Source organism: Breznakia sp. PFB1-19, from assembly GCF_029893935.1.
GTDB lineage: Bacteria > Bacillota_I > Bacilli_A > Erysipelotrichales > Erysipelotrichaceae > Breznakia > Breznakia blatticola.
In genome coordinates this window covers 1-57,671 of the sequence record NZ_JARXXJ010000001.1, presented here as the reverse complement: position 1 = coordinate 57,671, position 57,671 = coordinate 1, and the positions used below count along the sequence as shown (strand labels likewise).

General features: G+C 35.8%; 36 protein-coding genes (1 of these 36 running past the window's edge). 7 read left to right on the top strand and 29 right to left on the bottom strand.

Annotated elements, in window-relative coordinates:
- A protein-coding gene (gene infC, locus M2098_RS00195) for a translation initiation factor IF-3 (protein ID WP_243833744.1) crosses the window boundary here: on the bottom strand, positions 1 to 221 show its 5' portion. It extends 328 nt beyond the left edge of the window; 221 of the gene's 549 nt are visible here — the first part of the coding sequence; it begins with the start codon at positions 219 to 221; its stop codon lies off the left edge, out of view.
- Between the two features lie 343 nt (positions 222 to 564).
- On the opposite strand from infC, the gene M2098_RS00190 reads away from it, so the two are divergent.
- On the top strand, positions 565 to 1,383 hold the full coding sequence (locus tag M2098_RS00190) for a phosphotransferase (RefSeq protein ID WP_280680987.1): 819 nt from the start codon (positions 565 to 567) through the stop codon (positions 1,381 to 1,383).
- Positions 1,384 to 1,395: 12 nt separating this feature from the next.
- On the opposite strand, the gene M2098_RS00185 is transcribed toward M2098_RS00190, so the two are convergent.
- The 5 genes from M2098_RS00185 to M2098_RS00165 all read right to left on the bottom strand — a co-directional run bounded on the left by M2098_RS00185 (position 1,396) and on the right by M2098_RS00165 (position 7,620).
- Positions 1,396 to 2,322, bottom strand: a complete 927-nt coding sequence (locus tag M2098_RS00185) for a glycerophosphodiester phosphodiesterase family protein (protein WP_280680988.1) — start codon at positions 2,320 to 2,322, stop codon at positions 1,396 to 1,398.
- Positions 2,323 to 2,392: 70 nt separating this feature from the next.
- The gene (locus M2098_RS00180) at positions 2,393 to 5,488 is read right to left on the bottom strand and encodes a hypothetical protein (RefSeq protein WP_280680990.1); all 3,096 of its coding nucleotides are present in this window, start codon (positions 5,486 to 5,488) and stop codon (positions 2,393 to 2,395) included.
- Positions 5,489 to 5,728: 240 nt separating this feature from the next.
- Positions 5,729 to 6,097: a GntR family transcriptional regulator gene (locus tag M2098_RS00175; protein ID WP_280680992.1), complete on the bottom strand. Its 369-nt coding sequence runs from the start codon at positions 6,095 to 6,097 to the stop codon at positions 5,729 to 5,731.
- Between the two features lie 9 nt (positions 6,098 to 6,106).
- Positions 6,107 to 6,925, bottom strand: coding sequence for a hypothetical protein (locus M2098_RS00170; protein ID WP_280680994.1), 819 nt, complete (start codon positions 6,923 to 6,925; stop codon positions 6,107 to 6,109).
- Positions 6,922 to 7,620, bottom strand: coding sequence for an ABC transporter ATP-binding protein (locus tag M2098_RS00165; protein WP_280680995.1), 699 nt, complete (start codon positions 7,618 to 7,620; stop codon positions 6,922 to 6,924). The genes M2098_RS00170 and M2098_RS00165 overlap by 4 nt, the downstream gene beginning before the upstream one ends.
- Before the next feature lie 67 nt (positions 7,621 to 7,687).
- Between M2098_RS00165 and M2098_RS00160 the strand changes: the two genes are divergently transcribed.
- Genes M2098_RS00160 through M2098_RS00150 form a run of 3 tightly spaced genes read left to right on the top strand, consistent with a single transcriptional unit; the run spans position 7,688 to position 9,258 of the window.
- On the top strand, positions 7,688 to 8,455 hold the full coding sequence (locus tag M2098_RS00160; RefSeq protein ID WP_280680997.1) for a biotin--[acetyl-CoA-carboxylase] ligase: 768 nt from the start codon (positions 7,688 to 7,690) through the stop codon (positions 8,453 to 8,455).
- 10 nt (positions 8,456 to 8,465) lie between these two features.
- Positions 8,466 to 8,714 carry a (4Fe-4S)-binding protein gene (locus tag M2098_RS00155; RefSeq protein ID WP_280680998.1) on the top strand — a complete coding sequence of 83 codons (249 nt, stop codon included), beginning with the start codon at positions 8,466 to 8,468 and terminating at the stop codon, positions 8,712 to 8,714.
- 1 nt (position 8,715) lies between these two features.
- Positions 8,716 to 9,258, top strand: coding sequence for a VanZ family protein (locus tag M2098_RS00150; RefSeq protein ID WP_280681000.1), 543 nt, complete (start codon positions 8,716 to 8,718; stop codon positions 9,256 to 9,258).
- Positions 9,259 to 9,422: 164 nt separating this feature from the next.
- Here M2098_RS00150 and M2098_RS00145 read toward each other — a convergent pair whose 3' ends face one another.
- Positions 9,423 to 10,175 (bottom strand): hypothetical protein, encoded by a 753-nt coding sequence (locus tag M2098_RS00145; protein ID WP_280681002.1) that lies wholly within the window; start codon positions 10,173 to 10,175, stop codon positions 9,423 to 9,425.
- 252 nt (positions 10,176 to 10,427) lie between these two features.
- Entirely contained in the window at positions 10,428 to 17,585 is a 7,158-nt protein-coding gene (locus M2098_RS00140) for a hypothetical protein (RefSeq protein WP_280681004.1), read from the bottom strand.
- Positions 17,586 to 17,735: 150 nt separating this feature from the next.
- On the opposite strand from M2098_RS00140, the gene M2098_RS00135 reads away from it, so the two are divergent.
- Both M2098_RS00135 and M2098_RS00130 read left to right on the top strand, forming a co-directional pair.
- Complete coding sequence (locus tag M2098_RS00135) at positions 17,736 to 18,461, top strand: LytTR family DNA-binding domain-containing protein (RefSeq protein ID WP_280681006.1); 726 nt, start codon at positions 17,736 to 17,738, stop codon at positions 18,459 to 18,461.
- Complete coding sequence (locus M2098_RS00130; protein WP_280681008.1) at positions 18,451 to 19,764, top strand: GHKL domain-containing protein; 1,314 nt, start codon at positions 18,451 to 18,453, stop codon at positions 19,762 to 19,764. Before M2098_RS00135 ends, M2098_RS00130 begins: the two co-directional genes overlap by 11 nt.
- Positions 19,765 to 19,870: 106 nt before the next feature.
- Here M2098_RS00130 and M2098_RS00125 read toward each other — a convergent pair whose 3' ends face one another.
- From M2098_RS00125 to M2098_RS00050, 16 genes are all read right to left on the bottom strand, one after another.
- Complete coding sequence (locus tag M2098_RS00125) at positions 19,871 to 26,950, bottom strand: InlB B-repeat-containing protein (RefSeq protein ID WP_280681009.1); 7,080 nt, start codon at positions 26,948 to 26,950, stop codon at positions 19,871 to 19,873.
- Positions 26,951 to 27,107: 157 nt separating this feature from the next.
- Positions 27,108 to 27,797, bottom strand: a complete 690-nt coding sequence (locus M2098_RS00120) for a lysophospholipid acyltransferase family protein (RefSeq protein WP_134170450.1) — start codon at positions 27,795 to 27,797, stop codon at positions 27,108 to 27,110.
- A 3-nt stretch (positions 27,798 to 27,800) separates the two neighbouring features.
- Entirely contained in the window at positions 27,801 to 28,130 is a 330-nt protein-coding gene (acpS, locus tag M2098_RS00115) for a holo-ACP synthase (protein WP_134170448.1), read from the bottom strand.
- Position 28,131: 1 nt separating this feature from the next.
- Positions 28,132 to 28,563: a 3-hydroxyacyl-ACP dehydratase FabZ gene (fabZ, locus tag M2098_RS00110; protein ID WP_134170446.1), complete on the bottom strand. Its 432-nt coding sequence runs from the start codon at positions 28,561 to 28,563 to the stop codon at positions 28,132 to 28,134.
- Position 28,564: 1 nt separating this feature from the next.
- Positions 28,565 to 29,803, bottom strand: a complete 1,239-nt coding sequence (fabF, locus tag M2098_RS00105) for a beta-ketoacyl-ACP synthase II (protein ID WP_280681016.1) — start codon at positions 29,801 to 29,803, stop codon at positions 28,565 to 28,567.
- Between the two features lie 8 nt (positions 29,804 to 29,811).
- A complete protein-coding gene (gene fabG, locus M2098_RS00100; protein WP_280681017.1) occupies positions 29,812 to 30,546 on the bottom strand; it encodes a 3-oxoacyl-[acyl-carrier-protein] reductase in 735 nt (244 codons plus the stop codon).
- Positions 30,539 to 31,468, bottom strand: coding sequence for an ACP S-malonyltransferase (fabD, locus tag M2098_RS00095; RefSeq protein ID WP_280681018.1), 930 nt, complete (start codon positions 31,466 to 31,468; stop codon positions 30,539 to 30,541). Before fabD ends, fabG begins: the two co-directional genes overlap by 8 nt.
- Positions 31,469 to 31,470: 2 nt before the next feature.
- The gene (locus tag M2098_RS00090) at positions 31,471 to 32,550 is read right to left on the bottom strand and encodes a nitronate monooxygenase (protein ID WP_280681020.1); all 1,080 of its coding nucleotides are present in this window, start codon (positions 32,548 to 32,550) and stop codon (positions 31,471 to 31,473) included.
- Entirely contained in the window at positions 32,538 to 33,488 is a 951-nt protein-coding gene (locus M2098_RS00085; protein WP_134170437.1) for a nitronate monooxygenase, read from the bottom strand. The genes M2098_RS00090 and M2098_RS00085 overlap by 13 nt, the downstream gene beginning before the upstream one ends.
- A 10-nt stretch (positions 33,489 to 33,498) precedes the next feature.
- Positions 33,499 to 34,467, bottom strand: a complete 969-nt coding sequence (locus M2098_RS00080) for a beta-ketoacyl-ACP synthase III (RefSeq protein WP_280681024.1) — start codon at positions 34,465 to 34,467, stop codon at positions 33,499 to 33,501.
- Positions 34,454 to 35,392, bottom strand: coding sequence for an acetyl-CoA carboxylase carboxyltransferase subunit alpha (locus M2098_RS00075; protein ID WP_280681026.1), 939 nt, complete (start codon positions 35,390 to 35,392; stop codon positions 34,454 to 34,456). The genes M2098_RS00080 and M2098_RS00075 overlap by 14 nt, the downstream gene beginning before the upstream one ends.
- 6 nt (positions 35,393 to 35,398) lie before the next feature.
- The gene (gene accD / locus M2098_RS00070; RefSeq protein ID WP_280681027.1) at positions 35,399 to 36,262 is read right to left on the bottom strand and encodes an acetyl-CoA carboxylase, carboxyltransferase subunit beta; all 864 of its coding nucleotides are present in this window, start codon (positions 36,260 to 36,262) and stop codon (positions 35,399 to 35,401) included.
- Positions 36,246 to 37,613, bottom strand: a complete 1,368-nt coding sequence (accC, locus tag M2098_RS00065; RefSeq protein WP_280681029.1) for an acetyl-CoA carboxylase biotin carboxylase subunit — start codon at positions 37,611 to 37,613, stop codon at positions 36,246 to 36,248. Before accC ends, accD begins: the two co-directional genes overlap by 17 nt.
- A 7-nt stretch (positions 37,614 to 37,620) precedes the next feature.
- Positions 37,621 to 38,052 (bottom strand): biotin/lipoyl-containing protein, encoded by a 432-nt coding sequence (locus tag M2098_RS00060; RefSeq protein ID WP_134170426.1) that lies wholly within the window; start codon positions 38,050 to 38,052, stop codon positions 37,621 to 37,623.
- 46 nt (positions 38,053 to 38,098) lie between these two features.
- On the bottom strand, positions 38,099 to 38,323 hold the full coding sequence (locus M2098_RS00055; RefSeq protein ID WP_134170424.1) for an acyl carrier protein: 225 nt from the start codon (positions 38,321 to 38,323) through the stop codon (positions 38,099 to 38,101).
- 210 nt (positions 38,324 to 38,533) lie between these two features.
- Complete coding sequence (locus tag M2098_RS00050) at positions 38,534 to 39,652, bottom strand: hypothetical protein (protein WP_280681033.1); 1,119 nt, start codon at positions 39,650 to 39,652, stop codon at positions 38,534 to 38,536.
- 511 nt (positions 39,653 to 40,163) lie between these two features.
- On the opposite strand from M2098_RS00050, the gene M2098_RS00045 reads away from it, so the two are divergent.
- Entirely contained in the window at positions 40,164 to 41,051 is an 888-nt protein-coding gene (locus M2098_RS00045) for a diacylglycerol kinase family protein (RefSeq protein WP_280681035.1), read from the top strand.
- A gap of 417 nt (positions 41,052 to 41,468) precedes the next feature.
- On the opposite strand, the gene M2098_RS00040 is transcribed toward M2098_RS00045, so the two are convergent.
- The 5 genes from M2098_RS00040 to M2098_RS00005 form a co-directional block, all read right to left on the bottom strand.
- Complete coding sequence (locus M2098_RS00040) at positions 41,469 to 41,924, bottom strand: hypothetical protein (protein WP_280681037.1); 456 nt, start codon at positions 41,922 to 41,924, stop codon at positions 41,469 to 41,471.
- A 72-nt stretch (positions 41,925 to 41,996) separates the two neighbouring features.
- Positions 41,997 to 52,781 (bottom strand): immunoglobulin-like domain-containing protein, encoded by a 10,785-nt coding sequence (locus M2098_RS11550; RefSeq protein ID WP_348521528.1) that lies wholly within the window; start codon positions 52,779 to 52,781, stop codon positions 41,997 to 41,999.
- 86 nt (positions 52,782 to 52,867) lie between these two features.
- Complete coding sequence (locus M2098_RS00015) at positions 52,868 to 55,333, bottom strand: immunoglobulin-like domain-containing protein (RefSeq protein ID WP_280681039.1); 2,466 nt, start codon at positions 55,331 to 55,333, stop codon at positions 52,868 to 52,870.
- The gene (locus M2098_RS00010; RefSeq protein WP_280681041.1) at positions 55,326 to 56,453 is read right to left on the bottom strand and encodes an InlB B-repeat-containing protein; all 1,128 of its coding nucleotides are present in this window, start codon (positions 56,451 to 56,453) and stop codon (positions 55,326 to 55,328) included. Before M2098_RS00010 ends, M2098_RS00015 begins: the two co-directional genes overlap by 8 nt.
- Positions 56,454 to 56,529: 76 nt before the next feature.
- The gene (locus M2098_RS00005) at positions 56,530 to 57,504 is read right to left on the bottom strand and encodes a sigma factor-like helix-turn-helix DNA-binding protein (RefSeq protein WP_280681043.1); all 975 of its coding nucleotides are present in this window, start codon (positions 57,502 to 57,504) and stop codon (positions 56,530 to 56,532) included.
- Positions 57,505 to 57,671 lie beyond the last annotated feature (167 nt).

The following is a 57,671-nucleotide window of genomic DNA, read 5'->3' as shown; positions in this document are numbered from 1 at the left end:
CGACCATAATCTAAGATTTTACATACTGGTGGGTTTCCTTTTGGAGCCACACATAATAAATCAAGATTTTGCGAGTATGCTTTTTCTAAAGCATCATTACGCGACATAACTCCCAATTGTTCACCATCTGCATCGATGACTAGCACTTCTTTAAAGCGAATTTTCTCATTAACTAAATCCGTGTTAACGTTGTTTGGTACGACCTTTCTAATAATAGACACCTCCTCGTGATCAAACACAAATAAAAAGTGAGCATACGTTGCCCACTTGCTTAACTTAATACGTTTTTTGTATTATGTAGCGCATACCTCAGTCTTTGTGACAGCAGGTGAGAAGTGGACTTCTACTTTCTACTAACTTTTATTACTAGACAATAATACCACAACCAGTGGGATTGTCAATGAATAAATGATTTATTTGCTTAGCTGAATGATAACGCACAATCAATCTTCTGCATATACAAATCGTTTTCTATTCGTTTTCATGTTGTAGTGTTTGTCACATGAAGTATAATAGTAGTAAGGTAGCAATGATCTAGACATATCATTGCACAGTGTGAAATGTATGAAAGAACTATATAAATTATTAGAAAAACTATTTCCAACAAAGGAAATACATATTGAAGTTTTAGATAAAGGGATTAGTAATCAAAACTATTTAGTACGTGTGGAGCATTCAACTTATGTAATGCGTGTTCCATTTCCAGATCAAGGACATGTTTTCTCGCGTTTACATGAAGCTGAAATTAACGATTGTGTCCGTGACCTTGATGTCCCTTGTATTTACTTTGATCCAAAAACAGGAATTAAACTTACAAACTATATTCCAGATTTAGCTGAATATGAAGAATGTACAGCCGAAAACAAAATTGAAAGAGCCGCTTTATTAGTAAAAGCATTGCATCAAAAGCCAGCTCCAGATTTTGATTTCGATCCAATTGCAACACTAAAGACATATCAAAAGATGCTACAAACCCCAATCTACGATTTAACCGACTATCAATACATTGTCGATAAGGTAAAGAATATCAAGCATACTAAAGTGCTTTGTCACAACGATTTAGTTTCTGGAAATCTATTATTTGGAAATGATCGTGATTATCTGATTGATTATGAATATGCTGCTGCAAATGATGCATTATTTGATGTTATGAGCTTTTTATCGGAAAACAACATTACAGATCCAACATTACGTCAACGATTCTATGATGTGTATTTCGATGAAATAAATGAAGACATTATGAACAGTTTATCCATATGGGAAAATTTCCATAATCTCTTATGGTGTACATGGGCAATGATGTTATACGAAAAACGTCATGAATCCATCTATAAAGAGATCGCAAAAATGAAATATGATGCCTTAGTTTCATCGCATACTTAAAAAGATTCACCATCACGGTTGAATCTTTTCTTTATATTGATAGTCGATGTACTTTTTCAGTTGCAAATCTTTTTCATTTAGATGATCACTTACAAAGCCATAGGCTCCTAATTCCTCTTTTTCATAGATAAGTGAAAGTTGATTGGTCGTATACAAATATACTTTCAATCCTTGATTATTAAATGGAAGAAGATCTTCACTTGTTTGTACCCAAGTGTGTTTCATTAACACGGTTTCTATATTGTGTTCAACACAAAAACTTGCTACACGTTCAAAGTCTTTGTTTTTCTCTTTATATAATGAATACATATAGTGCTTGAATGGATGTATTTCCTGTATTGCAAGATATTGTTCCTCATTATAAAACTGGATAATCATACGATTTAGCACATCCATTTTATCTAATTTACTTGCTTGATTTACCATAGCAGCAATCATCATATCGAAAGAAATTTCATCTATATACTTCGTATCAACAACAAACATTGCATCAACATGTGTATCCATATAATTCAACAGATCAGTTAAATCACTTGTTGGATATTTATAATATTTATAATTTCGTTTAAATGCTTCGTAGGTTGGTATTTCTTCTTCAAAAACAAGATAATGATTCCCACTTTCTTCCCAGTCATGATGCAAAACAAGCACTCCATCACTTGTCATATTTAAATCCACTTCAAATAAACGAGAACCATTTAAATAATTCTCTTGCAAAGCCGTGATCGTATTTGTTCCTGCTTTTCCATCAATTCCACCTAATGCATGCTTAATAATCCGTTGGTTTTCATGCCATGCCGGGTGAAATGGTTCCACTGCTTTTTCCTTCGTGGTTGTTGTTGTGGCATTTGGTATATACGCAACCACTGCTACAAGCAATCCCATACTCAACATCCCTGCAAGAAATGCAAGAATGAGTGTTCTTCCCCTATATTTCATATCTTCATTTTGGAATAGATACAATCGAATTGCAAGAAAAAAGACGATTTCTCGTCTTTAAACATTTCTTTTAATTTTCTTGTTTACGTCTTGCTCTATTTGCGAAAAGTATCACTACACTTGCTGAAGCAAGAAGTAATAATAATATTTGACTTTGACTAACATCTCCAGTTGTTGGACCATCATCTTGAGTAGGTGTTTCTTCAGTTGGGTTTTCTGGTTTTTCAGTTGGAGGTACAACTGTTTTTTCAAATACAATTGCAGCTTCATTTGATTCCACAACACTTGCATCATTCACACCAACAGCAAATGTATTGTAAGCAATACGGTCTGCTAATGCCTCAGTTCCTGTTAAAGCAAGTGTATTAGCAGTTAAAGGTACTTCAAATTGTAAACATGATTCTTTAATTGATGCACTATCTTCTTTTTGAACAATCATGAAAGATTTAATTTGTGTTTTATCTGCAACATCATCATAACTTACCCACTGTGCATCTGTGATGTTATTTGGTTGTTCTAGGTTTTGTAGATGATCTGCTACATTTGCATCTAAAATTCCATCTACTTTCGGTTCACTTGATGTACTATATAATACATCAAAGTTATCTTCGTATCCTTTTGGTAAAACCACTGGTCCATTTAATGATACATTGAATCTTGACAAACGTTGTTCATCATTTAAAACCATTGTATCGTCAAGTGTTGGTAAAACATCAATCGCGATTAAATTCTTAATTGGATTTCCTTTTACATTTTCAACAACTAAAGCAAGATTTACATTTTTATCTGTTGTACTCACAAATCCTGTTTGAGCAAACGTATCTTGCCCTACAAGTGCTGATGCGATAAATTCATAGGCATTGCGATACATATATGTATTGTGGGTACTATATGCAAATTCCGATGTATCTCCATCTTGATCAAAATCCTCAACATCACTAATTTTACTTGTTATTGATCCATCTGCATTTGTAGTAGTAGCTACTTCAAATTCCTCGTTCAAATATCCAAACATTTGAACATCAAATTTATATCCTGCATTTTCATCAATATGCACTGGCACTGCTATTCGCATAAGATGATTCATCGCAAGTACATCTTGTTCATATTCAAGTTTTACAAGCGTCTTTCCTTGATTTTTATAATTTGTGTCTATAACCGTTATCGTTCCACCAGTAGATAGTGAAACATCACCAATAATTATATCGTTATCGATAAGTGCATAATCAACAAATTTACCTTTCATTGGATATAGAGATGCGACATCATTAACTACATCAAAGTAAAGTGTATTTTCACCATCACCAACAATCCCATTACTTTCGTCCTTAAGATACGCATTCGCTTTCACATAACGTGAAATACCCTCTGGTTCTTTAATGATTTGTGCAGTTTTAGGAGTCAATCCACTTTGCCATGCATCACTTAACTGGTCATAGTCACATGTTGCTTGTAAATCTTCAGGAACATATTTTGTAATTCCATTTGCTATTGTATATTTTGCATTCCATCCAGAGTAAGAGATACCTCCAGTACTCTCAAGACTTCCAATATACCCCTTATCAACAGTGGTATACATTGCCACATTCGTTGTAGTTAAACCAGCTGGCAAACTTTGCCAGTTATTTTGTGTGTATTGCAAGTAATCAGCAAATTCCTCATTTTGCCCATTTTCTTGAGCTGCCCATGCATGCATCCAAATGGTTTCAATTTTCTTAGTAGAATCAATACCCAACTGTTCACTTGTATACAAAGTTGATGGTTCTAAGCGTTTCACTAGCCGTGTCCATTCACTTTCCCCAACATAACGTACACTTAGTGAAAAATTGACAGCTTCTTCCATTGGATACAATTCGCCTTTACCAGTACCATATGTGGTTGAAGGTCGAAAGTAATAATCTCCACTATAAAACTTTGAAATATTTAGATGTTCATCTGGATTCATGAATACATCATATGCATTCATTCCTGCGTTTGGGCTGGTAGCATTATTCGAAGTAAAATACATTCCCCAACCAAGCAAAGCCGCATCGGTTGTTGATATATTCACATTATCTTTCATTCCCAAACCACCGATACTATCCGTTGGTCCTCTAAATGTTGATAAATACCCTCCACCGTTTTCATATTGCGGTAAATCTGTCGAGTCATCTGGCACAACCATTACAGTTGCATCTGTTTTAAATTCAACTGTTGATGCATCCGCATACGTGATATTAGCAATTGCATTTGTTTCTACTTGTGTAAAGTATTCAACATCATCAGCAACTTGCAATACTAGATTGAAATTTTTCACAAAGTAATATTCATCATTTGCATTTCCATCGATTGGAATTAACCACGAAATACGTTGTCCATCAATGGTTGGTGTAACTGCTGAAGTGTCACTTACATAACTTAAACCTTCTGGCATTTCATAAGTCACTTCTACTTGAGATGATGCAAGTGGTTCAAGACTTCCTGCATCAAAACGATTGACAGAAACTCCTAATCCATAAACACCTTGTTCACCTGGATGTAAACTACTTGTTTCTTTTAATAAATCATCCTTCATAATTCCAAGAAATTTATGAGATATTGATCCATTGTATTGAGATAATAAAGTTGCTTGAGCAGATGTATTTGCAAGTTCGTTTCCAGCATCAACCACTTTTGCACTACTTGTAAGAACAACATCATTTAGTGATGCTCCATTACGTGTAGCAACCTTAATAATTGTGCTTGATTCAAACCCTCCTTCAAGACTGCCAAATGTATACGTTAAAGTTTTAGCATTTGGATCATAGGTTGGAACCACACCTTGTAAGCTTAATTCTGCAACATCTTGATTAAACAATATATCACTTTGATCAATTGCTTCTGGTAAATTAACAATCAACGTTACATTACTATACACTTGCCCTTGCCCATGTAAACTAAAGTATAGTTGATAATTTGCACTCGTTCCTACTTCTACAGTTGAAGCAAGGGCATTTAATGTCAAACTTGCTTCCTTATTCACTGATAGAGTATCTTCGACTTGAGAATTCTCATCTGTAATGTTTTGGTCGCTTGTTGTTTCTTCATTTGCAGTAGTTTCGTCTGCTTTTGATGAAGATGTAAATCCAGTTAATATAAGCATTAATGACATGCACATAGCAACCAACATTTTCATAGATTTTTTCATATAATATTTCTCCATTCTGACTACTAATCGTCGTTTAGATGCCCTTTAATTGCACACATGAATTTCTTAACGGTTTTTTAATGGTTCCCTCCTTTTAATTGTATGATTATGTAATATAAAAATTGCATAATCAAAATTGCCATCCTTACTATATTCCTATTGTGAATAGAATGCATTTCATTTGACCAAAGAATTTAAATATGTTAATGCAAAAAAAGACCTTCTTTTTAGAAGATCCTTTCATTCATTTTGATTTTGGTTTAATTCTTGCGTCACAGCATCAAGTATTTGTTCATCATCATATCCGATGTCATGCATATCTCCAATAAACAAACGTACCATACTTGTCGCTTGTTCTTGTTCGAGTTTTTCAATTAATGCTTGATCTCCTGAGATAAAACGACCTGCGGTTCTTTCACTTCTTAGTAAACCTTCACGTTCAAGTTCACTTAAAGCTCGTTGTACCGTATTTGGGTTTACCCCATATTCTACAGCTAGATCACGTACAGACTTCACTCTTGAACCAAGTGGATAATCTCCAGATACAATATGCTTTTTAAACTCATCCATGATTTGAATATAGATTGGTACATTTGGGTTAAATTCCATCTAACCACCTCAATCCAGTTCTATCTTACGTTGTAATAAATACTTACACACGAAGAAGTAAATTGCACCCCATGCAGTTGCAATTGCAAGTTGCATAGCTGTATCTTTTAATAAAATATCATTATATAAATCCATAGTTTCTGTAGTTGAAGAAGTTGTAACACTCATTCCAAATAGTGAAGCTTGATGAATCAAATCACTTTGAAAAATATACGTAACTCCCATTTGCACAATTGATACGACAATATATGCAATAATTGCAGCTAAGATTCGATGACCTTTGATGTATTTTGTATGCACAAAGGTAATAATCATATATGCACATAATACCGTTTGCAATACACCCACCATAAATTCAAAGATTCCAAGCAGCAGTAATCCCATATCAAAGTGTGTCCCAAAGACATTTTCCCATGTTAAGGGAATATCAATCATAACTACTGAAGAAACAAAGATAACTAACACAGTAAGTCCAAACCAAAGTGATGCTACTAGTGTTTTTGAAATCAGTAATTTTGAAGTGCTTACTGGTAGTGTAAGTGTTAGATACCCTTGGCTTTTAAACATACTTGTATTAAAGTTGCGTAAAATCTGTAACCCAACAAAAATCACACTACCAAATACGAGCAACCCATATATCATCACCAATATAATCGCCGCAATCACTGGTATACTTAACGACCCATCTGCGCTAATTACAGCACCGTCTTCCATTATTTTTGAAAAACTACCAAAACGTACAAGTACGGCAACAACAAGCATCGCAATAAATAATATAATGTATTGTTCATACCCACGACGAATTTCATATTTTAATAATTTCATCATTTTGCGTATACCTCTTTGAACATTTCTTCAATTGATTTACGTTGGTGAATGCGAATGTCATCAACATCTTGATCAAGGGCAATTGCACCTTCCTTCAAAAAAATCACGCGATTAAATATTCTTTCGACATCACTAATTAAATGTGTCGAAACAATCAACGTTTGATTTTCATCATAATTTTCTAAAATAGTATCCAAAATCACATCACGAGCTACTGGGTCTACACCCCCAATTGGTTCGTCAAGCATTATGATTTTTGCTCTTCTTGACATAACCAAACTCAATAAGAATTTCTCCTTCATCCCTTTGGACATTTGACGAAAATACAAATGCGAATCGATATCGAATTTACTCAATAACTGAATACAGCGATTGTAGTCAAAATCTTTATACAAATCCACAAACATATTTAATACATCGATTCCTCTTTGTCCTTTTTCAAAATACGGTTCATCTGGTAAAAATGAAATAACTTCCTTTGAATGTACACCTAATGGCTGACCATCGACGAGTATTTTTCCATCATAATCTGCAATCAATGTATTCAAAATTTTCATTAATGTAGTCTTTCCACTACCGTTAGGTCCCAGTATTCCAATAATCTCCCCAGGTTGTATGGAAAACGAAACATCATCCAAACCGATGCGTTTTCCATAACGTTTACTCACATTCTCTACTTTTATTAGACTTTCCATAAAATCTCCTTGTATTAACATGTTAATACAACTGCGCGATTAAGTCAATATATGCTATACTTGATTTATGAAAATTGACGCAAAAAACCTTAAAAATAACATCGATTCTTTCTATACGATTGTTGAATCCTACCAAAGTATAAGTTCAACCAATGATTTACTAAAAGAAGTGGCTTCTTCATTCCCTGAAGGAACGATCTTTTTAGCCAACGAACAAAGCAAAGGAAAAGGACGTAATGGACGTGATTTTTTATCTCAAGCTGATAAAGGTTTATACATGAGTATCCTATTAAAACCACAATTTGATATCAGAACCAGTCTAACTATTACCGCATGTGCTGCCGTATCAGTTGCCAAAGCCATCGAAACCTTGTATCATAAACAAATCCAAATTAAATGGATCAATGATATTACTTACAAGCAAAAGAAACTTGGTGGTATTTTAGTAGAAAGTGGACTACAAGCAAATCAAAAACATGTTGATTATTTTGTTGTTGGCATTGGTATCAATGTCTATAAACAAGACTTTCCAGAGCCACTAAATGAAATTGCATCTACTTTAGAAGCACACATTGAAGATGTAGACCGTTTTGCGCTTGCTGTAGCTATTTTAAACAATTTCGCAACACTTTATGCATCACTGGCTCAAAACACTTGGTACGAGCCGTATTTGCGTTTTTCAAGTGTATATCATACATCCATAAGCGTACTAACAAATCCACCATATGATGCATATGTAGAAAATATTGATTCATATGGGCAATTGCATGTACTAAAGGAAGATCAAACAAGAGAAATCATCAACTCAGGTGAAATAAGTATTCGTTTGAAGTAAAGGAGTAACCATGACAAAAGAGCAATTATTAGAAATGGGCTATCGCGAGTATCGCGGTGAGCACATCAATGTATATTTTAAGAAAGATTTGTGTACACACTCAGCAGTTTGTGTAAATGGAGATCGTGACTTATTTAATGTTTGTCGCAAACCATGGATATTACCAGATGCTTGTGCAAGTGTTGATAAAGTAAAGCGCGTTGTGGATGCATGTCCATCAAAAGCACTTCTATATATCGAAAAAGAGAGCATCAAATAAAATGTACATAAAGAAACAACATATCCGCATACTACGTGTCATCGGTATCATTTCTCTACTTGTATGGATGTATGTTATCTACTCATTTAGTGCAGATAGCGGAAATTCTTCTAGTGCGTTAAGTGGCAATGTCGTAAAGATGTTTTATCAAATCATCGAAACATTCACAGGAAAAGATTTGTATCAGATGCTATCAGCTACGCATCTAGATATGGTTCAACATGTATTTAGAAAACTTGCACACATGTTTATCTTTTTTGTCTTAAGTGTAAATGCAATGTGTATTATGTTTACATTTCCACTTAAGATGTATATACGTATCTTTATCGCATTAACATTCAGCTTCGCATATGCATGTTTTGATGAATTCCATCAACTCTTTGTGGCTGGACGCGCTGGACAATTTCGTGATGTTCTTATCGACACAAGCGGTGCACTTATCGGTATTATCTTTTCATTGTTACTATATTGTGTCATCTTTACCATCTATGAAAAACACATGGCAAAAAAATATGGAGCAATTGATGTATCCAATCAAAAGTAAAACTCAGCAACTATCAAAGTCGCTGAGTTTTTTAGTCCTCTTTATTAGAAATTCGAAAGAAGGTAAAGAATACGTAACCAACTCCAATAAAGAAGCACAAACTAACAATATCGATTAGATATCGTAGGATTGCTTGTATCATATAAAATCCTCTTTTCTCTTTATTATCGTAGTTCTAGTTTATCTTTACGACGGTAGTATTCATTCATACCAATAAGTACAAGAATTCCTAGTGATGCAAGAATGACACACAAATATCGTACTTGACTCACAGATTCTTCTGCACTTGCTTCAATGGAGATGTAGTCTTCTTTTACATTTACATCAATCGATGTATCCCCACAAATATCTTGTTTTTCTTTTTCACAAAGTGTCGTCATTCCTTCATTTTTTATGTGCATTGTATTATCTTCCACTTTAACAACAGACTCATTACTACTTAACCAACGCTCTTCACTTGTAGAAGTGTTTGTATTAGGAGAAAAGGTAAAGTAATCCGCTTCTAAATGTGGATGTAATTGTTGCAAATCCATATGTTTTTCAGCAACGACAATTGTATATTTTGCTAATTCCAAACGATTATCCGTTTGCACAACAAGTTCAACATTTCCTGGTTGTAAGGCTTTAATTTGTCCACCTTGTAACAATCCAACTGTTTCTTGATTCGATAAAGAAAAATTCAACGCTGATAATTCATAATCAGCAAGTTCATCTTTAATAATTTGAATATTCTTCCCTACACTTGTTAGTACATACATTTCATTTCTTTCAGGTAAGCGATAACCAAACTTATAGTTTTCATTCTGATTTTCTGGTATGCAATCAATGGTATCTTTTTGTAGATTACAAACACCAGCAGATAAAGGTAGTGAAAGTGCAAAAGCAACTTTCAACATTGCAAGTTTATTAATGAACATGTTCCCCTCCATTTATCTATCCTCAACAAAATTCATTCTATCAAATATCCAAATACTTATCAATCATAATAATCACAAACTAAAATAAATATTTATAACGATATTTGAACATGTTTTATATACGTTTTAATCGTATTGATTTCCTTAGTATGCCATATAGATACAAATCAAAATAACTATATGTCATAAAAAAACATTTTTTTGTATTCAAAAGAAAAGAAGCTATCCAATCTGGATAACCTCTCATTCATTTTATCTTCTTTGTCTACGATAGAATGTGTAAACCCATACCATCATAGAAAATCCAAGAACAAGTAACCACCACTGTACTTGCGATGTATCTTGTGCTTGTACAGTTGATGTATGACTTTCATTTTGCTTGTCATCTTTTGTAGCTGGTAATGTTTCAATAACTTCTTTTTCTGGTTGCTTATCATCTGGATTTGTAGGAGTTTCACCTTCTGGATCCTTTGGTGTTTCTTCTGGATCTTTAATTTCTGGTGTCTTCTCTACTTCCTTGAATTCAACTTCAATCGTATGATCTGCATTTACATCTGTGAAGCTGTATGATTCAACAACTCCTACATCTATACCATCTACTAGTACTTTTGCAATTTCATAGTCCGTATCTGCACTAAAACTAAAACTTGCATTCATCCCTGCTTCTACTAATACTTCACCACTTGGCGAAATCGAACCATGTTGTCCTGCGGTTGCTTGAATTGTGTAGAATGTAACTTCTTCTTTCGCGCGTTTTACTTGAATCATAGCATCCGTACTATTTCCAGCTAAATCACGTGATGTAATGGTAATCATCGCTTCATCTTGGTTTTCTGGTAAACATCCAACCAATGTGAAGTTTCCTTCCGCATCAGCTGTTTGTTCACTTGCAGTTGCTAGATTCATATGCATAAATAATCCTGCTTCTGTAGTTCCAGTGACTGTAAAGTTACCTTCTTCATCAGTTGTAATAATTCCATCTTCTGTATCCACAAACAAGTTTGGTGCTTGATTATCCACTTGTGAGATATAACTATAGAAACTACTATCTCCATGCGTATTTGTAGCTACAACTACAACTTGTGCATATGATGTATCTGCTTCATGGCTGATATTTGTGGTAAAGTTTTCTTCACTTGTTGTACTGTTTATGACACTTGCATCATTGATGCGTACTTCATAACTACAATCTTGATCACTTTGGATATGTAAATCATACGTTCCCGTTGATAATACAGTTAGATCATCCGCAGCACTATTAAATGTTGTCGCATTTGCAAATTGGACATCTAGTGTTGGATAGGTTGCTTTACGCAATTGTTTTACTTCGCTAATGTATGAAGTTCCACTAATTGAAACTTCTTTATCAAGTGCATCTGATTTCACAGAAACAAATGGTGTAATTTGCATCTTGTATGATTTTCCACCTTCTAATCCTGAAAGCACTGCTTCATAGGTATCATTACTTGAAGCACTTGCATCAATCGTGTAAATTACTGGTGCATCATTAAGTGCAACATCACTTCCATCAACGCTTCCTTCTTTACGGTATACTTGGTTTCCATCTTCACCAAGTACACGTATTTCATAACTTGCTGCTTCATTTTTCGCATTACTTGAAGCTTTCCAAGTTGCTTTAAAAGTATCACTTCCATGATTTTCAAAGACAAATTCTTCAACTGGGCTAGGCATATTTGCATTCGTAAATGTAATCGTATTTGTTTGATCTACGATTTTACTAAATACACTTCGTGCATTTTCATTTGTTTGCTCATAGTTACCATCTTCAGTTTGACGAACGGATTTTGCTTGTTGGTTATCACTTTCTGTATACGTACCTTGAAGTACACCATGTACATAGTACTCTCCACTTGCTAAATTAGAAGCAAAGCTGTCTAAATCAACTGCGATTTGACCTGTGATTTTACCATCTACAATGGAAGTGGAATCTACTTCATAATTTCCTACATAAATTCCTTCATCACTGATATCATTTTTGTCTTTATCCACATATACATCAACACTATAACTTTGTGTGTTATCTAAGTTTTGTAACGTGAAGTCCACTTGTTTGTTGGCATATGTAAAGTCACTAATTTCTTCCATCGGTTTTGCATTTAAACGCGTTACTGAAATCGATGATCCATCTTTTGAACGTACCTTCCATTTAGCACTTAAATTTCCATCAAGATTTACCATCATTGATTTTTCTGTTCCACTTACAACATCAAGTGCATTTACATGTGCGTAACTCAGTTCTTCTTCCGTATACGGTTGTGTATCACTTGCTGCAGTAGTCCGTGGGAAATGCAGTGTATATGGAACATAACTTTGACTTGTTTCATCAAAGTATTCCACGATCACCTGATCACGTGTTCCATTGATTGTTAAGAATTCGGTATCACGTACATTTTCATAGTTGTATTCGGTTTGCGGCATACGCATAAATGCAAATGGCATTTGCGCATCAACAATTTCGACGTTGGTTCCAAAACTCATCAATCCTACTGCATTATGATTTTCATCATAGATCACTTGGTCATGCACTGGCGAATTGTCTAGTAAAGAACGGAAGAAACTTACTTTCTTATTTCCCCAACTGTAACGAACCCCAAATCCAATTCCAATAATCTTAAATTTTCCATGAATGTTATCACTTGAAATTCCAAGATTAATATCTAATAACTTAATTGGACCTACGCTAAATAAACCTAAATTGATCTTTGGAATTTGAAGTCGTGCATATAAACTTCCACTAAAGGTTGGACGCTTCTTCACAAAGTCATATCCGATTGACCCTTTTCCACCTCCACGGATAAATTCCGTGTCTTTGAAAATTTGGGCATCTACTTCATATTTTAATTCCATTGCTTGTTCTGAAAGATATAATCCTCCACCAAGTTTATTGAATGGTTCAAATTTAATACTTCCAAGTTCAAATGAAGGACTTGCATCAAATGAGAACTCTGTTGGTCCTGCATTAATTTGCCCTTTCATATTTAATACTTCAAAGAACGCCATGCTCGCTTTAATATTTGCGACAATTGGTGGATACACTTTATAGTTTTTATCAATTGTATCTTTTAATCCGGTGAAACCACCACCTCCACCAGTTAATTCCATGATGTTTGGTGGAATTACAGGAATTCCGCTTCCTCCAACATAGAAATCAAGGGTATCAGGCACTAGTGCTCCTGAACTTATTGGTGCAAGTGCTAGTTCTCCTTCAAATTCAAAGACATTAAAATCTACACTTGCTTCAAATTCGTATGTTCTTTCAAATGTATTAATATTAGCTTTTGCACTTGCACTTAATTCCATGAATGGGATTGAGTTTTCTGAAAGTTCAGCACTTCCATTTGCAATCGCACCTTTGACTTTCATTGCTCCATTTTCAACTGCCATGTGAAGTTGTTGCAACTCGACCATTGCTAAAGGAACACTTGAGAATGGTACATCAATACTCATCTTTCCACCAAAGACAATCTTCCCTTTTAATAGAACAATGTCTTCTAGTTCAACTGCTGTACCTGAAATTACTTTCACTTTTTTAATTTGGTTAAGTCCTTTTGTTCCTGACCAATCTAAACGGATATTCTCTTTTCCTTCTATATCGTATCCATCCGTTGTATATGCAACACCTTTATCTAGACGTAAAGAGAATGGTCGATCTTTTGATTTAAAGAATTGGAAACCTGCTGTAGATAATTCTCCACTTTCTCCTGCAAGCAATATTCCATCTTTGTCTTGTTGTAAGGTAATATTACTATCGCCATACGCTGTATAGGTAATTACACCATTCATCAGTGTTTGACCTTCTAATAATTCATAGATTTCCGTTTCACGATTAAATTGAATAGAACCCTTCAACGTAATTAATAATTCTTTTCCACTTGTTTTTTCAAGTAGATCTTGTTGGGAATCTGCTAAGACAATTTTATGTGTCTTTCCTTCTTGCGTAATTCCGACAATTGAGAATGGTTCATAACGTAATTTCTCATTTGTATATACTTTATACTTTACTGTATGTGTTCCAACTGTAATGTATAAATAGCCAAAGTCATCTTGCACATCAAATGTTTTTGCAATTTCTTTTTTTGTTTCTTCATCTAGTGCAACTTTTAGTTGTCTTCCTTGTTCTGTTACGACAGCTTTGCTTGGATCAATGCTTACATTTTCTTCAATGTCACTTGAACCACCAATACGAATCGTTTGAATTTGTTGTTTCAGCGTTTCATCTTCTAATGCATCTAATCCATCTTCACCTTTAATTTGTCCAAGATTTTTTCCTCGTACGTAGATTTCAGTTAAATCATAGATAATTGAATGATCTGAGAATAAGTAATCAATTTCATACGATTCATATAACTTCTTTTCGTAAAGTGGTAATGTGTACGTTCGTTCTTCCTTTTGATTTTTATCATAGGCTGGAAGTGTGAATGCAATACTTGCTTGATAACCCACATTTCGATTTTGAATTTGTGAATCGACTTCGATGTTTTCAGCATCAACTCCTTCAAGTTGACCTACTGTAAATCCACGATATGCTTTCGTTGATTGGACATCCAATTTAATTCGTTGTCCTGGAGCAACATCTTTTGCAATCAGTTTATTTCCATATAGTTCAAATGTCGAATTCGTACTACGGATATAATCCATATCTGCTAAATCTATTTCAACTCGATAACTTGGTTTCTTTTTCACATTTACATATATAATGAAGTCTTTTTCACCTTCAGGAACTGTAAATGAAAGCGTACTTTCTTCATCAAATGATTTGATGTGTGTATCTGTAAACACATTTACTGGAGTTTCTTCAGTTTTTTCTAAGGCAAAATTGTAATCACGTTCATATACTTCAACTGTATCTAAATAGTAGTCGGCATGATCTACACGTGCATCAATTGTAACTGTATCATTTGCATATACAGAGTTCGTCGATACTGTAGCGTTTGTTAGATATTCACGATTCTCTTTTCCTAGAATTGAGATGCTTCTTTGACTTTTGCTAATTGCTTCTGCATAAATTGTCACATTGCCTTTTGGCATAATGAAACGATATGTTTTACTCTTAACATCATATGTATATGGAACTTCTATATTACTTCCATCTCGTTTCACACGTAATTGTAATTTATGTGTATCCGTATTTTTAACTTTCGCACCTTTAAAAGCAACAACCTCATATGGTGCAAAACTTATCTTCGCTTGCCCTTCCAAATCCAGAATTTCTAGTGCATCTGATTCAGTTGTCGTATGTTCATCAATATTTACTTGTACATCATATGTACTATCATTTAGTGAAGCTTTAAAATGTATTGGGCGTGTTGCTTCATTCGAACGTGAATTTGATGTGTTTTCTAACCAAACATATACATCATATGTTGTATCTTTAACTAAATCAGTTGGTGCAATTGTAAGTTTTGTTAGATCGTTTGAACTTCCACGACTAACAATAGTACGAACGCCATTTTCATCTGTATCAACAACTTTGTATTTTAAATTGTAAGTTGCTGCATTTGCACCTTCTGGTAATTGACTTTGAATAGAAAACTCACGTTCAAGCACCAATCCATCTTTCAAGATATCCTGCGTGCTATCTTTTAGACCATCGATAGTTAATGAACCTACCGTTGCTTCAATATCAGCAACATTATCTTGCGTTAAAGTAAGACGGCTTGACTTTATGTCAACGATATTACTCACATTCAGTTTTGTGATTGGACGGAAATAGATATGTGTATCTGGATCCAGTGGAAGAATCGTATTCACAAACTTTTTTGCATCTTCATTAGGTGCAAACTGGTAAAAGAAGTCATATACGGTTGGTTTTCCATCTTGTACCGTCCTAAGAAAATACGGGGCTTCTGATGTCATGAGGCAATTATCTTCACCTCCGATACTAGAGGGCCTGCTTCTAGCTGCACCATTAGCAACTACTCCACTTTGAAAGTATTGAACACTTCCCTTTTCATCCGCTTTCTTTTGATCACTATCAAAACCTATAAGATGTCTTTGTGCAGTTTGGTTTGTCACAATAGCTTTTTCGATAGATCCAGTAATGTAATATGGAAGATAGAAACGTGCATCTGTTTCATCATATAACTTTATCGTTTGCCCGTTATACTTTTCTGTACCACGATAAGTCACAACATGTGAAATCGGCATATTTGCTAATTCCGAAGCATTAAAGTTTCTTAAAAATGAATCTTCACTTTCGCCATTCATATAAGTATTCAAATCTGAATTCGACCATTGTAAACCTTCCGCAGGAATATTGTTTGGATCATGAAATTGGTTGATGTTGAACAATTCTGTCGCAACAAGCATGACCTCTCCTGTCTTCTCTCCTGGGAGTACATCCCAATAGAACTGGAGGTTTTTATTATCTGATAGATGACTTATTGTATTTGGAAAACCAAATGGTGCAGAAGTTCTTGAAATTCTTGTTGCACTATAATCAGGTACTGGTCCCGAACCAATTCGCACTAACCTTTCGACCCCTAAAGGATTTACTAGATCCGCACCTGATAATGCGCCAGCTAAATCAACTCCATCGTTTACGTCACCTTGTTTAGTAACAAAGGTATCTTGATAGTTTTCAGTAGGTGATGCTTGTGTAGCAATCTTTTCAGTTGCTTTCACTTCTTTTTTTGCTGTATATCCAACAATTGTTGAAATGTATGGTTCTGTATCAGTTAATGCACCCTCAAAAGTTACTGCTAATGCAGCATTTTCAAGTGCGTCATCTTTTGTCGCATACGAAAATTGTTTACTTTGCATTTGTGCAAGTGAACCAAATTGTACTTTACTTGTACAACTTGAAAATTGTCCATAAATGGACCCATCATTATCACTACTTACAAATCCTGTTGGTATTTTATCCGTAAACGTTGTTGCTTGCTTAACTTCTGTATCATCAAAATATAACGTTTGTGAATCTTTATAAGTAATCGGAATGATACTCATTGCTTTTACATTTGTTAGTGGTACTCCATTTTCAAATGCATCATAGCGAATACTTACACCATAGCTTTTCTGATCATCACTTTCAACAAAGGAAATTGATTGTACAATTTGATATTGTTTTACATACCAAACACTTTGAATTGCACCTTCGCCATCAATTGTTGGTGCTTCAAACATCGTTTCAAGTGCATCATCACTTGAACCATATGTATATACCTTTCCTTCAATTTCAAATATTGTCGTTCCCAATCGATCATCATTGAGTTCATCATGATTTTCTTGAATGGCAAAACGACCATTATCTTTATCCACATACACTGTGGTGTTTTCTTTCGTACTAGTTACGTATTCCGTTTGTTTTGTGTCCTTTGATAGAACTGGTACTTGTAAACTTGTAAGCACAATAAAAACGGACAACAGTACAACTGTAATCTTTTTCATACAATATCTCCCTTCGATATGTTCAATTATACACACAATTAATGTAATTCTTGAGATGTAAACCAATCCTTTCAGTAGCGCGAAAAGTTGTTGACAACGTATAATGGCTATGGTAAAGAATAGAAGACTTGAACGGGGGGATTTTATCATATGAGTATGACAAAACTGGTACGAATCGCAATTTGTGAAGATGATACTACTGATGCTACACATCTTAAACAATTACTTGCACAAAGTGGATTTGAAACGCAAATTGAAACATTTACAAGTGGTGAAGAATTTATTGAACACATGCAACCTTTTATCTATGATGTTATTTTCTTAGATATTTGCATGAAAGAAATTAATGGGATTACACTTGCCGAGCACATTCGCAAACAAGACAGCCATACCCATCTAGTATTCACTACATCGAATAATGAATATGCTCTTGCTGGATATCGTGTACAAGCCCTACAATACCTAATCAAACCCGTAAAATCGGAGGACATCAATCAAGTTCTCCAACAAGTACGTAAACAAAAAGAAGATGTTCGATATATTCCTTTTGTGAGTGAAGGAAAACGTATTGACGTTGCTTGCCAACGAATTATGTATATTGAAATCTATGGAAAAAATACAATGATTCATACAACAGATGGTCCTATATGTGTACATCTATCAATTGATGTGATGTCACAGTTATTACCATCATCATTTGTACGTACGCATCGCTCCTACATCGTAAACTTCAACTACGTAAAAAAACTTGAAGAAGACTTCATTATGGAAAATGGAGCAAAAATCTATATTCGAAAGAAAGGTGCAGAAGAAATCAAACAAAAATGGCATGATTTCTTAATTGAAAGCACGCGTGGTGATTCTCATGACATTTGATATGTTTAGCTATGTTCATGGCATCATTATCCTAATGATTGGTGTGTTATTAAGTTTTTATCCAGTTCGCAAGGAACTGGTAGTTTCATTATCTAATGTTTTGGTTACTTCCTTTATGGCAAGTTGTATCTTTGCACTAATAAGTGCACTTGCAGATGGATATGTGTTCAATTTATTACTACCAATCTTTTTGGTTTGTGGATTATTGTATCATCACCATGTGCTTCAAGTATCGATATATAAAAGCGCTTTTGTTGTTGCGCTTGCTACCAATGTCTTTGTATTACTTGCTTTATTATCTGATGGTCTCATTGCCTTTGCTTATGGATTTACATCTATGGCAAATTTGAATTACGACACAATCATGATGATTTGGAGTACCTTTTGTATGATTGTTGGTGGATTCATAGCTCAATTTGTATTATCAAATTTTGTTTATTCTACAATTGAGAAATTGCAATTAACAAATTGGAAAACCTATTGGTTGCTTCCAACTGTATTTACAATCGCAATTACATCAATCGGTTTTACAAGTATTGCAAGACCAATCATCTTTACGTTGTATATGTGCGTAATGGCAGTTGTTGAAGCAGTAACAATTAGTGTTCTATTTCACCTAATTGAAGTCAATGTAGATACGGCACAAACCATATCTAAATTACAAGGCGAGAAAAAGCATCTAGAGATTTTGCATGATGAGTATGAAACGATTCGTCGCTACTTCGAAAAATCACAACAACTCCGTCATGACCAAAAACATCAATATCGCTTAATGCATACTTTATTGCAACAAGGTGCATATGACGAATTAAATGGCTATATCTCAAATTTGAGTGAAAGTATTGCAACCAGTGATCATGTACGTTTCACAAATAACATTAATTTAAATGCAATTTTAAACTTCTATTATGATGTTGCTAACCATGCAAACATTCAAATTCGTCTTGCGATTGATTTACCTAGTGAAATTACTACAGTACAAGATAGTGATTTATGTATTGTAGTTGGAAATCTACTTGAAAATGCAATTGAGAGTTGCAGTGATATTACAGATGCAACAAGCATTAAATTACATATGTGTATTACTAGACAAAACCTTGTGATTACTATGGACAATAGTTGTCACAGTTCACATATCCACAAGTATGAGAATACTTACATTTCTTCAAAAGTGGATGCACCTTCTGGAATTGGACTTTCTTCAATTTCAACCATTGTTAGTTCATATAATGGATACTGTAAATTTTCAAATGATCTTGAACAGTTTTATAGTTCTATAGTGATTCCATTAACTGATGCATAATTACCTAGGCACCTTCAAAGGTGTCTTTTTTACACGAAAAAAGGACCAACCCAAAGGGCCAGTCCTGAAGTAATCGAAGAGGAACATCTTCGTTGCTTCCATCATATTACGATTTTTTTCGTTTCTTTCTACTAAATAATACACCGATTACTGCAAGTGAACCAACTAGTGCAAATGTGTTACGAAGTACACTTTTACTTACTTTTTGTGTTCCTGTACTTACATTAGAACCACTACCTTTTGTAGTTGAGTCGTTTCCTTTGCTTGGTAAACTTGGATCGGTTGGTTTGCTAGGATCCACGATTGGTGGAACACTTGGATCTTTTGGTGGCGTTGTATCGTCTTTAGGTGGCGTAACAACATCTTTTTTCCAAATTGCATATAATTCCACATTTGCTCCACTGATTGTTAGTGAAGCATTAGAATCATACATTGTTCCTGAACCATCTTTGCTTGTATTCCAACCAACGAATGTGTATCCTTCACGTTTGAATGTTGAACCATCTAAGACAAGAACCACTTCATCTTTATTAAAGAATTCCACTTTCACAGCTTTGTATGAACCATCCGCTTCTACAACATAGTATGTAATTGAATATTTCACTGTTGGTGTATCAGCGACGAATTCCCAAGTTCCTGTAGCTGTTGCATCTTGTTTGTTGATTGTAATGTTATCCATTCCATATCCTTTGAATACCCATTTTCCACCAGTGACAGTTACACTTGTTGATGTTGGTTGAGTTAGTGTTACGACATTTCCATTAACAAGTTGTTCATGTTTTTGTGGTAGTAGGTTTAATACTTCAAGTGGAAGAGGACTTCCATCATTTGATACGAATGTGTAGTCTACTTCATATTCATTTGCTGTGAAACGCCATGTTCCTGTGAATGTTTCATTTTTACCTGCAATTGTATATGTGTTCACATTGTATCCAACAAATTCCCAGACTCCATCGTTTGCAGTATCTACATACGTTGTTTGGCTTGGAAGGGTTGCATTTATAACGTCTGTATCATGCACATTTTGATGTTCTGTTGGTAGGAAGTCCATCAACTCACTTGGTAGTAAAATACTTGAATCTTCACTTTCGAATTTGTAGTTTACGACATATTCATTAACTACTGGATTAGCAATATATTCCCACTCACCAGTAAATGTCGCACTTGCTTTATTTACAACAATTGGGTCTGTATCATAACCATTAAATACCCATTTACCATCACTTACCACGACCTCATCAACTAACGGTTGTGTAGCAACTACGCTATCACCATGTACTTTTCCTGTATGTTTACTTGGTAGTAAATCAGTCACATCACTTGGTAATACACTTCCATCTTTTGCGACGAATTTGTAATCTACTTCGTATGTGTTTGCCACGAATTTCCATGTACCAGTAAATGTTGCATTGGCTTTATTGATGGTAATTGAATCTACATCATAGCCAACAAACTTCCATGTTCCATCTTTAGCATTGTCTACGACTGATGTTGATGTAGGATCTACTTTGTTTACCGTTACTCCATTTGCTACATTTTTATGTTTGCTAGGTAATAAAGCTGTTACATCACTTGGTAAAGTACTTCCATCGTTTGCGATGAACTTGTAATCTACTTCAAATGTATTTGGCACAAATTTCCATGTTCCGGTAAATGTTGCATTGGCTTTATTAATTGTAATTGAATCTACATCATAGCCAACAAATTGCCATGTTCCACCTTTGGCATTATCTACCACAGATGTTGTTGTAGGATCTACTTTGTTTACCGTTGCTCCATTGGCTACATTTGTATGTTTGCTAGGCAGTAAATCTGTTACATCACTTGGCAATGTTAAGCTTGGATCTTGCGATACGAATGTATAGTTTACTTCATACACTGCATCTTTTGTCCACTGTGCATACAGGATGGTATCACTTGAAATTGTAAATGTATCTCCGGCATTATATGCAATTCCTTTACCATCTGCTTTGGTATTCCATCCAGCAAATGTATAACCATCACGAGCAAGATCACCTACCGCTTTTGCTTGAATTGAATCAGTTGCAAGATATGGACTACTTGTATCAACTGGTACACTACCACTTGTATGTCCATTTCCATCATATGTTAAGGTGAATTTTTCAGCTTCTGCATCTACTTTTTCCCAAAGCGACCACATAATCATATCGTTTGTAATTGTGACATATTGTCCTTCTTTGTAGATGATTGGAGCAGAAACCATCCGGTTTGTCCAACCAACAAATTTATATCCTTCTTTTTTCATGTCACCAGGACCTTTTAGTTGAACTAAATCTCCATTTTTATATGGTGAGTTTGCATCCACTGGTGCACTTCCTTTAACTGCGCTATCTGCGGCATAGTAAACAACTGTCCACTCTTTTGAAGTATCCGTCACTTTTTCCCACTTCGCATATAGTTTTAATTGACTTGTCATAATTACTGGATCATTTTCTCTATATGTTTTTCCAGAACCATCAGCTTCTGTATTCCATCCTTTGAACTCATATCCATCTTTTACTAAGTCACCTTTATATGCTAATTTTGCACGCTCGTTTTCATTGTATTCTTTTGGATCGACTGGAACACTTCCATGTGTATGTCCATTTCCATCATAGATAATTTTCTTTGCTGGAACCCATTGTGCATATAAATCAACATCTTCACGAATCGCGAATGTTGCATTTGGTTTATATAATGTTCCAGAGTAATCTTCTTTTGTGTTCCATCCTAAGAAGAAATGATTTTCTTTTAGTAAATCCACATTGTCTTTTACCGTCACAGTATCATTTTTCACATAAATCGTACTGTCTGTTGGTACACTTCCACTCTCTGCTTGTGTTCCATGATATGTAACATGTAGTTCTTTTGACCACTGTGCATATAGTACAGTGTCATTTAAGATATTGAATGTTTCATTTGGCTGATAACTATCTCCAGAACCTTTAGGACTTGTATTCCATCCAGTAAAGATATATCCATCTTTTACTAAATCAAGTTTATCTGCTACGACAACTGGATCTTTTAATGTATATGGTGAACCTGTATCGACTGGTACACTTCCACTTGTTGCTCCATTTGCATCATAACTTACAGATAACGGAATACTCTTATCACGCCACTGTGCATACAATGTTACATCTCCATCGAATTGTACCACTTGATCTGGTTGGTATGTAATTCCTCTACCGTCTGCTTGTGTATTCCAACCAACGAATTCAAATCCATCTTTTAGTAGTGTTCCTTGTCCAAGGATTGTTGCTTTTTCACTTCCCTTATATGGAGCATTGATATCGATTGGTTTTGAACCTGCAGTCTGTCCATTTCCATTGTATGTGATGTTGTATGTGACATCATTTTCATCAACCCATTGTGGATAGAATAATACATTGCTTGTGACTACCATGTATTGACCAGGTTTGTAGATTTTTGATCCACCAACAGCAATATTTCTCCATCCTGCAAAGATGTATCCATCTCTTTCTAAGTCACCTTTATCCATGACTTTTACAAGTGATCCATATGCATATGGTGAGTTTGCATCCACTGGTGCACTACCGCTAGTTGCTAGATTTTTACTATAAACAACAGTTACATCTTCTTCTTTTTCTTCAAGTTTTTTCCACTGTGCATATAATGTTAAATCTTCTTTAATCATAAATTGTGCATTTAGTTTGTATGTGGTTCCTGATCCATCTGGTTCTGTATTCCATGAATCAAATTCATAATTTTCTTTAACTAGTGTTCCATAGTCAAGTGCTTTAATGACATCGATATCTGCATAACGGTTACTATCCACTGGCGCACTACCATGTGTGTTTCCGTTTCCATCATAGTACATATGTAATTCAGGTTTCCAGTATGCATATAAGTTTACATCCCCTTTAATTGGGATACTGCTTCCTTCTTTGTATACTCCACCTGTATAGTCTTCTGATGTACTCCATCCACGATGTACATACCCATCTTTTTCTAAACCTGCACTACTTAATATATCTGCACGTTCTCCAGCAATGTATTGTTTCGTGTCAACTGGGGTATCACCTTCTGTAGCATCCATGTTGTGATATGTCACAGTGTATAGTTTTGAAAACTGTGCATATAAAGTCACATCATCTACAGCTACAAATGTATCATCTGCTACATAATCAGTACCACTACCGTCTGCTTTGGTATTCCAACCAACAAAACGGTATCCATCTTTTTCTAAATCCGTATTATCTAATACAGTAACTTCGCTATTTAGTGTATATGGAGAATCACTATCTACTGGTACACTTCCACTTGTTGCATCATTTGCATCATAAACTACGTTTAGTTTTGTGTTTGTATCACGCCACTGTGCATAAAGTACAGTATTTCTTACTAGGTAGTATTCATCATTTTCTTGGTACATGTCTCCACTACCATCTGCTTTGGTATTCCAACCAATAAATGTTTTACCAGTATTATTCATAGTTGCTGTACCTAATACTTTTACTTTACTTTTCTTAGCATACGTTGCATTTGTATCAACTGGTGCAGCACCTGCAGTTATACCATTTCCATCATAAGTAATCGTATGTTGTTCTGTCACAACTGGTTGTGGTAATTCTAAATGCCAAACACCTCCACCAAATGTTGTTGTATACATGTATTTTGGATCACGACTATCTTCAATAACACGAGTCGGTACCGTAAACTGGAATCCATCAAGCTTAATCCAATCATCAAAAGTTGTATCTGCACCTTTGTAAGATACATATACTTCTCCACCTGTCGTATTACATAAATACAGTACATTATCGTTACGGCTATCTACTTGTAAATCGTATACGTTTTCATTAGAAGGATAAATCAGTTTCCAAGTATGACCATCGTCACCTGAAACCCATCCTCCACCGAATTCACGTTTTCCTGGAGCACCATTTAGTGAAGCTACTTTACCAGAGGCATAGATATTTCCTTTACTATCAAATGAAACTCCACTGAATACAGATACATAGTCGTTACCTTTCCAGCTAGATTCCATATTCGCATCACTATTTGCATTACTTGGCATCGATGCTAATTTTGTCCATGTGTCTTGTCCACGTTCTAAGTAATAGACTGGACCATCTCCTGGGTGATAATCAATTAGTGCAAGCTTTCCTTCTTCAGTTCCAGTTTTTGCTCCTCCACCCATTTGGGCAAATACAACATAGAGTCTTGAGTAATCTGCATTGTATTCTAAACGCCAAGGCATTTGATATGGTTCATCTTCCATTCCCATATTGTATTTTTCCCAGTGGATTCCTCCATCGGTTGAACGATACACACCATAACCAATACATGATGCATAGACAACACGTTTATCGATTTCTTTTGGACTGTTTGGATCAATTACAACACTTGTGACCATTGCACGGTCAGGTAGTCCAGTAATCCCATCATCTTCACGCACGGGTTGTGTTCCTAATGTACCTGTTGCACTCCAAGTTGCACCACCATCAGTTGAACGTAATATTCCTCCAACCCATCTAAATCCTGATTTATTTTCATCTTGTTTTGTCAAATCAGCCAATTTCAAAATATCGATGATATACGTTCCAATATTTAAATCATGACATCCATTCATTCCAGCAAATACAAGCCCTTCAATATCTGGGTCAAATTCTAATGAATATGCCGAATTTGAATAGTAGCTTTGGTGTGGAATCCCATTATTTTGCGAACGTCTCCATGTGTCTCCACCATCTTTTGATTCAAATAAACCAACATCTGAGTAACTAATAAACATGTGTTGGTCATCAAATGGGTCAACATCAACATCCCAACTTGTGATTTGATCAACTCCACGCGTTTTTCCAAATGCTGTTTCAGCATCAAAATCACTGTTTGTATCATACCAAGTGGCTCCTCCATCTCTTGATATGTATGCATTACCATGTGTTGATACCATGACGATATCTGGATTTGACTTACAAACTGAAACTCCACGGTTTAGTCCATTCCATGCGACAGATAAACTTCTTGCACTAAATAGCTCTGTCCAGTTATGTTCAACAATGTTTTTTGAATCCCAACCTTTCAGTACAGTTTCCCATGTTTTTCCACCATCTGTTGACTTGGCAACTCCAGTTCCTAATGAGTTATGTTCTCCTTTAGATGATGTATAGGTTAAGTAGACATTTTCATCATATACTGCAACACCATAATAGGTAATATCACTACCTGCCTCTGGTTCCACAGACCCATTTGAAATGTTTGTCCATGTTCTACCTTCATCTTCTGTTTTCATTAAATCAAGGTAGGTATATACTTCGTTCCCATTCTTATCAAACGTAATAATATTTTCAATTGCATAAATCACCATTTTTTTAGTGACTGGATCATAATACATATCTCCATTTCTTGAAGTCATAGTTGATAAAGTTTCATATGTTTTACTTCCATTATCAATGATTTCAAAAAATCCATCACTTGTATATAAACCAATACGTCTTTCATCTTTTGGTGATTCTGGATCAATATGTATTTTTACATATTTCTCAATACTTGTTGGTGAATATTGCCATGCTGACATTGTATTCATTGGCCACTCTGCAAGCACTTCCCATGTTTTTCCGTTATCTGTCGTTTTTACTAACTGAGGAACTGCTTGATTTTTTTGTCCTCTTTGGAAATAGTAAATAGTATTTGGGTCATCTGGATCCACCTCTAAAGCCATAACACGGCTTTTTGGCGTTGCACTTGCATCGTGGTAAGTGAATTCCACCCCTTCTTGAATCCCTGATACGGTTTCTTTAATATTCTCTTTTGTTGGATAGAAACGTTCGTAATCTAGCCCTTTATTGTGAGAAACCCAAATATGTGTGTTATAAGCATACACAACATTTGGATCATGTTTACTAAATGAGAACTTTGCACTTCCACCTAGGTTTCTTTGCACCCAGCTTTTCCCACCATCAACTGATGTAAACGAACCTGACATATCTGTTGTCATAAGTAAGTTATTTTCATCTTGTGGGTTTACGATAGGGTTGAATAAAGCCCCACCTCCACCAGGTCCAATCGTATGTGCATCAAGATCTGATGACTGAGTTGTTATCTCATTTTCTTTTCTAAGTACGGACAAGTCCTGTCCAAAAAGCACACTTAGATCACTTAATAACATCCCCATTATGACTACGACAATCATAATACTCTTCGAAATGTATTTCTTCATAATCCTTCCTTTCTTATATCTACTTATGTAGTACGTATCAAAAAAGCACTACAAAAGCCCCTGAAACTTTTCTCCAGTATATATAAGACAATAGAATTAAAAAAAACTCTCACTTTTTTCCTTTGGTGAGAGTTATCGATACAAATACATGTCTTTTTTATTTGTTTGTATACAGAATATTTTTTTCAATTTCTTGATAAATATAGTCACTGACTTCTTGCTTATCTTTGCCTTTGTACATCTCATAAGTAAGTGGTGTACCATAAGTAATCGATAAGTTTCTGTTTTTGTCTTTCTTATCATCAATGCAATACGCATTATTTAAAGTAATTGGGACAATCGTTGCCTTTGCCAGAAAAGCTGGTTGCAATGCACCTGCTTTAAATGGATTCATTTGATCATGGCGTGATCTTGTTCCTTCTGGAAAAATCAACAATCGTTTTCCTTGTTTTAAACGTCTAGCCGCTTCACGTAGCATATAGACATTTCCTTCACGTGTATCCGAGTCAAAGTGAATGACACCTAAACATACGGCAATACGACCAAAGATTGGCAATTTCTCATTTTTCTTCTTTGAGATAAATGCCATCGGATATGGACAACTTGCCACAACAAGTGCAGGGTCCAACGTTCCTTGATGATTGGAAACAAATAGTATTGCACCTGTTTCAGGAATATTTTCTTTTCCTTCTACTTTTAACGTATATCCAAGTACTTTTAATACACGATTGCTATGTTTTAGAAAACATTGATAAATCTTGTTTTCATCTTTACCTTTTAAGCGAATGGCATCAAACCAAGCAAATGGTAAGAAAGGGATGACTTTAATAATTTGCCAAAGACTCATGTTTTATTCCTCCCAAATTGCATACGCTATTGCAAATGCCTGCTCATGCGCGATGGATATGTGAATGACATAACCATCGACAAGACAAACAGGTTTGCCATTTTCATCGTTGAGAATTTCAATGTTCGTGATGAGTTTCATTTCATTACATGCTTTATAAATCGCTTCTTTCGCGGCGAAACGACCAGCAAGAAATTCAAGTTTTCGTTGTTTATTTTTCAAGGTTTCATAGAGTGTAATCTCTGATGCAGTTAAGATCTTAGCTGCAAAAGCTGCTTGATTTTGCTCTATTCGTGAAATCTCAACGATGTCACAGCCAATTCCTTTAATCATGTTATGCTCCTACAGCACACATGATTTCACCCTTTACTGCTACTTTACCATCTACACTAGCCTCTACATCTGCAAAGTAGATTCCTGCGCGTTGGTTCGTTAATGTAACTTTAAGGGTTAAGACATCTCCAGGAATCACTTGTTGTTTGAAACGAAGTTTATTGATTCCTGCAAAATAACCGATTTTTCCTTTATTTTCTTCTTTTGATAATAAAAGTACACATCCAGTTTGTGCTAGTGCTTCTACAATTAACACTCCTGGCATAACATGTTTTTCTGGAAAGTGTCCAAGAAAATGCATTTCATTTGTACTTACACATTTCGTTCCAATAATCGTTTTTCCATCTTCACTAATTTCATCGATACGATCCACTAGATGAAAGGGATAACGATGAGGAATAATTTGTTGGATTTCATTTGAATTGTATACCATGTTAGTTCTCCCATTTCTTGAAGATTAAACTGACATTGTGTCCACCAAATCCAAGGGAATTACTCATAGCATACATCATATCTACATGACGCCCTTCATTTGGTACGATATCTAAGTCACATTCTTCATCTGCTTCTTTATAGTTAATAGTTGCTGGCACAAAGCTATCTTGAATCGCCTTAATTGTGATTAATGCTTCAACTGCTCCACTTGCTCCTAATAGATGTCCTGTATTACTTTTTGTTGATGAAACCATCAGTTTTGATGCATGTGTTGCAAACGCACTTTTAATTGCTGCAGTTTCAGTTTTATCATTCATCGGTGTACTTGTTCCGTGTGCATTTACATATGTAATATCGCTTGCTTCAACATTTGCATCTTGAATGGCATTACGCATTGCTTGTGCACCACCTGAACCATCACCAATCGGAGCGGTAATATGATATGCATCACATGATGAACCATATCCTACGATTTCTCCATAGATTTTTGCATTACGTTTTTTGGCATGTTCCAATTCTTCTAAGACAAGAATTGCTGCACCTTCTCCCATGACAAATCCACTACGTTCTTTATCAAAAGGAATACTTGCACGTGTTTTATCTTCACCTGTATGTAATGCACGCATGCTACTAAATCCAGCAACTGCTAGTGGTGTAATACTTGCTTCAGTACCACCTGCTAACATGATTTCCTGATAGCCATCACGAATTTTATGGAATGCTTCACCGATTGCATTACTTCCTGCAGCACAAGCAGTTACTTGACTACTACAGTGTCCTTTGGCTTGTACATCAATTGCAACACTACCAGCTGCTAAGTTAACTAATGCCATTGGAATAAAGTATGGTGAAACACGACTTGGTCCACGATCTTGTAAGTTATCTTCAGCGTTTTCGATTGTTTCAATTCCACCAATCCCCGAAGCAACAATGACACCAAAACGAGTCGCATCAATTGCTTCAACAATTAATTGTGAATCTTCCATTGCTTGTTTTGCGGCAATTCGTGCAAACTGTGTAAAACGGTCATTAAACTTTAAGTCACGTTTTGTGAAGTATACTTCCATGTCTAAATCTTTTACTTCTCCAGCAAGCTTTGCTTTAAAGTCCGTTGTATCAAAGTGCGTAATCTTATCAATTCCACATACGCCATCTTTAATCGCTTGCCATGTATCTGGTGCATTATTTCCAACAGGACTTAAAGCACCCATTCCTGTAATTACTACTCTACGTTTCATGTAAACCTCTACATTACCATTCCGCCATCAACGTGAAGAACTTGTCCTGTCACATAACGGCTTTTATCACTTGCTAAAAAGCTAACCATATTTGCTACATCTTCCATCGTTCCAAAATCTTTCATTGGAATATTTGTTAGGACGGCTTGTTTTACATCATCCGTTAATACATCTGTCATTTTAGTACTGATAAATCCAGGTGCAATTGCATTAACTGTAATTCCTCGTGGTGCAACTTCACGCGCAACACTTTTGGTAAGACCGATGATTCCAGCTTTACTTGCTGCATAGTTTGCTTGTCCTACATTTCCAATTAAACCAATAACACTTGCCATCGAAATAATAGATCCACTGCGTTGTTTCATCATCGGTTTCATCACATGTTTGATACAGTTCCATGTTCCTTTTAAGTTGACATCGATAACGGCATCGAAATCTTGTTCACTCATTCGAAGCATCAATGTATCTTTGGTAATTCCTGAGTTATTAACTAGTACATCGATTTTCCCAAACACGTTAAGTACTTCATCTACCATGTTTTGTACTGCATCATAGTCAGTCACATCGGTATGAATACATAGTGTTTTTACACCAAATGCTTCACATTGTTTTGCGGTATCTAATGCAGGTGTTTCATCACCAATATAGTTAATGACGATATTATACCCTTCTTTTGCCATATTTAAGGCAATGGCTTGACCAATTCCTTGGCTTGCTCCTGTTATTAATGCAACTTTATTCATTTGCTTTTACCTCTTTTATCATCGCTTCTAAACTTGCTTGATCTTCTACACTATATACGTTTACATCACGTGAAATCTTACGCACAAATCCTTTTAATGTTGATCCTGGTCCAATTTCAATAAAGGTTGTTACACCTTGTGCAATCATGTATTCGATACTTTGTGTAAAATACACACTACTTTGGATTTGTTTTTCAAGAATATCAACTAAATCCGCTTGTTCTTCTTTTCCACTAATGTTATACACCACAGGTAGATTTGGACTGCCAAGTTCTACTTGTTGTAGTACACTACGAAGCTTGCTTCCTGCTTCTTTTAATAAACTGGAATGGAAGGCTCCACTCACTTGTAATGGAATGACACGACGTGCTCCTTTTTCAACTAAAGCTTCACTAGCCAACTCCATTGCTTTGGTTGTACCTGTAATTACGATTTGTCCAGGACAGTTATAATTTGCAATTTGGCATAACTCACCTTGTGCACTAATTTCATCACATACTTCTTGAATTAGTGTCGCATCTAAATTAAGTACAGCTGCCATACCTGTTGTACCTGCAGGTAATGCATTTGACATCAATTGTCCACGCTTACGGGTAATTGTAGCAGCATCTTGATAACTCATTGCACCTGCATAAGCTAACGCACTATACTCACCTAAGCTCAAACCAGCCACATAGTCAGGCGTAATCCCATAACTTGAAATGACACTTGCAATCGCTAAAGATGTCGTTAGAATCGCGCTCTGTGCGTATGCTGTATCATTCAACATATCAGCAGGTCCTTCAAAACATAATTTTTTCACATCATAATCTAGTTGCATTCCATCATATACTGATGCAGCCAATGCATACTGATCATATAGTTCTTTACCCATCCCTACTTTTTGGGCACCTTGACCGGCAAATAAGAATCCAATTTTCATATCTATTCCCCCAAAGCTTGTAACGTTTCTTGTTTTAATTCATCAATTAAAGCATCGACAGTTACAATTTCTTTTACTTTATGTGCATTACTACCAACAAAGACCAATCCATTGTCGATATTACCTTTTACACTTTGAATTAATGCTTCACTTATACAATATGGTGTATCTGAAGGATTACATGGTGTTAAACAATTCAAACAACTACGAATTGCAATATTCCCACGTTCCTTTTGTTTTTGCATAAATGAATTCATAATTCCACGACCTGGAAATCCTGTTGGACTTTGTACAATCTCAATATCACTTTCAGTACAGTCAACAACTGCTTGTTTGAAGTTGCTATGTGCATCGCATTCCTCTGTCGCAATAAAGCGTGTTCCCATTTGAACGCCATCTGCACCTAGTTTTAACATACTTGCAATATCATGCCCATCATAAATTCCACCTGCCATAAATACAGGTATTTTACGTTCATATTTCTCTTCGAAGATTTTCAATTCGCTTTTGACTTCGTGATAAATTGTTTCTAGTGACTCACAAGTGTCATTTACTAAATCGTCTTTTTTAAAGCCAAGATGACCACCCGCTTCACTACCTTCAATCACTACAAAATCAGGAGCGACTTGATGACGTTTATCCCAAATCTTACAAACAAGTTTTGCTGCTTTTCCACTTGAGACGATCGGTGCAAGTAAAATACTTGCATCATCAACCATGCTTGGTAAATCCAGTGGCAATCCTGCTCCTGAAATAATCGCATCTACTTTAGCCTTTACTGCTGCTTTTACATATTCAACATAGTTTTTACTGGCTGCCATAATATTGACACCAACCAAACCTTTTCCTAAAGCAATATCACGTGCTTTTTTTACTTCATCGATTAATGCTTGGCAATTACTTGCAAGATTCTCTGTACGAAAGTTTGGCAAACGATATCCTGGATGTGCTGCACTAATAACACCCATGCAGCCATTACTTGCAACTGCTCCAGCAAGATTTCCCAAGGATACTCCAACTCCCATACCACCTTGAATCAAAGGAAACGAGAATGTCTTATCTTTGATCGTTAGTTGTTGCATGATAATTCCTCTTGTTTACTTTGTAAGTTTTCAAGTTGAACTTTACTGTCACAAACAATTCCGTCCAATATTTCTTGAAGACTTTTTTCTTCTTTAATCATTCCAGCAATTTGGCCAATCATTACTGACCCCATTTGCATATCCCCATCAAATACAGCTTTACGAAGTGCACCAAGTGTAAGTTTTTCTAATTCTTCACGGTCCGCTGCTTCTGCTTCTAATTTTGTATATGTACGTGACATTTTATTTTTTAAGATACGTACGGGTGAGTTCATACTTCGCCCAGTAACAACTGTATCTGTATCTTTTGCCTTAATGACAGCTTTTTTATAGTTCTCGTGTACTGGACACTCATTAGCAACTAATAAGCATGTACCTACTTGAACTCCGACAGCCCCTAGTGCAAGTGCTGCATTAAATCCACGTCCATCAGCAATTCCTCCAGCTGCAATAACTGGAATACTCACAGCATCACAAACTTGTGGAACTAATGACATCGTTGTTTGTTCACCAACATGCCCTCCAGCTTCTCCACCTTCAACAATAAGTGCATCTGCGCCAGAGCGTTCCATACGAATTGCTAAAGCAACACTTGGCACAACTGGAAATACTTTTGCCCCACTAGCTTTTAACATTTCCATATACGGTCCTGGATTACCAGCACCAGTTGTAATTACTGCAACTTTTTCTTTGGCAATCATTTCCATTAACTCTTTCGTATATGGGTTCATCATCATAACATTGACCCCAAATGGTTTATCGGTTAATGATTTACATGTATGAATTGCATTACGTGCTTCTTCAACATTCATCGCTCCAGTTCCAATAATTCCAAGACCACCACAGTTACTTACTGCAGCAGCAAATTCTGCTGTTGCAATATTTGCCATCGCTCCTTGAATAATTGGATATTTAATATTTAACATTTTATGTAACATGTTTTTCTCCTTAGAATTCGATTAGACTTGCAGCACATGTAAATCCTGCACCAAAGCCAACCACTACTACTGTTTTACCTTCGCAAACAATTCCTTGTTCGATTGCTTCTGCTAAGGCAATTGGAATACTCCCACCTGAAGTATTTCCATATTTATGTAAATTGGTGAATACTTTAGCATCATCAATTTTCATTCGTTTTGTGACATTATTGATAATCCGTATATTGGCTTGATGTGGAATTAACACATCTATATCTTCAATACGCATATTTGCTTTTTCGAGAACAGCTTCTACTGCTTCTTGTAATGCTTTTACCGCAAAACGGAATACTTCACTTCCGTTTTGATACAAGTATCCAATCTCATGACTTCCATTTTTTAATAAGTCATGGGTTGGTAAGCCTGGACAAATCAGTTGTCCTTGCATATCACCTGTCGCATTTGCATAGTGGAACATTTGTTTATCACTTTCTTCTTGACTCATAACAACTGCACCAGCACCATCACCAAATAAAATACATGTATTACGATCTGTATAGTCAACAATTTTACTGTTTAGATCTACACCTACAACAAGTGCACATGTATACTCACTTAACATATAACTTGCAACTTGTAAGGCATATACAAATCCTGTACAGGCTGCACTTAGATCAAATGCCATCATCTTTACATCTTGTAAACCAAGCTTTCCTTGGATGACACACGCAGTTGATGGTGTGATATTGTCTGGCGTCATTGTTGCACAAATTAGTAAATCAATATCTTTTGGATCAATTTTGGCATTTTCAATTGCCATCTTTGCAGCTTTCGTTGCTAGATCACTTGTATTTTCATCCGTTGAAATACGACGCTCTTTGATTCCTGTTCTAGAAACAATCCATTCATCATTGGTATCTACAATCGTAGACATTGCATCATTATCAACTGTATGTGCACCTAGTGCATATCCACTTCCAAGTACCTTACGATTCTTCATATGCTTCACTTCCCATTCGACGATATTTTTCATATCGTTTTTCAATTAAATCTTTTGTCTTTAACTTTTGGAGTTGCTTTAGTTCATCACGAATATAGATATGCATGCTATTTGCAACTTCTTTTACATCTTTTTGCGCACCACCAAGTGGTTCTTTAATAATCGCATCGATAACTTTTTTACCTAATAAGTCATAAGATGTCAGTTTCATTTGTTTTGCCGCTTCTTTGGCAAGACTCGCATCTTTCCATAAAATTGAGGCAAAACCTTCAGGCGATAAGATTGAATACACTGCATTTTCTAGCATTGCCAACCGATCCGCTACACTTAATGCAAGTGCTCCTCCACTTCCACCTTCACCAATTACAATGGAAATAATAGGTACTTCCAAAGTTGAGAACACTTCTAAACATTTTGCGATTGCTTCTGCTTGTCCACGCTCTTCTGCTTCCTTGCCAGGAAAGGCTCCTGAGGTATCTACTAAATTGATAATTGGACGTTTAAACTTCTCTGCTTGTTTTGCAAGTCGTAACGCTTTTCGATATCCCTCTGGTGAACACATTCCAAAATTTCGTTCCAAATTTTCTTCTGTGTTTTTACCTTTGGCTTGGGCAAGTACAGTCACCGCTTTTCCTTCAAACGTGGCAAGACCTCCTATAAGAGCTTTGTCATCACGTACTCCACGATCCCCATGCAATTCCATAAAATCAGGAAACAACAAGGCAATATAGTCATGTGCTTTTGGACGCTCACTATGTCTAGCTAAATATACGCGGTCCCATGCCTCTAAGTTTTTATATGTCTCCTCTTGAATACGTAAAATTTGCGCATCAATTTCCGCATAGTAGCTTGGATCCATATTCTCTGCTTTTGCCTTTTCAGCTTCCAATGATTGGATTAAGATTTCACATTCTTTTAAATTCATTATGCGCTACCCTACATGGAATGAAAGTAGTTTATATAAGGTATCCTTTAGATCCTTACGTTCTACAATTGCATCCACAAATCCTTTCTCAAGTAGAAATTCACTACGTTGGAATTCTTTTGGTAATACTTCATTAATTGTTTTCTCAATAACTCGTCTACCAGCAAAGCCAATAAGTGCATTTGGTTCTGCTAGAATCATATCGCCTAACATCGCAAACGATGCACTTACACCACCAGTTGTCGGATTAGTAAGTAAACTAATATATAGTAAACCTGCTTGATTATGACGTTCAATAGCAGCACTTGTTTTTGCCATTTGCATCAATGAATCAATTCCTTCTTGCATACGTGCTCCACCACTTGTACATGATATAAGTAATGGTAGTTTTTTCTTAGTTGCATGTTCTATTGCACGAGTGATTTTTTCACCAACAACACTTCCCATACTTCCCATCATAAAATTACTATCCATGATTGCGACAACAAGTTTGATTCCATGAATCTTTCCAGTCCCACATATGACGGCTTCTTTTAAGCCGGTGGCACGTTTGTATTTGTCTAGTTTATCTGCGTATCCTTCAAAGGTTGAACCATCACTTGTTAGTAAAGCATCCATTTCACGAAAGCTATCCTGGTCCATGAGTTGTCGGATTCTTTCTCTTGCGCTTAACTTTAAGTGATGTCCACAACGTGGACATACATACAAATTCGAAACGAAATCTTCATATGGTAAACTTGCATTACACACTTCACAACTTTTTAAAATATCATCAGGAACTTCTTTTGGTTCTACTTGATGTACTACTTTATTTCGTGAACGATTGAAGATTGATAATCGTTCTTGTCTTTTCTTAAATAAATTCTCCATTTGCTACTAACTCCTTTATGTAGGATTCAGCAAAACCTGTATCGTATTTTCCTTCTACAAATTTTGGTGCATGCAATACTAAATAATGAAATTCAATATTGGTATGCACACCATCAATAATTAATTCACTTAATGCACTACGCATCTTTTTAATACATGCTAAACGCGTTGGTGCAAATGTGATCAACTTTAAAATCATTGAATCGTAGTACGGTGGAATTTCATATCCACAATATACAGCCGAATCGCTTCGCACCCCTTTACCTCCAGGAATGTGTAAGAAATTAATCTTTCCTGGACTTGGTGCAAAATCATGAGCGATATTTTCCGCATTGATACGACACTCTAAGGCATATCCTTGAGAAACAATATCTGCTTGTTTGTATTTGAGCACAATACCATCTGCAGAGCGAATTTGTTCCTTGATGATATCTACACCTGTAATCATTTCACTGATTGGGTGTTCAACCTGTACTCTTGTATTCATTTCCATAAAATAAAAATGATTGTTTTTATCTAATAAGAACTCAATGGTTCCTACTGAGTTATATCCCACATACTTTGCTGCACGCACTGCTGCATCTAGCATTTCTTGACGTGTGGTATCATCCAATATATGACAAGGAGCTTCCTCGATCATTTTCTGATTCCGTCTTTGGAATGAACAATCACGTTCAAACAAGTGAATGACATTTCCATGTTTATCAGCAAGTAGTTGGACTTCAATGTGTTTTGGATTTTCCAAGTATTTTTCCATATATACATCATCATCACCAAAACATGCCATCGCTTCTGCTTTAGCTGCTTTAAAGTTCGCAACATACGTATCTTCATCACGCACGATACGCATACCACGTCCTCCTCCACCACTACTAGCTTTGATAATGACAGGAAATCCCATACTTTTAGCAAGAGCTAAACCTTCTTGTGCATCTGCTAAGATTTGTTTACTTCCGGGAATTACTGGAACGTTTGCTTCCATCATCATTTGACGAGCTTTACTTTTATTCCCCATCTTTTCAATGATTTCTGGATCTGGCCCAACAAAAATCAGACCACAACTTTGTACAAGTCTAGCAAACTTTGGATTCTCACTAAGAAATCCAAATCCTGGATGAATGGCATCACAACCTGTACTACATGCAGCTTGAATGATGTTATTCATATCTAAATAGGATTCATTCACACGTGGTCCACCAATACAAATGGCTTCATCAGCTAGTTGAGTATGAAGTGCATCCTTATCTGCTGTTGAATATAAAGCAACACTTTGAATTCCCATCTCTTTACACGCACGAATGATGCGAACTGCAATTTCACCACGGTTCGCAATACATAGTTTCTGTATCATATGACACCTAATCGATGATCATTAGCACATCATCAAATTGCACCATATCACCATTGTTTTTAGCAATCCATGCAACGCGTCCTGCTTGTGGTGCTTTAATTTCATTTAGCACTTTCATCGCTTCAATAATACAAAGTGTATCTCCAGCTTTCACTTGACTTCCCACCTCAACAAATGGTGCATCATTCTCTGAAGGTGCTGCGTAATATGTACCAACAAGTGGGCTTTTAATATCAGTCCCAGTTACTTGGTTTGTGCTTTCTTCAGTTACACTCGCTACAGGTGCACTCACGCTTACAGGTGCAGGTGTACTTATATACTCCACACTAGCTCCTGGTTTTTCCATTGCGATTTTTATATCATCAACTTCCAATTCCATCTTTGCTAGTGAACTATCTTCAAATAAAGCAATAATAGCTTTGATTTTACTTGTATCCATATCCTATATCTCCTTTAAAAAAAAGCTAAGAAATCTTAGCTTCTACTTATTTCTTTGCGTTAACAATATCGATGATATCTTGAACTGTTTCTAATTTAGCTAGTTCTTCATCTTCGATGCGTACATCGAATTCTGTTTCTAATTCAAGTGCTAATTCAACTGCACTTAGTGAATCGATTCCTAAATCATCTTTTAAGTTTGCTTCAGGCTTTACGTCGTCCGCATCAACGTTAATTGCCTCAACTAATACTCTTTTTACATCTTCTAACATATGTTTATGCCTCCTTTTAAATAAACCTTTGAAACTCAAAGTTGTTTTTATTATACATACTTGGATAGTCAAAGTAAATAGGTTTTATAAAAAAGTTTCGACAATCAAAGCATTATCCTTTATTTATCGAATACATTAGTTTTTCGTAATTTATTTGAAAACGGTATCATCCATAAAATGAAAAAAAGAGGCATTAGCCTCCATAAGATTTTATAATTTATTTGTATATGCATTTTTGTATTTCTTTACTAAAAGAATCAAAGATACTAATGCTCCCGCAAAAATCCACATAAAGCCACTCATGTGCGTAATGTCACCTGTTGCAGGTCCTTTTTCTTGTACATTTGGTTTATTTGTTGTAACTGCATCATTTGATGGTTTCACAGTAGAATCAACATTGGTATTTGGTTCATTTTGATTTGAATCAATATTGTCTGTTTGATCATTTTGTTTTAACTGATTACCCTTAATTGTATATTCTTTATATAGTTGCAATCTAAATCCAGACTCATCTGGTGTTTCAAGCGGAGCAAATTCCCATACGTAGGTAAGATCTTCTACTACATTGTAAGCACGTATCTTTGTAATTAAATCTTCAAAATTTTCTGACTCCAACGAAATTTGACCAAATGTTTTCAAGTAAGGTTTAATCATTGCATCCATTTCTTGATAATTATTAGCTTGCAAAAAGTATTCAAAACCAAATCCAGGAATATTTTCATGACCAATAATTGCATCATTGACTTCATCAAAAACAACTCGTTTCGTGATATTCGTTTGAATTGTTTCATGAATATCTAAATACGTATTTTCAAAATCCACTTCTGTAACCCACGCAGGAGTATCCCAATATACCCCTCCTCTAAACTCAGTTTCAGATGAAGCAGCTCCTCCACCAGTATATGTCATTTTGTATTTTGAATTCTCTGTTAAATCATTGTTAAAACTAAGCGGATAGAAATAAATGTAACTCTGTAAATCTTGTTGTACTGGTATTGTACTTTCCAATAAATTTTCTAAGGCATCATCTGTTTCCATTAATACATACCCTTTTGCTGTGACTTTCTTAACAACTGCATTGTAACAAGTTGTTAAGCTTTTTTTATCTTGTTCATTCAAATATACTTCTTGTGCATCCACTTCTCCAGTTGTCGTAATCCCAATCGAGCAACTCACTGGTTCAGTTTCTACATCCAATCCAGGATAAAATGTCGATGTTAATGTATATGTATACACATCACCTTGCTTTTCAATTCCAGTGTTCATGTTTGCAAATACACCTGAAAATGTCAGTGCTGAAATCAATACTGAAGAAAAAAACTTATTCATATTTAAATTCCCCCTTTATATACTTCTATATGTTTTCTTAATTGGAAACTATCCAATTGAGACATAACCCCTATTTATAAATTTATATCGCTTTCAAACAACGGACTTCACTCAAGGAGTAAAGAAAAAATGACGTTTTTCCAGGATGTTTACATTGGTAAACCAGAGCGCGAAGCCCGTTTGTAGGAAGCATGGATGTTTATTTGTTGCTTTACTGTTGTTAATAAGGAAAGAAATATCGTCAAAGATTGTACGTTTATTATGGATCGATACTGGCAGCATAGTAGTTATGCAAAACAATCAAGGACTTTGTGCAATCAAATAAACTATAGGAAAGGTATTATCGACCCTATATATACCTTATCAATTCTCAAATCATTTGTCTTTCCTTCAAACTTATTTTTTTATTTCAAGTCCGTTTGTGACATTTATCATTCTTTCTACGACAATGAAAAACATTAGATTTTGTAAATACATTGCTATCCCAACTGATATTGTCTATGATATAAGTATGAAAAAAATCTTATTTGTCTACAATCCTGTTGCCGGAAAAGGTAACATTAAAAATAAATTAAGTAAAATTATTGAAGCATTCTCATCTGATGAAAACACATTGATTACCTATGCCACAAAAGCAAACAATGATGCATATCACCACATTGTTCAATTCGGTCAACAGTTTGATCGCATTATTTGTAGTGGAGGCGATGGAACCTTAAATGAGACAATCAATGCATGTATGGAAATTGCATATAAAGGAAAACTTGGCTACATTCCTACAGGAACCGTAAACGACTTTTCTAAATCAATCAAAATGGAAACCAATCTTGATCGCTTATTGGATAACTTCAATACTGAAATTCATTTCCAAAGCATTGATGTAGGAAAACTTAATGAACGTTATTTTGTATATGTTGCAGCGTTTGGTAGTGTAAGTGAAGTTAGTTATTCAACCCCGCAAAATACAAAAAATAGTATTGGTAAGGTAGCCTATATATTAGAAGGCTTAAAGAAACTTACACGACAAGATAAAATCCATATGCGTATTGAATATGATGATGGCATCATTGAGGATGATTTTTGCTTAGGATTGATTACCAATTCTTTGTTTATTGGCGGAATGAACTTTTTTAAAGAAGATGAAATATCACTTGATGATGGATACTTTGAATGTATCTTTATTAAATATCCAAAAGGTCCAATTACACTGAATCAAACCTTGTTTGATATAACAACTAGAAACTTTGAGAATACAGATAAAATGTATGCCTTTAAAACGAAAACATTACGTATCACTTCAAAAAAGAAAGTCAAATGGACAGTTGATGGAGAATATGGTGGAACCTATAAAGATGCAACAATCACCAACTATCAAAAAGCAATCACAATATTAAAATAAGTATCAGACGGTACTTATTTTTGTTTATATTCATATACACATAAATCGCATCGTGAACGATATCGTAGCAAATTCGTAAACTTACTGTTTGTAATCAGCTTGGCCGTTTGATGCGTTTGCAGTAATTTTATCAGTTACTTTTCTTCTGTGAATTTTAGACCATACATCACTTCGAATGAAGAAATAAGTTCATAAATTATCGGTAATGCTTCATGTATATATTCCATATCAGCTAGACAACTTGCATGCTAATGCAAAAAAGCGCAAACAAGTACTTCACATCTTGATCGCGCTTTTCGCATATACTCCCTCTATCATATGTTTTGCATGTCTAAGCCAGTTGTTTCACGGCTTTATGACCTTACCTTTAGGAGTTTAGATAAACTTTGCTGTCATAACATACACTGAGTAATTTGGTTATTCTATTTTATCACACGTATAATTATTTGCTTTTAGACCTTTCACCAAATCATTTACTTCTTTGAAATCGTTCAAACCCAGATCTGTCATGTCTGACTCAGAAACTTTTGAAGTATCTACTTCAACTTTGACAAAAAGTTTTTTTGCTTTTTTATCAACTGAAATATCAAACGTTAAACCTTCTTGTTTTTTGTTTGGATTTACATATTTATCCTTGTACAGTTCTTCAAGTTCTTTTACATCGTAGTCTTCAAAAAGGTAGTCCGCTAACGCTGCTTCTTGACTTACAATAAGTGATTTTACTTTTTTATCACTGTCATATGTTACATCGACCTTTTCTACGACACCTGAATCTCCTGAATCGAATGTACAAGTTACACTCTTGTCTTTCGAACTACTTCCGCATGCTGCCAATAACATGATCATGCAAAACAATGTTAATTTCTTTTTCATCTCTATCCTCCTATGTATCTTTTTATGGTAAGTAAAGGAATATCGAAGATACTCCTCTACTTGTGTAAGTTATTACTCTTCCTCTTTTTTACGTTTTACAAGAACTAATACACCTAGCAATGAAATCATTCCAAGTCCAACTAAACCTGCAGTACTTGTTGTATCACCAGTACTTGGGTTTGATGTCGTTGGTGTTTCACTTGGTATAGCAATACTTGGTAATTCTTCAGGAAGTACAGTTACCTTAATCAAAGTTGCATATTCAATTCCTAAATGGTCGACTTTTAATTTCATGTCGTATACTCCACCTTCGGTTGGACTTGCATTTACGGTTTTTAAGTGAGGTTCATGTACTTCAATTGCTGCTACTGTCGGGTATTCATCTTTATTCGATGCATTTACCACAATATCAGCTCCTGACAATTCAACTGAGCGTTCTTTTGTTAATCCAGCAGCGTCTTTATATGGAATCGTAAAGTCGTTTGCATGAATTGTCATATCCACCTTCACAACATTTACAGAAATTGTAACTTTGATTGATGGATCTTGCACAACTCTGAATGTCGCTGTGTATGTACCAAGCTTACCTTCAATATTGTGATCTTCAACTTCAACTGCAACAAGTGCAAGATCTCTTAGTCTCCAACCTTCAGCATCTGCTAGTAGGATTAATTGATCGTTAGTAATAGTTGAAGCCACTTGTGTATCAATAGTAATGTTGTTTGCTCCAATTGCATAATTGTCTTCTGTTGTAATCACATCTTTATCAACTACTTTAATTGCAATTGTTGCTTTTGTTGCTGGTTCCTCTGCTACATAGAATGTTGCAGTATAGTTTCCTGCTTCCGCTTTGAAGTTCGTTACATCTAGTAATACAGTACCTTGGCTCATGTCCTTGCGGTTATAAGCTTCTGCTTTCGCTAATGTAACAAGTTCTTCATGATTTGTAATTGTTTTTGCTTGTTCTACGTTCATCACTAAGTTATTTGCAGCGATGGTATACGTATCACCATGTTCGATTACATCTATGTCTAGAACTTTTATTGCGATAGTTACTTTTGTTGCTGGTTCTTCTTCTACACTGAATGTTGCTATATAATCACCTGCAGATTTATTGAAGTTTGTACTATCTAGTTTCACTGTTCCAGCACTCATATCCTTGCGGTTATAAGCCTCGGCTTTTGCTAATCCAATAAGTTCACTGTTTTCAACAATTAGGTTTGCTTCATCCAATGTTAATACAAGATTGTTTGCAGCGATTGTATACTTGTCACCATGTTCAATTACGTCTTTATCAAGAACCTTAATTGAAATCGTTGCTTTCGTTGCAGGTTCCTCTTTTACATAGAACGTAGCTGTGTAGTCACCTTTCGCTTTTTTGAATGATGTGCTTTCTAACAATACAGTTCCTGGAGTCATGTCCTTGCGGTTGTACGCTTCAGCATCTGATAAAACAATAAGTTCATCATTCGATGTTAACGCATTTGCTTCATTCAATGTTAATACAAGATTGTTTGCAGCAATTGTATACTTGTCACCATGTTCGATTACATCTTTATCCATAACCTTAATAGCGATTGTTACTTTCGTTGCAGGTTCCTCTACAACACTAAATGTTGCTACGTAGTCACCTTTTGCCTTTTCAAACGTTGTACTATCTAACGTAACTGTTCCAGCACTCATATCTTTACGTTCGAATGCTTGAGCATGTGCTAAGTCAATTAGTTCATCGTTATCAGTAAGCAAGTTTGCTTCATCTAAAGTCATCAAGATGTTATCTGCACTGATTGTATATTTATCTCCGTGCTCAATAATATCATTCTTAACAACTTTAATTCTAGCTGTTACTTTCGTATCTTTTTCTTCATCAACATAGAATGTTGCTGTGTAATCGTTAACTTCAGCTTTAAAGTCTGTAGACTCAAGTTTTACTGTTCCTTCAGTCAAGTCTTTCAACTTCCATGCTTTTACATTCATCAAGTCAACCAATTGGTTGTTGTCAGTAATTGTTTTTGCTTCATCCAATGTCATCACGATGTTGCTAGCTACGATTGTGTACTTGTCTCCATGTTCAATCACATTACCTTCAACAACTTTTGCAATTGCTGTTACTTGATCTGATGGATCAGTTGCATCATCAACCTTAATCTTAACTTCATATTCGTCTGGTTCAGCTTTATAACCACCATTGTCTGCCACAACAATCCTGTCTGCATCAATTGGTTGTCCAGTTGCTTTATCCCAAGCTTTTGCTTCTGTTAAGTCTAAGATTTGTGCGTCTGTTCCATCTACATCATCTTCTAAGATAACGAAGTTGTGTGCATCGTAGATATAGTTTTCTCCAACATATAAGCCTACAGCTACAACACGGTTTTTGCTAACTGTGTTGCCATCGCTGTCAGTAACACTGTATGTTACAACATAGACACCTTTCTTACTTGTGTCAACAGTTCCAATTGAGATTACTTTTTCTGTAATATCTTTGTCTTCGTCATCCCAAGCACTGATACCATGTTTGTAGTTATACGTATCACCAATTTCAAGTTCCATAAACGCTGGATCTACTGTAAGGATTGGTTCCTTACCTGTCTCTACAGTTACACTTACTTTTACAGTTGTTTCTGGGTGATCTTTCAATGCATAAATTACATAATAGTCATTGCCATTTACATCTGTACCAATATTCTTTTCAAGAACGATAACTTCTTCATCGCTGAAGTCTTTTACGTTCCAACCTTCAGCATCTGCCCACTTGATTAAATCAGCATCTGTTGGATCATCTGCTTTACCTCGAGTAATCGTAAAGTCATTTGCTCCAATTGCGTAATCATCATTGTTTGTTAATTCATCTTTATCAACAACTTTGATTGTGATTGTTACTTTTGTTGCTGGTTCTTCTTCTACATGGAATGTTGCTGTGTAGTCTTTTGCCATTACAGAAGCTGCTACGAAATCTGTGCTTTCCAGTTTTACTGTTCCTGCACTCATATCTTTACGGCTAATTGCCACTGCTTTAGCTAAACCAACTAACTCATCATTACTACTTATTTCTTTTGCTTGTTTTACATTCATGATGATGTTATTTGCACCAATCGTGTATGTATCACCATGCTCAACGATATGTCTGTCGATAACTTTGATTTGTACGGTTACTTTCGTTGCTGGTTCTTCTTCTACACTGAATGTTGCTGTGTAGTCGTTTACCTTTGCTTCGAATGTTGTACTTTCTAACTTAACTGTTCCAGCACTCATATCTTTACGTTTGAATGCTTCAGCTTTTGCTAAATCGACTAATTTATTGTTGTCAGTAACTAGTTTTGCTTCATCTAATGACATGATGATATTATTCGCAGCAATCGTATATTTATCTCCATGTTCAATGACGTCTTTATCAACGACTTTGATTTTGACTGTGACTTTCGTTGCTCTTTGCTCATCAACATTAAATGTTGCTGTATAATTACCTTTTTCTTTCTTGAAATCTGTTACTTCAAGGTTTACTTTACTTTCAGATAAATCTTGAATCATCCAAGCTTTTGCTTTTGCTAAACCAACAAGTTCATCGTTTGATGTCATTACTTTAGCTTGATCTACTGTCATGACGATATTGCTTGCTACAATTGTGTAAGCACCATCTCCACGTTCAATAACGTCTCCTTCAACAACTTTTGCTGTTGCTTCAACTTCATCCGATGGGTCTGTTGCATCATCAACTTTAATTTTCACAACATAATCGTCTGGCTGTGAACTGTAACCACCGTTGTCTGACACAATAATCTTGTCAGCATCTACAGGTTTTCCAGTTTCTTTATCCCATGCTTTTGCATCAGTTAAATCTAAAATTTGCTCATCTGATCCATCTACATCATCTTCTAGAATGACAAAATTGTTTGCATCATAGATGTAGTCTTCGCCAACATATAAGCCAACCGCTACAACACGATCTTTTTCGACCGTATTATGATCACTATCTGTAACGCTGTAAGTCACAACATAAACACCTTTTTTGCTTGTGTCGACAGTTCCGAAAGAAACTACTTTATCAGTAAGATCCTTATCTTCTTCATCCCAAGCACTAACTCCATATTTGTAGTCATATGTGTCATTAATTTGTAGTGACATTACTGGTGGGTCAACTATTAATTCTGGTTCATCACCTTTAGAAATAGTTACTTTGACAGTGACTTTTGTATCAGGGTCATTTTTCAATTGGAATGTAACGTAGTATTCATCAGAAGAGATGTCTGTTCCAATGTTTTTCTTCGCTACTTCTACTTCTTCATCACTAAAGTCTTTCACATTCCAACCCTGCGCATCCGCCCATTTAATTAAATCAGCATTTGTGTGGTTTTCAGCTTTACTTCTTGTAATAACGAAGTCATTTGCACCAATTGCGTAATCATCAGTTGTTGTCAATTCATCTTTATCAACAACTTTAATTTTTACTGTAACTTTCGTTGCTTGTTCTTCTTCTACACTGAATGTTGCTGTGTAATCTTTTGCTGTTACCGTCAAGGCATCAAAGTCTGTGCTATCTAATTTTACAGTTCCAGCACTCATGTCTTTGCGGTTTATAGCTACTGCTTTTGTTAAGTTAATGAAATCGTTGTTATCTACAATCTTAGCTGCATCTTCAAGTTTTATAATGATATTATTAGCTGCGATTGTGTATGTATCTCCATGTTCTATCACATGACGATCAATAACTTTAATTGTAATTGTTGCTTTCGTTGCTGGTTCTTCTTTTACTCTGAACGTTGCTGTGTAGTCTTTTTCTACTGTTGCTGTTCGTTCAAAGTCTGTACTTTCTAGTTCTACTGTTCCAGCACTCATGTCTTTGCGGTTTACTGCTACTGCTTTTGCCAAACCTATAAGTTCATCATTGTTTGCCATTGCATTTGCTTGCGCCACATTCATCACGATGTTGTTTGCACCAATTGTGTACGTATCTCCATGTTCTATCACATGTCGATCAATAACTTTAATTTGTACTGTTACTTTCGTTGCTGGTTCTTCTTCTACACTAAATGTTGCTGTGTAGTCGTTTACCTTCGCTTCGAATGTTGTACTTTCTAACTTAACTGTTCCTTCAGTTAAATCTGCTACTTTCCATGCTTTCGCTTTGGCTATGCCTACCAATTGGTTGTTGTCAGTAATTGCTTTTGCTTCATCTAATGTCATCACGATGTTGCTAGCTACGATTGTGTAGTTATCACCACGTTCAATGACATCACCTTCTACTACCTTCGCAATTGCTGCTACTTCATCTGCTGCATCCGTTGCCGCTTTTGCTTTAACTACTACACGGTACTCATCAACTACTGCTTTGTATCCGCCGTTGTCTTTTACCATTAAATCCGTTTGATTTAATTTTTGTCCTGTTGCTTTTAACCATGCTGTTGCTTCTGTGTTGTCTAAGATTTCCTTATCCGTTCCAGTTACATCATCTTTTAAAATCACATAGTTATGGATGTCATAGATGTAGTCTTTTCCTACATACAATCCAACTGCTACGATACGCTTCTTGTTTGCTGTATTTCCATCATTATCCGTTACACTGTATTCGATGACGTATACGCCTTTCTTACTTGTGTCTACACTTCCTGTTGAAATTACTTTGCCGGTAAGATCTCCGTCTTCGCTATCCCATGCACTTACTCCTTGCTTGTAGTCAAATGCTGCATCTATCTCTATTGACATAAATTCTGGGTCAACTGTTAATTCTGGTGCTTCTCCATTTGTGACTGTAACTTTTACTTTTACTGTCTTTTCTGGGTGGTTCACCAATTGATAAATAACGTAGTAGTCTTGTGATGTCACATCTGTTCCAATTGATTTTTCTTTCACTTTTACTGGTTCGTTACTTAAGTCTTTTACTTTCCATCCTTCTGCTGCTCCCCACTCAATTAAGTTTTCTTCTGTGTGGTTTTCTGCTTTGGATTTCGTAATTGTAAAGTTATTCGCTCCAATTGCATAGTGATCTTCTGATGTGATTTCATCTTTCTTCACTACTTTTATTGTAATTGTTGCTTTCGTTGCTGGTTCTTCTTTTACTCTGAACGTTGCTGTGTAGTCTTTTTCTACTGTTGCTGTTCGTTCAAAGTCTGTACTTTCTAGTTCTACTGTTCCAGCACTCATGTCTTTGCGGTTTACTGCTACTGCTTTTGCCAAACCTATAAGTTCATCATTGTTTGCCATTGCATTTGCTTGTGCCACATTCATCACGATGTTGTTTGCACCAATTGTGTACGTATCTCCATGTTCTATCACATGTCGATCAATAACTTTAATTTGTACTGTTACTTTCGTTGCTGGTTCTTCTTCTACACTAAATGTTGCTGTGTAGTCGTTTACCTTCGCTTCGAATGTTGTACTTTCTAACTTAACTGTTCCAACACTCATATCTTTACGTTTGAATGCTTCAGCTTTTGCTAGATTGATTAATTCGTTATGATTTTTGATTGTTTTGGCTTCATCAAGTGTCATTACGATGTTGTTTGCACCAATCGTGTACTTGTCACCATGTTCGATAATGTCTTTATCGATTACTTTAATTTGTACTGTTACTTTCGTTGCTGGTTCTTCTTCTACACTGAACGTTGCTGTGTAGTCGTTTACCTTTGCTTCGAATGTTGTACTTTCTAACTTAACTGTTCCAGCACTCATATCTTTACGTTTGAATGCTTCAGCTTTTGCTAGATTGATTAATTCGTTATGATTCTTGATTGCTTTTGCTTCATCAAGTGTCATTACGATGTTATTTGCACCAATCGTGTACTTATCACCGTGTTCGATGACATCTTTATCAATAACCTTAATTTTAATCGTTACCTTCGTAGCTTTATCTTCATTTACTTGGAACGTTGCTGTATAGTCTTTTGCCGTCGCACTTGCTGCTGTAAAGTTTGTACTTTCTAGTACAACAGTTGCTTCACTTAGATCACTAAGTTTCCATGCTTTTGCTTTTGCTAAACCAACAAGTTCATCATTGTTTGCAATTGCTTTTGCTTGATCCAATGTTAAGACGATATTATTTGCTACGATTGTATATTTGTCGCCTTCTTCAATTACATCGTTGTCAACAACTTTTGCAATTGCTGATACTTCATCTGCTGGATCTGTAGCTGCTTTTGCCTTAATAATAACAGTATAATCGTTTACTTCAGCTTTATATCCACCGTTTTCTTTAACCATTAAGTCGCTTTGCGCTAGTTCAAGACCTGTAGCAATTGACCATGCACGAGCTTCTGTTTTATTTAAGATTTCTGCATTCGTTCCTTTTACATCATCTTTTAGAATAACGTAGTTGTGTACATCGTATGCATACTCTTTCCCAACATGTAGTCCAACAGCAACAATTCTACGTTTTGTAACCGTATTGAAATCACTGTCTGTAACACTATATTCAAGAATGTACATTCCTTTTTTACTTGTGTTTACAATACCTGTATAAAGTACTTTATTAGTAAGATCACCATCTTCAGCATCGCTTGCCGATACCCCATGCATATACTCGAAACTTCCATTTAATGGAATTGAGATAAATGCTGGTTCTACATTAAGTAAAGGAACTTGTCCTTTTGTTACATTTACATTCACTGTAGCTTTTACAGTTGGAGCCGCATCAATTTTAAATGTTGCTTTATATAAGTCAACTTCGTCTTTCACGTTATGTGAATCTAGTGAAACTGCTGTTTCTTGACGCGTTTGACGAATCCATCCAATTGCTCCAGTTAACTCTTTTAATTTTGTTTTTGCATATGCTGGATCATCTTGAATTTTCTTCGCTTCACCACGTGTAATCTCAATGTGGTTTGCTGCGATGATGTATTCATCGGTTGGAATGACAACATCATAAGGAAGAACTTCAAACGTTACTTTCTTAGTAACTCCTTCATCTCCATCAATACAGAAGGTTACAGTATAGATTCCTTCTTCTGCTTTGAATCCACCATTGTCTTTTACTTTGACAGGTACAGATGAGCTATCTGATGTCTTAATACCCTTTGCATTTGCTAAACGAATATAATCACTGTCGTTTAATACAAGTTTTGCTGCATCGTAACCAAGAATGACATCATTTGCTGTAATTCTATATAATTCAGCTTTCACCACAATCTTAGTTGCTTGTGGGAATATTGCATCATGGTACTTTGTCGCACTTGCTGGGTTGATATTACCATTTGCATCTTCTAAGAAGATTTGAACATTGTCATTTGCCTTTAATGTAACATTTGACGGGAAAGTATATTTCCATGTTCCATCTGCATTAATCACACCTTCATTTGATAATTTTGTTCCATTTAAAGTTACAGCTAAACGAACTGGAGGGTCATCATTATGAACTCCATCAAGTTGCCATGTTCCTTCAATGTAGTTACCGTTTGCATATAGTGTGTTATTTACCTTGACTGGTAACGGAGGTGTTTTATCAATGGTTGTCACCACACCCGTTGTAATGTCTGTAGGTAATGACTCATGCGTTCGTCCAGAATCTGGATCTTCAGTTCCTCTCCATGCACGTAATACTTTATACGTTGTTCCTGTTTGGATAAAGTGTCCAACATCAAACACGAAAATACCACCGCGTGCTGGTTCACCATAAATAGAAACTCCATTATGTCCATCACCCATCCCCACAGAGCGAGCAACTACTTCACGCGATGTTCCATCAGGAAGCGTTTCTAATAAGGTTACATATACTTCGTCAGTCCAAGCATCACGGATTCCCCAGTCGATACCTTCTGGTACTCCAGCATGTCCATAAACGTATTTGTCTGCGTTAGTTGGTACACGTAATTCATCAATAATTGGGCTTGCGTTATTTCCACTGATTCGACTATAAGCTTTCATTCCCAGTGACCCAAACGTTTGTGTATTGAATTCAGCTGGATAGTTTGTTGAAAGGATCTTAGTAAAATCTGCGTTATTTAATTTAAAGTCTAGCACTGTCCAACTGCGATACGGATTACCATGAATACTTGATGTTTTTTTCCAAACTGCTAAATCAGAGTTTGTTGATGTATATGTTGATTGATCATTTACATCAAAGACCAAACCACCAGATTTACCATTTGGATCATCATCGTATCTTGTATTCGCAAAATCATAGTACAATGGATTGTCATTGACAAATACCACTTTACGTACGTTGAAAATTGCATGATCTTCGTTTTTTGTACGACCCCGTGCTATGAATGTTGCACGATCGGCTAGTGTAATTTGTGCCTCACCTTTACCATCAATATCAACTGCTGCTCCATAATCAGAAACGATTTCGATTGCTGAACCATAACCTGATACATCAAAGATTTGTCCCGAAGAACCACCAGACTTATATTGGATTCCTTGGTTTCTTCCGTTTCCTCCAGGATCTTTTGGTGATTGACTACCTTTATTGTATACTTTAATTTTCCCACCAGAGCGCACATGAAACTCATTGCTTTTTCCATAGAAACGCATCGCTGGAGCTTCTGATTTCGTTCCAACTTTACGAATATTAACTTCAGCTTGATCCGATACATCAAAACGTTGATATCCTACCAAACGTAAACGGAAGGCTGCTCCATATGTATCACTACCACCAAGCGTTTTAATATTCATCTTTGTGCCTTTTCCGCTAACTCTGAATTCTCCACCTTCAATTTGTGAAATAACACCAGGAAAGGCTTCTGTTCCATCACCTTTACTATCTACATCCAATATTGCCCCATCGGAAATCGCAACATACGATTCGCGAATAGGCTCACTGGAGGCATCGTCTGTTTCTGCATCATCACCAGATGCCGCAGTTCCAGCAAATGATAAAACGGCATTTGAGTTCCCAACACCCATACCATTTGATGAAGCTTTCACTTCTGTACCAGCACCTGTAATATCTACATGGATACGGTTCCCTTGTCCTTGTTTTCCTAACCAAATAGTAGCTTCTTCTTTCGAGTGAAGCGTCACTTTTGATTTTTTGTCAATTCGCATGGTAATCATCGATTGCGCATTATATGGACGAGCGTTGAAAATTACACGTCTTGCGGTAATATTCACATTTGCTTCATCAGTAATTGTAAAGTCTTTAGCGACTATAAGTCCTGATGTGGAATTACTCCCCGTTTCATGCACATTACTTGTTGAATGCCATTCGATATTTCCAGATAATGTAATCGCACTTCCTGTCGCTTTGAAAATACTTTTTGTCGTTGTTGTACCCTCGTGTGTAAGGTCTTTGATTGCGACATTCCAGTTTGTCGATGTAGCACTATTTCCTGAGTCTGAAGCACTGTTGTCCGCATGACGAACTAAGTATTCACAACCCAAATTGTCTATTTTGATTCCTACTAAACCTAAGTTTGTTAAATTGGAAACACGACTAAGAATAAATGCACTATCATCATCTGATTGAAAGTCAATCGTATTGCCATTACCATTAATGACAAGATTGCGGCTTATCTCTGGCAAGTCATTGTTCTTATTACCAGTTCTTGTGATTTTACCTGTTAAGTTAATCACACTAACATTTGTATCTCTCATCGCTGAACTTAGTTGATCCCAACTACTTACATCAACGCTTGATGCAAATGTACCGATTTGACTTTGCACATCTTGTTTCTGGGCTTCCTCTTCGATGCCCTCTTCTTCTTTTGTTTCCTCTTCCGTTTCTTTTTCTTCTTCTATAAGCTCGTCTTCATCCCGCAGTTCTTCTTCTGCCGGATTCATTTCGTCACTTACTTCATCTGCGTCAGCAACTAAAACTACATCACTAACTAACGAAGAAATTCCTAACGAAACAAACGTTAATAGAAAACATAATATCACAATGAATAATGTTTTCTGTCGTTCCCAGAAACTTTTTCTTTTTCTCATACAATTCTCTCCTTTCATAAGTTTTCAATACTTAAATCACACACTTGAAAACATATTTAATTTACGACAGTAGTTAGATGTTCTTCTTAAAAATCGGGTTCACTTTCGGCAAAACTTTTGAACTTTTTTTGCCAAAAGCTAAATGTCCCTAAACATAAAGCAAATAACAATATAATTTTCATACCCAATATATTGGTTGAATCACCAGCTGCAACTGTTGCCATATTTCCATGGTTCTCACTTGGCTGTCTTTGAGTTTTATCATCTACTGCTTGTAAATCGAGCGCTTTGTTTACTGTTACATGTACGGCAATTTTTTGTTGGTGTGAATGCCCTATTTCATCCACAACAGATGCCGTAAATGCTAACTTGAAGATTCCCCCTTCCTTTCCTACCTTTTGAATGGTAGCTAATTGATTTGCATTTGCTTCAATGCTTGCTGCAACAATTTCATTACGATCAATATCGCAAACCTCAACTTTTGCAAATTGAATGGCTTGTGATTGTTGCAATTGCTTTGCCTCATCATATGTAAGTTCAAAGTCATGACCATTTAAAACGAAATTACCATATTCATCAAAGATGGATGTACTTTCTCCAAGAATTGTTACATTGATTTTTTTGCTGACTTCCACATGGTCAAGTTTGACTGTGTAAAGCAGTTCATACATTCCTCCTTGTTTTGAAACATTTTTAATAGTTTGCCACTGTGCTTCATGAACGGTTGTTGCTTGATTGACACCAAGAAACTCATGAATTTCACCCTGGCTATTTCGATCCATCAAAAAGGCATGAACATTGGCATCCGAAATAATGTCTTGTTTGGTTAAACTTTGTACTTGATCAAAAGTGTATATTAGATCATCCGCCCCAATAATGGCATTTGCTAGTTGATCCATGACACTATGCTTGTTGTTAATCAATACTTGCACTTCTTTTGTACAAGTTTTTCCATCTTGATTTTGAACTTGATAAGCAAGTGTATAAATACCAATGTCACTAAATTCTGGGTTTCCGTTTACTACGGTATAGGTAATTTGTTCATCGCTTAGTTTGCGCTGGATAGGTGCAAGACCAGGCGTATCATTAGCTTCTAACCAAGTCGCTTCAATACGATGTTTTAAACTATAATCAATGTTAGGATTACCCAATTCATAACGTTGAAATGGTGCTTGTATTTCTGGTAAACCATGAACTTTCACGACTCGCGTAAACTCTGTTACATAACCTTTTTGGTCCTCAACTTTGTAAGTCACTTCATAGGTTCCTACTTTGTTGGGATTTACATTACTTTGTACAACTTCAACTTTGTCGAGTAGATTTTGTTGTTGTTCATCATAGACTTGAATTCCTTGTAATGGATCAAAAGAATCACCAACATACATATCCAATGCATTTGCTTCAAATACAGGACCATCCCACCACAGGATTGGTTGTTCAATTGTCCCTATAAACCAAAACGTATCGATGATGTGATAATTAATGCTGTAGCTGTATGACATCTGACTTGAATCTAACGTGAGTTCAATCTCAGTTACATCCTGTTGCTCAATTTGCATCGGCACAATCGTTCCACTTGGATCCTTTACAAGTGATTTGATCGTCACTTTTCCTGTTTTTTTATCACCAATTACATATTCGGGATTGGTATATCGTTGTCCCTCGTTGTTAGTTGGATCTAAATATGGTTCAGCATCCGAATAGTAACGTGCATAAATGGCAGCCTTCATATCTCCCAGTGGAGAAAAGTCGACAATTTGGTTATTGTTTAACCAAACTTGTGGCCGACTACCCGACATTTGAATATTTGCTAGTGGAGAAACATCGCTAATCTTATTGTTTCCCAGTCCCAAATAACTGATTTTTGTCAGTCCTGAAAGTGGACGAACATCACTGATGTTATTGAAGTCTAAAGTTAGACGCTTCAAATCAGGAAAATTTGCTAAATGTTCAATGTTTTCCAATTTATTATTTTGTAGATGTAAGGCATATCTTGTTAGACCACCAGTTACTGGAAGTGTTTGTAAATGTGTATCTGTAATCCCATTATTGTTAAGCATCAATTGCTCATCAAGCGCAGGAAAACGTTCCGCTGTAAATAAAGACAAATCATGAATTGCGTTAGTTCCTCGTTTCCAGTTATTGAACTCAATTGCGCGTAAATTTGGATAAATGGCATTTCGCATCGGCTCTAAACTTTGAATGTTATGGTCATTTAAATACAGTGTTTCTATATTTGTCATGTATGCAATTCCAGTTAAATCGTTAATTCGTTTACTTGGATCTGCGGTATTGTAACTAATCGTTTTAAGGTTTTTTAAATCATCTGTACCAAAGTTTTCTGGTATTTCTGGGCGATTGATAAGATACTTATAGAAATTCTCATCTGGAACAAGTTCACGCCCACGTTCGTTGGTTTCTTGCGCTTGTACTAGGATATCTTCGCTATTTGCAAGTTGATCTGCACTTGTTGATTGCATTAACCATGCAATACATAAAAACGCACATAGAAAACAAACAAATAACGTTTTGTTTTTATTTTGCTTATTCATGAATACCTCCTTTCTTACGACGTCGATTCATAATAAACAAAGCGACGAGTAACAAGGATACGATGAAAGGTATTGCACTTATCGCTATCCGAAATGGCAATGAAACATCTGCTCTCATTTTTAATGACGTAACAAAGTCATAAGAGAAAGTTCCTGCTGATGCAATGATTTCATCGTCATATAAAGTTAAGTGGCTACCTTCTTTAATTTCATCTAAGCGATACGATACACCTAGAGCTTTCAAAGGTCGTTCACTATCTGTAAATAAGGCAAAAACAACCGTATCTTCAACGATACGACTAAGATCTAAAGACCATCCTACAAATACACGATTGTCTTGTTGTGGATCTAGGATGTTTTCGGCACTTTCTCCGTGATTGACGATTCGCTGTTCATACAACACGTTGTCAATGTAATACGATACCAAATACTGTTTTAAACGATAGGTTGTATATAAGTTTAAATCACTTGTAATTGGCTGCCCTTGATAGAAATTTGCGGACCCGTCACTTTCTAAATTAAATCCAAGAAATACGTGACCGTCTTTATGTAAGCCATTTAGGCTTAAACTCTTATTGTGTTCAACATGGTGAGTTTGTAATAAAGTTGCACCATCATACACTCGTACTTTGTGCATTTGATTTGCTGGAAATGCAAAACTTCCTTGAAATGAATGTTCGTATGTTTCAGTTGCATCTCCTACAGTAATTCCTTGTGCTCGTACTTGGGTATCCACGCTTATTTTATTTCGGGAAGAGCCTGTTGTTGTAACATCTAATTCAATCACGTGTTTTACTTGATTCAATTGCATAGATAATCCAGACTTGAGCAATGCTTGGTATTCGCTTTGTGTTGCTTTTTTTCCATCAATGCTAAGCACCCCTTGTGCATACGGTTTGAAAGCAACCCCTTCTTTTTCAAACACCCTTATTTGGGTATCTAAAGTTCCTGAACGATTGGCTACTTGAATCCGCAACCGCACTGTAGAACCATAAGCAATCGGTCCAGCACTGGAAAGTTCTTTTTCTTTTCCAGATGCTTCAACAAGTTTTGCACTTGATGAAAGTTGCAAATCCAAATATGTTTCAGCAGCAACTACATGTTGTCTAATGCCAAACAATATCATACTTATCATGGTGAGTATAAGTAGTAGTTGTCGCAATGTTTTGATGCTGTTTTTATAACTCGACATTGGCTTATTGCTCCACTTGTACGACATACGAAATCATATTTCCCGACACATCATAAATTGCTACATAAACTTCACCATGAAAGTCATGTTTGATTTTTCCATTTCTTGGAATGGACATGCGTGTTTCTTGATAGAGCACATAAGATGCATCATAATCAATCCCTGATGCTCCATCCTTAAACTGTAATGTTAAATAGCCGTCTGTATATCCAATTTCCAACATCTCTGGAGCTTTAATATCAATGTTGTCGATGGTTACATTACGTGTATCTTTATCGACCTGAATTTTATATGTTCCATTTTCATTAACAACAAATGATAAAACATCTTGATTAACTTCAAAATCGATGGCTTTTGCTTCTTTTGAAACTTGGATATTGGAATGATCGACCTTATTTTTTAATTTCGCTTTCACTTCTACCTTTTTATTGGTTGGTTCTTGGTGATAACTAATGTCGATAATTTCTGCATCTTGTAGATGCAGACTTTGATACACGACATAGCTAGTGGTTGTTCCTAATCCTAACACACCAATAATCGCTGCTTTTGAAAGACTGGAAAGTGCTTTAGATGCACCCATAGTCAATGGAACAGCTGCTCCTATAGATGCTTTTCCCACATGAACCACCGAATCATAAATTTGACTTGCTACGGTTGGTGATAATGGCTTTTGCTGTAACAATTCTTTAAATATTTGGAACGCAAAAGGACTGAATACAAAACTGAAGTAACTAAGTGGTGAATAGCCTCGCTCACTTAGTCCTGGTTGAATAACTTTACGCACCCGTTTTAACCGTGTTTTTACTGTTCCCTCAGGTATCTTCATAATGTACGATATCTCTTTTACCGACAGTCCGACATAATATTTCAACATCCCTACTTCAAAGAATTTTTCTGGTAATTGGTTTAATTCACTTTTGATTGCAGCATACACTTCTTTACTCTCAACTTCGTGAACTTGATCATTATCCACTACCATTATTTCTTCAAGATTGGTAACCTCTCCAAGTTGTACTTGACGACTACGTTTTCGATATAGATTTTGCGAACTAATAAACTACCCCGGGGCAGAGCCCAGAAAGCCATCCCATGGCTTTCCGACGGGGTATTCGGGTCGCTTCGCTCAAGCTGATTACACTCGCATTT

What these genes read in the sequence shown, in the direction of transcription:
- M2098_RS00005 (WP_280681043.1), bottom strand. Translation starts at nt 57,504, where the DNA reads ATGGTAGTGGATAATGATCAAGTTCACGAAGTTGAGAGTAAAGAAGTG.
- M2098_RS00155 (WP_280680998.1), top strand. Translation starts at nt 8,466, where the DNA reads ATGACAAAAGAGCAATTATTAGAAATGGGCTATCGCGAGTATCGCGGT.
- M2098_RS00175 (WP_280680992.1), bottom strand. Translation starts at nt 6,097, where the DNA reads ATGGAATTTAACCCAAATGTACCAATCTATATTCAAATCATGGATGAG.
- fabF (WP_280681016.1), bottom strand. Translation starts at nt 29,803, where the DNA reads ATGAAACGTAGAGTAGTAATTACAGGAATGGGTGCTTTAAGTCCTGTT.
- M2098_RS00085 (WP_134170437.1), bottom strand. Translation starts at nt 33,488, where the DNA reads ATGTTACATAAAATGTTAAATATTAAATATCCAATTATTCAAGGAGCG.
- fabZ (WP_134170446.1), bottom strand. Translation starts at nt 28,563, where the DNA reads ATGGTATACAATTCAAATGAAATCCAACAAATTATTCCTCATCGTTAT.
- M2098_RS00140 (WP_280681004.1), bottom strand. Translation starts at nt 17,585, where the DNA reads ATGAAAAAGATTACAGTTGTACTGTTGTCCGTTTTTATTGTGCTTACA.
- M2098_RS00125 (WP_280681009.1), bottom strand. Translation starts at nt 26,950, where the DNA reads ATGAAGAAATACATTTCGAAGAGTATTATGATTGTCGTAGTCATAATG.
- M2098_RS00120 (WP_134170450.1), bottom strand. Translation starts at nt 27,797, where the DNA reads ATGAGTCTTTGGCAAATTATTAAAGTCATCCCTTTCTTACCATTTGCT.
- M2098_RS00045 (WP_280681035.1), top strand. Translation starts at nt 40,164, where the DNA reads ATGAAAAAAATCTTATTTGTCTACAATCCTGTTGCCGGAAAAGGTAAC.
- M2098_RS00040 (WP_280681037.1), bottom strand. Translation starts at nt 41,924, where the DNA reads ATGAAAAAGAAATTAACATTGTTTTGCATGATCATGTTATTGGCAGCA.
- M2098_RS00075 (WP_280681026.1), bottom strand. Translation starts at nt 35,392, where the DNA reads ATGAATTTAAAAGAATGTGAAATCTTAATCCAATCATTGGAAGCTGAA.
- acpS (WP_134170448.1), bottom strand. Translation starts at nt 28,130, where the DNA reads ATGATTAAAGGAATTGGCTGTGACATCGTTGAGATTTCACGAATAGAG.
- fabD (WP_280681018.1), bottom strand. Translation starts at nt 31,468, where the DNA reads ATGAAAATTGGATTCTTATTTGCCGGTCAAGGTGCCCAAAAAGTAGGG.
- M2098_RS00185 (WP_280680988.1), bottom strand. Translation starts at nt 2,322, where the DNA reads ATGAAATATAGGGGAAGAACACTCATTCTTGCATTTCTTGCAGGGATG.
- M2098_RS00015 (WP_280681039.1), bottom strand. Translation starts at nt 55,333, where the DNA reads ATGAATAAGCAAAATAAAAACAAAACGTTATTTGTTTGTTTTCTATGT.
- M2098_RS00130 (WP_280681008.1), top strand. Translation starts at nt 18,451, where the DNA reads ATGACATTTGATATGTTTAGCTATGTTCATGGCATCATTATCCTAATG.
- M2098_RS00160 (WP_280680997.1), top strand. Translation starts at nt 7,688, where the DNA reads ATGAAAATTGACGCAAAAAACCTTAAAAATAACATCGATTCTTTCTAT.
- fabG (WP_280681017.1), bottom strand. Translation starts at nt 30,546, where the DNA reads ATGAATAAAGTTGCATTAATAACAGGAGCAAGCCAAGGAATTGGTCAA.
- accD (WP_280681027.1), bottom strand. Translation starts at nt 36,262, where the DNA reads ATGGAGAATTTATTTAAGAAAAGACAAGAACGATTATCAATCTTCAAT.
- M2098_RS00190 (WP_280680987.1), top strand. Translation starts at nt 565, where the DNA reads ATGAAAGAACTATATAAATTATTAGAAAAACTATTTCCAACAAAGGAA.
- M2098_RS00060 (WP_134170426.1), bottom strand. Translation starts at nt 38,052, where the DNA reads ATGGATACAAGTAAAATCAAAGCTATTATTGCTTTATTTGAAGATAGT.
- M2098_RS11550 (WP_348521528.1), bottom strand. Translation starts at nt 52,781, where the DNA reads ATGAGAAAAAGAAAAAGTTTCTGGGAACGACAGAAAACATTATTCATT.
- M2098_RS00145 (WP_280681002.1), bottom strand. Translation starts at nt 10,175, where the DNA reads ATGTTCATTAATAAACTTGCAATGTTGAAAGTTGCTTTTGCACTTTCA.
- accC (WP_280681029.1), bottom strand. Translation starts at nt 37,613, where the DNA reads ATGATACAGAAACTATGTATTGCGAACCGTGGTGAAATTGCAGTTCGC.
- M2098_RS00055 (WP_134170424.1), bottom strand. Translation starts at nt 38,323, where the DNA reads ATGTTAGAAGATGTAAAAAGAGTATTAGTTGAGGCAATTAACGTTGAT.
- M2098_RS00150 (WP_280681000.1), top strand. Translation starts at nt 8,716, where the DNA reads ATGTACATAAAGAAACAACATATCCGCATACTACGTGTCATCGGTATC.
- M2098_RS00135 (WP_280681006.1), top strand. Translation starts at nt 17,736, where the DNA reads ATGAGTATGACAAAACTGGTACGAATCGCAATTTGTGAAGATGATACT.
- M2098_RS00080 (WP_280681024.1), bottom strand. Translation starts at nt 34,467, where the DNA reads ATGAAGAATCGTAAGGTACTTGGAAGTGGATATGCACTAGGTGCACAT.
- M2098_RS00050 (WP_280681033.1), bottom strand. Translation starts at nt 39,652, where the DNA reads ATGAATAAGTTTTTTTCTTCAGTATTGATTTCAGCACTGACATTTTCA.
- M2098_RS00165 (WP_280680995.1), bottom strand. Translation starts at nt 7,620, where the DNA reads ATGGAAAGTCTAATAAAAGTAGAGAATGTGAGTAAACGTTATGGAAAA.
- M2098_RS00090 (WP_280681020.1), bottom strand. Translation starts at nt 32,550, where the DNA reads ATGCAACAACTAACGATCAAAGATAAGACATTCTCGTTTCCTTTGATT.
- M2098_RS00170 (WP_280680994.1), bottom strand. Translation starts at nt 6,925, where the DNA reads ATGATGAAATTATTAAAATATGAAATTCGTCGTGGGTATGAACAATAC.
- M2098_RS00180 (WP_280680990.1), bottom strand. Translation starts at nt 5,488, where the DNA reads ATGAAAAAATCTATGAAAATGTTGGTTGCTATGTGCATGTCATTAATG.